Source organism: Planifilum fimeticola (assembly GCF_003001905.1).
Taxonomy (GTDB): Bacteria; Bacillota; Bacilli; order Thermoactinomycetales; family DSM-44946; genus Planifilum; species Planifilum fimeticola.
In genome coordinates, this window is the sequence record NZ_PVNE01000001.1 from 115,344 (window position 1) to 171,344 (window position 56,001).

A 56,001-nucleotide genomic window follows, 5' to 3' on the forward strand; every position below is an offset into this window, starting at 1 on the left:
TTCAGTTTCCCGTCCTCCAGCCGGCAGACGACTCTGACATACCCCTCCGCAACGCCCGAGGAGGCGGGAATGCCGGTCAAAGCGCCGGGAGGTGCCTTGTCGCTTACGAAATCCGCCGAAAAGGTTTCCCCTTCGCTGGTGATGACCAGGGGAGGATACAGTTTCCGGTATATTTCCTCCGATGCTTTGCGCGAGCAAATGCGCTTTCGGGCTTCATCCTTGTTCAGGCGGCTCTCCAGAAGGGAGATCAATTCCTCCAGCGTCAAATAATAGACATCCTCCGTCTGATCGAGAATTCCTTTTACAACAAGGGCCTTTGCTTCCTCCAGAATGGTTTCCCTGTAAAGCCCCAGGTAGCGGATGATGATGTATTTGGGCAGTTCCCGGATTCCCACGGTGTTTCGATACATTGCGATGAGCCGGGCCAGCTTCTTGGCTTTCCGGGTTCCGCCCCGCGTCGCCTTCACCCGCTGAAGCAGGGACCGGATCGCCTCCTGGGCCTGCTTCTCTCCACGTTTGAATTTTTCCCGGTGCTCCCCGGGGGCATTGCTTTTCAGATGGCTGAGAATGGAAGGGACGAGCATGGTGGGAGCTTCCCTGTAGCGGACCCGGGTGATATCGATCTCGCCCGGCGCCCGCATCCCGAATTTCTCCATAAACTCGTCCAATTTTTTCCGAAACGCTCCGCCGCCCTCCACTTCGCTCAATCCCTCGTAAAAGGTGCGGTCCTCCGCCCGCTCCAGATAGCGGATCACTTCGGGATGGGGCCTTGCCGCATCGGCCAAATCGCCGATCGCCAGCCCCATCTCGCTGGTGATGTTGCCGGGAGGAGATTTTTCAATGGAGGAATCCCATTCTTCCCCCAACCATTTTTTGATTTTTTTCTTGAGTACCGCCATGGCGATGAATCCGGCATAGGTTAAGGCGATCGGATCGATCATCGCGTCAAAAATGTTGTGACGCCGGATCAACCGGATCCGTTCCGCTCCGGAACGCGCAAGCAGCTCCTGCTTTACCCGGTCCAGTTCCTGCTCGAAGGCGGTCAAAGCTATCCTTGCGGCAAGTTCCGGCTCTTCCCAATACCAGACCTGGATCAGCCGCAAGATCGCTTTCCGGTAGATGGACAAAATGTCTTTCATAGTCGAGAGCGCTTCCCGCCACACGCCCCGCTTCGGCGCCAGACGTTTGAAATCTTCGCTTTGAACCACTTTTTTCAGCGCGAACAGATTGTCGTCCACAACCGTGCTACTCAGGATCTTGCGCTGGACAGGTTTCAGGAACAGAAGGCTGGAACAATCCCAAAAGGGCCGTCCCCCCGCTTCCGTCAACCGGAACATGGTGATGTCTTCGGGAGCAAGCGACAAAAAAACGGAGATCCCGAGGGGTTTCATGTAATCGGTCATCATTTGGGAGTGACCGACCGAAAGATAGACCCGGTATTCGCCCTTCTTGCCGGAAGGCACGGGATAGAGGGACGTGACGGGCCGGCTTTGGAGGATGTAGATGTCATTCCCTTCCAAACACCACTCCACATCCTGTTCGGAACCGTAATGCTTTTCGATCCTTCGACCCAATGCCGCCAGCTCCCGAATCTTCGGGTCCGGAAGCGCCTGTTTTTGCCGAAGTTCGGAGGGCAGTTCCCGGACTTCGGTTCCGCCCCCGGCAACGGCATAGACTCCTTTATCCTTATTTGCAATTTGTTTTTCAATGATTTCTTCATCCCGCACCTTGTACAGATCGGCGGTCACAATGCCCGAAACCAGCCCCTCACCCAGTCCGAACCCGGCCTCGATGGAAACGGTGCGCCGATGTCCCGTCACCGGATCCGCGGTAAACATGATTCCGGACACTTCGGGATAAACCATCCGTTGAACGATAACAGACAAGGATACGGATTTGTGATCGAACCCGTTCCTGATGCGGTACACGATGCCCCGGTCCGTAAACAGGGAAGCCCAGCACTTTTTGACCGCTTCCAGGAGCTGCTCTTCCCCCTGGACGTTCAGATAGGTTTCCTGTTGCCCCGCGAAAGAAGCGGCGGGCAAATCTTCGGCGGTGGCGCTGGACCGTACCGCGAAGGCATGATCCGTGCCCAATCGGGTCCAAGCCTGAAGAATCGACTCCCTGATCGGGGTCGGAATGGTGACGGACCGAATGCCCTCACGGATCTTTTGCGCCAAGGCGCAAATCTCATCCAGCTGATCCGGCTGCAACCGGTTCAGCTCGTTCAGCCATCGTTCCATTTCCTGCAATTCATCCGTTATGCGGCGGTAAGCCGCTGTCGTGACGCAAAAACCGGGAGGTACCGGCAAGCCCGCCTTGGCCATTTCCCCCAGATTGGCGCCTTTCCCACCTACATGCGGCAAGCTGTGACGGTCGATTTCCTCAAATTGCAGAACATACTTCATTTTTCCACGTTCCTTTCCGAAAAAATGAAGTCAAGCTTGCTGAGGCTGAGCTTCGCAAAGGATAAAAACCCTACCGACCGCCACTTTGCCGGATCGAAAAAGCCGCGGGAAGGAAGGCTTCCTGCGGCTTTGTGAACACCACGAATCAAACCGTGGCACAGCACGACAATCCCCTCCCTCTCAAAACGCTTACGAGGTTAGCTGACGGATTCGGGTGCTGAGAGTCACCCTACCTGGACGAATCCAGGATTCACCCCGTGCGGCTCACAGAAAAGGCTATGAGCCGCGAGTGGTTCCCCCGCTCCCAAAGTGGGATTCAGCGATTGGAATGGAAATGATTATTTGGTTTGTGGTCTCATCTTACTCCCCGTGCCGCTTGGATGTCAATGGATCGGAAAAGATCGCCTTACCCGCCTCAATGGGCGGAGCTGACCCGTTTCTGAGGGACCGATTGTTCCCGTTTGGGGGTCGTCGGCCGGTTCAATCCCGTCTTGACCCACCAGGCCCCGAACAGAAGGAGGCCCGCGGTCACCAGGAAGAGCCCCCGGATATCAATCCACACCGTCAAAAAGCCGCCCACGATCGGCCCCATCATGTTACCCAGAAATATGGCGCTGGAATTGTAACCGTAGACGGTGCTTTCTTTCCCCGCCGGGGCATGATGCCTGACCAGTGCATGGAGGGACGGCAAAAGTCCTCCCATGCACAGCCCCAGGAGGAAGCGAAGAACCAGCAGTTGCCAGACGGAGGTGACGAAGGCGTGGGGGATAAAGAAGAGGGCCGCGGCGATCATCGCGTAAACCATGACCCGTTCCGACCCGATCCGGTCCCCCAACCGCCCCAGGAAGGGAGAGGCCATCATGTTGGCCATGCCGGTCACCGCCGTCACCAAGCCGGCGAAAAAGGCGATATATCCCCCCGGGGCTCCCAGCCGCTCAACATAAAGGGGCATCTGGGGCTGCGGCCCCAGCATGGCGAACTGAAGCAGAAACCCTGCGGCAAACAGGATGAGCAAGGTGCGCTGATGCAAAATAAAGGATCCGTCGGCGAAAAAGCCGGCGGATTGGCTCTTTTCTTCCGGCAATTTCTCCTCCTTGACGAAAAACAGCACCACCAGGGTGGCGATGCCCAGCAACGTTCCCGTCAGGTAAAAAATCATGCGAAAGCCGATCAATTCGGCGAGGGCTCCTCCGATAAAGGGGCCCATGATCGACCCGGCGACGCCTCCCGACTGGAGCATCCCCAGGGCGTAACCGACGCGCTCCCGCGGCGTGTTGGTAGCCACCAAGGAAATGGAAGCCGGAACAAAACCGGAGATGGTCCCGTTGAGCAGGCGCAGCAACAGCAGCTGCAGCGGCGAAGTGGCCAATCCGGTCAAGATCATCACCACGGACATGCCGAAGCCGGAGCGCAGCACCATGATTTTTCTTCCCTTTTTGTCGGCCAGGCTGCCCCAGACAGGCGCCATCACAAAGGCGGACAGGAAGTTGATACCGAAGATCAACCCTGCCCACATCTGGTTTTTTTCCGGATCTGTCACGCCCATTTCCTGCAAATAAAGGGGCAAAAAGGGGATGATCATCGTCATGGCTCCCATGACGAGGAATTGGGACCCCATCAGAATGTACAGGTTCCGACGCCACAGTTCCATAACCGCTCCCTCAACTCCTCTCCCTGTCTCTCTTTCTTTCCCGCGGTTATTTCGTAAAACGAAATATCAAAAGAAAAAAGTTGCCCGCTTTGAACCGGGCAACGGGGTGATAAAAATCCGGCGTCCATTAGGCTCGGCGATGCAATCCCAACGGCTTGGAGGCGATTTCCATCGCCAACTCCCGCCGGAGAGAGCGTTCCACCCGCGTAACAAAAGGCATCCGTTCGATCCGCTCAATCATTTGGTCCGCTTTTTTTCCGTCGATATACAGATAAACGTATTTCAGACGCTTCGAGATATAGTGAATGTTCCCCAGACGTCCCAAGGAGCGAGCTGCCTTCAAATCCTTCACCCAAACAGCCAAACCCAGCCGTTCTGTGATTTTCATTCTTCGCAGCTCCTTTAGCCTTTTGCATGTCAAAGATCGGATCACGGATCCCCTTCCCGGAGAATCGAGAAGAACAATCCATAATCTATAATATCATTCATGGATTTCCATATCAACCGCGGTGCCCAAGCTTCCCGACACGACAAGCAGGATCAAAATATGGTAAAATGTGTGCAATTCCGGATAAGCAAACTGCGAAGAAGGGAGTGAAGGGCGGCTTTGACGCCCACGCCCGGTGCTGGAGAAAATGTTGTCCTCATTGATCAAGCGGGTTCAGCGCTTATGCCCGGATCTTTCCATCGAACATCGAAGATATGTCGGAATCGATTTTCTATACGTTAGACCACCGACAGCGGCGGTCAAGGCGAGCTTTGAGTCAACAGCCCGCGAGCAGGCGGACAAGATGGTGCTTGGAACCCCATTGTTTTACGAATGCCATTTCGTCCGCACGGCGACCGACCGGCTGGTCTACCGGTTCCGATTCCGCGTTCCCGACCGGAAGAGCTTTTGCTGCGGGAATCAATGTTCCGACTGCGTCCTGCTGCGGCCGAAGGGGTGAACTTCAACCCGAGCAGTTCCGCCTTTTGATCGGACGCGGGTCATTGACCGGAACCCGGACCGATTCGGACACCGCGTGTGCGATGGTTCGGCTCACCTCGTTGAGCAGCCGATCCAGCTGCTCCTCCGCCTCCAGAAATTCCGCAATCAACGGATGCCGGGCCATCTTCTCCTGAAACGACTCGGCTTCCTCCTTGGCCGCATGGTAATCCGGATGGAAATGGCCAAACCGCTGGGCTTCCTCAAACTTCTCCTTCTTCCGACGGAATTCCCCGATGAGCCGCCGGACTTCCGGATCCGCATCCAGGCGCTCCTTCAGTTGAAGATAACGCTTCACTTCCTCCGATTCGTTGATCCGGTCAGCCAGTTGATAAGCCTCCATCAAAATTTCGGCCATGTCGAGCGATTTTGTCTGTGCTCCCATCGATGCCGACCTCCCAACTGCATTGTAACACAAAATGAAAAGCCGTATCCGATGTAACGAAGGAGGTGGGCAAAAGAGCCGGCCTCGACGAAGCTATTCCGGCAACCGGATCTGCACGCCCCCGATCCGGCTGAGTTCGATCCGGACCCTCCGCCCGCCGTCCACTCCCTCCATCGTCCAGGATCCTTCCCGGTTTTCCAGCTGCCGGGGGATGAGTTGACGGACCGTTCCGTCCTTCTCCTTCACCCGGAGTTCCAGGCGCAACTGTATCGCCTTGCGCACCATATCCTGCACCGTGGCTGGGTGATAGGAACGGATGGCCGACGTCCACATCCGGGGGAGGTTGCGCGCCCCGGGCACCGCCTCGGTCAGGTCCGGATAACGGTTTTCCACCGTAAAGCCCTCCGGTTCCGCATCTCCTTCGCCCCTCTCCTCGGTATCGGTCCCGGGCTTCCTCGGCTTCACCTCTTGCCGCGGCGGAAACCCCAGTTTTTTCAAACGATCGCGGAGCTCTTCCTCCCGGTTTGCATCGGCGATCAGCACCCGGCGTCCAACCCGTTCCGCGATCAACTCCCCGAGCTCGGGGATGAGCTCCAATTCATCGATCAGCTCCTCGTCATCCCCTTCCACCAGGAGCGCATGGCGAAGCGAGATCCGCCCGACCCGCCGGCACCACTCCCGGATTCCGGCCGTCACGTTGGCGGGAATCCCGCCTCCGGCCAGCTGCTCCAGGAGGGCGATCATCTCCTCCTCCGCCATCCCTCTTTCCCTGGCCCTTCCCACGGAATCCGCCCCGATCCGGTACACCAGGAAGTGATCCCCTCCGGCATAGTCGGCAAAACGGGCGAGCTGCCACCGCTTATCCAGCGGAAAAAAGGGTGGAATCAGCACCTCGAAATCGGGCTGGACCATCCCGGTCTCCTCCGCCGCTGCGCGACAAACCGCCGGGGCAAAGGGGGTCCAGCGCCACAAAATCCCCTGGGGGGAAGAGGCCAGCTCGATCCATCCCAGGCGGCAAAGCGGCTTCAACCAGTGACGCACCAACGCTTCCCCTTGGATCCGCCCCCCGCTCTTACCGGCCAGCGATGCCCATTCTTTCAACAGGGTGGAAACCGCCACCCATTCTTCGCTGCGATGCGCTTCCATCAACCGCACCAAAGCATCCCAATCCGGCCGGCCCTCCAGCAGGCGAAACCGGGTCAAATCGTACAGCCGTCGAAGCCTCTCTTCCCAGGAGAGCGACAGCCAGGAATCGAGGCGAGCGGGATCCACCTCCAGGGCACCCCCGCGTTCACGAACCAGCCCCTGAAGGCGGGCCAGGTCCCGCACCAACCGGACCGAGGCCGGCTCCTGCCGGTCCGCCCAAGGCGTTTCCCTGAACTCCTCTTCCCACTCTTCCATTTCGGACGACAGCTTCTTCCACCAGCGGCGGTGAACCCCTCCATCCCGGGGCAGGGGAATCCGTTCCCGATCGCACAACACCAAAAAATGAAAAAGAGCGTGCCACACCCCGCGGCCGCCCGCTTCCCGGGAATCGATGCGTCCCGTCGCCGGCGGGAGCAATGGGGACCCCTTTCTGTTCACATTCAGCCAAGCGGTGCGAACCTCGGAAGGGCACCAGTAAACCGTCTCCCCCCACCTCCGGCGAAGACCGTAGAGGAAGCCCCAACGACGAAGACGTACCAGCGCAATCCGGAACCGGGACGGGGAAACGGGAAGGATGCTTTCCCGCTCCCTCAGCTTGCTTTCGGCACACACTCCTTCCCCCACTTGGAACAGGAAGAAATCCATCCCTTCCCGCTCCGCCGGATCCATCCGTCGGACGAAGGAACGAAGGTGAGCGGGATCGGTCAGCCGCCGGGCCAGCGTTTCGGGCTCCGCTTCCCGCAGACCGTGATGGGCGGCAATGCGAAGGCGAACTTCCGGGGAAAGGGATGTCAGGCAGCTAATCAGCGAAGGATACATGTTTTCCCTCCCATCCTCCCACCTCCCTGACTTCGTAATGGTATCCCTGCTCCACGAGGAACAACTGACGATGCAGGGCGTATTCCTGATCCAGGGAGTCCCGGGTGACGAGATTGTAAAAATAGGCGCGGTTTTCTCCCCCTTTGGGGCGCAGGATCCGTCCGAACCGCTGCGCCTCCTCCTGCCGTGATCCGAAGGTTCCCGACACCTGGATGGCCACGTTGGCATCCGGCAAGTCCACGGCAAAGTTGGCCACTTTTGAGACCACCAGCACCGGAATCTCCCCGCGCCGAAACCGGTCGAAGAGAAGATCGCGGTTCGCCTGCTTCATCTGGCCGGTAATCAGGGGGATCGAAAGGCGTTCGGCAATTCTCCGCAGTTGGGAAAGATACTGGCCGATGATCAACACCCGGTCCCTGCGATGCCGATCCAGCAGCTCCTCCAGCACCGGGATTTTTTCGGGGTTTTCCGCCGCGATCCGGTATTTCTGGCGCTTGGCGGCGTGCATGTAGCGACGTCGCAGCTCGGAGGACATGGGCACCCGAATCTCGATGCATTCGGCCCTGGCAATCCACCCTTGGCCCTCCAGTTCCTTCCACGGGACGTCGTACCTTTTGGGGCCGATCAGGGAGAACACATCCCCTTCCCTCCCGTCCTCCCGAACCAGGGTGGCCGTCAGTCCCAGCCGGCGCTTGGCCTGGAGATCGGCGGTGGCCCGAAAGATCGGCGCGGGCAACAGATGCACTTCGTCATAGATGATCAACCCCCAGTTTCGCTGTTGAAACAATTGCATGTGCTCGAAGGCGCCATCCTTTTTCCCGCGATGGGTAAGTATCTGATAAGTGGCCACCGTTACGGGGCGCACTTCCTTCCGGTCCCCGGTATATTCCCCCACCCGCTCCGGGGGAAGATCGGTCTTGTCCAGGATCTCTCCGATCCATTGGCGGACCGAGGTGGTGTTGGTCGTCAAAATCAACGTCGCCTGGCCGACCCGCTCCATCACGGCGAGACCCACCACAGTCTTGCCCGCTCCGCAGGGGAGGACGAAGACACCGCTGCCCCCGCAGGCGTTGCCCCCTTGATGGAAGGCTTCCACCGCCCGGATCTGATAATCCCGAAGGCGAAAAGGGCGACCCGACCGGCACACCTTGCGGAGGCGGACCGGAAGCGGTTCCCCCTCGCTGTATCCCGCCACATCCTCCACAGGATATCCGAGCCGCAGAAGCTCCTGTTTCAATTGGCCCCGCCGCTCCGGCGGAACCCGCAGCCCGTCCCCCTCCCTTCCTTCTCGCAAATATTTCAGGGAGGAGAGACGGAGCACATCATTCTTTACCTCCAAATCCCTAAAGGTGAGGACCAACTCCCCGTTCCGGTTTTCCAACCGGACCCGTCCGTACCGGGAGACCGTGTCCGCAATTTCCCGCTCCACCGCCGGAGGGAGCGGGAATTTTCCGTACCGGGTGAGCAGCTCCATCATCTCCGCCGCCTTCATCCCCCTCGCCGCCGCATTCCACAGGGAAAGGGGGGTGATGCGGTAAACATGAACGTATTCCGGACTTTTCACCAGCTCGGCGAAGATGGACAAGCGATCGCGGATCTCCTCAAACCGGGGATGGTTCACTTCGAGGAGAACCGTCCGATCGCTCTGTACTACCAGGGGGTTTTCCGGACGATAGGACATGGGACACCCCTTCCCGTTTTCCTCTAGTTTGAACCACCCGGCGGGAAAACATGACCGATCATGCTGCCTTGTGGTAAAATAACCAAGACAGCGGTTTTAAAACTTTTTGCAACAATCCGTCCAATCCCTCGCCTGTTAAGTGAGTGGCTTCCGCGAATTGGCAACCGACCTGCACAGGAGGGAAAGCGATGGCTTTAAGGCAGGTGATACTCATGGGTTGTTTCGCCCTGATTCTCGCCTTTACCGGCTGCGGTTCGGAACCCGACGGAAAGCACGGTTCCCCCGGAAGCGAAGCTTCTACGGGGACGAATTCCTCCGGGACCCCGGTGGATTTCCAAGAAGAGCCGGTCGAACAACTGCCTGAGGACGTGAAGAAGCACTTTGACCGATTGACTTCCACTCCCCAGGGAGGCCATGCCACAATCCCCCACGGATCGCGAATCTTCTTGATCGTTTCCGCCGGACAGCGTCCCACGGGAGGATATCAGGTCAAGATCACCGATATCCTCCGGAAAGGGGAAACCGTCCACATCTACGCGGAGGAAATCGCTCCCGCCAAAGATTCGATGGTGACCCAGGCCATCACATATCCGGCGGCCGTCGTCTCCATCTCCCAAAAAGATGAGGCAAATTACGAATTCCATCTCAAAAAGGCCAGCCCCCCTTCCAACGATCAATAACATGAGGGGCGTGTAACCTCCCTTCTGCACGCGCCCGCCGCCTTCCGAAGGCAAGGAAAAGCGCCCCGTGGTGAAACGGGGCGCTTTTCCTTGACGCCTTTCTCCGCTGCAGGCAGGTCACCGCCGCTCCGGTTCACGTCGCTCCGGTTCACGCCGCTCCGGCTCCGAGTTCGGATCCGGATCCCGGGGAGAGGCGATCTCCGGTTCCCGCGGAGAAGCGATTTCCGGTTCCCGCGGGGTGTAAATTTCGGGGCCGTCCGGTGAACCGACATCGGGAATTCGCAGTTCGGGCAATGGTCGGGCCTCCTTTCTTTTCCCCCTATTATGCCCGGCCGCAATCCGCTCATGAATGAGACTCCCTCCTGATCCAGGGCACCTCCGGAGAACGGGGGGAGTTCCATTGCCGCTTCCATTTTTTCCGTACCCCTTTGACGGAACGGGCGCCAGCCGTAAGTGCCGGATACACCGGAGCCATGAATCCCCACGGCATGGACCACCCGAACGCGGGAGGTGCCGGAGAAAAGGGATATCCCCCGCAACATCCGCAGGGAGGCTCCGTCGGAATTCCCCAGAACGCCGGGACGCACGGCCATCCCGGGGGATAAACCGCGGAAACCCAGGGAACCGCGCCCCGCGGAGCAAATCCTCTTTTGAAGCGATCCGCCACGATTTCATCTCCCCGCTTACCGATTTTTCTCCTTCTTCATATCCCCTATTAGAACTATGTCAGGAAGGCCCCGTCCATGACGGGACATACCCCGAAATGACCCTCTGACCAACGGAAGCGAGGGGTGTCGTCGTGCCGCTGCCTTCCCGCGCGGAGGGCCGATGAAAAAAGCGGCGGTTTGGAACCGGGATATTTCTCTGGTCGCATTGACACCCCATCCGCCCCTTTAATAAAATGAATGCAAAAATTTTTCCTACGGAAACTTATATGCCCTAACGAAAATGTGTTGGCATCAGGCCAATCGCTGATCCGAGAAACTCCGCCCCATGCATATGTGTTCGGGTTGGTGCCACAAAGCGAAAGCGTCCAGCTTCCTGCCTTTATCCCCCGCGAAAAAGGGGGAGACTGCCATATGAAAGAGGCAACGTGAGTCCCCGGAAAAAAATTGCCGACCTCGGGGAAAAACCCGTGAAAGTTCTGGATGATGATGGGGGCCATCTGTTATGATGGGAAGGGTTTGAAGGAAGAAGGAAAGGAGGGTGAAAACATGGAGACAACGGAGCATCAAACGGTGGAATTGCCGATGGATGCCGTCAAACTGGCCATTCAAAAGGGAAACAAATCGGCGATGCGCCAGCTCCTCGAGGAGCTGCAACCCTACGACCTGGGACAGATCTTTTTCCGGCTAAACGGCGTATATCGGCGCCAATTTCTCGATTTCCTCTCTCCCGAAAAAATCGCCGAACTGGTTGAAGAAGTGGAGAAGGCCGAACAACTGGAAATCCTGTCTGCACTGCCGCCGGAAAAACTGTCCCGCGTGCTGAACCGGGTGCCCTCCGACGAGATGGCGGACCTACTCGAGGGACTGGAAGAACAGAAGGTACAAACCCTGTTGAAAAAGATGGAGCAGGCCGAGGCAGACAAGGTGCGCGCCCTGCTCGACTATCCCGGGGACACCGCCGGGGGAAAAATGACGACGGAATACATCAGCGTCTACGACCACTACACGGCGGAAGAAGCGATCCAGTATCTCCGTCAAGAGGCACCGACGGCGGAAACGGTATACTACATTTATGTGATTGACGGGGACGATCGCCTGGTGGGAGTCGTTTCCCTGCGGGAGCTCCTGATCGCCCGCCCGGATGTTCCCGTTCGGGAAATCATGTATGAGCGGGTGATTTCCGTTCCGGCCGACATGGACCAGGAAGAGGTCGCGGCCATTTTGGGGCGGTACGATTTTCTCGCCATCCCCGTGGTGGACGATGAAAACCGGCTCCTGGGAATCATCACGGTGGACGATATCCTGGACGTTTTAATTGAAGAGGCTCAGGAGGACATCGCCAAACTGTCGGCGGTGGGCCGGACGGAAAAGGAAGTTTTGACCTCTCCCCTGGCCTCCGCCCGGAGGCGGATTCCCTGGCTGATGCTTCTCCTGTTCATCGGCATATTGACCTCCAGGCTGGTGGGATATTTTGAAGACACCATATCCCAGTTGACCGCCCTGGCCTTTTTCATGCCGATGGTCGCCGGAATGACCGGCAACACCGGGACCCAATCCCTCGCCCTGGTAATTCGCGGGATTTCCTCGGGAGAGCTGACCCGGGACAAATACGGCCGTTTCATCCTGCAACAGGCGTCCGTCGGCCTGATCATCGGAGCGGTTTGCAGCCTGCTGATCGTCGGTGTGCTATACGGAATGGAAAACGATCTGCGACTGGGCATCGTGGTGGGCTTCTCCCTCCTTCTCACCCTGCTCATCGGCACCATCGCCGGAACGGTAATTCCGCTTCTCTTGCACTTTTTGAAGGTGGATCCCGCCGTCGCTTCCGGTCCGCTGATCACCACCTTAAGCGACGTCTTCTCCCTGGTGGTCTATTTCGGCATCGCCACTCTCTGCCTCAATTTTCTCCTGTAAGCCCGAAGATTTTTATCGGATCATTGAACGGGGGAAACTCATAAAAAGCTCCGTCACCCTTCGGTCGAAGCGGGCAAGCGGGGCTTGAACGCTTCGAGCGCAGGGACGCCGTTTGCAGGGGGTACCTCTATTGGAAGCCTTTGTTTCGACAGTGTTCAATTTGCTTCTGGTCCTGATACTGGTTCTTCTGAACGGCTTCTTCGTCGCTGCCGAATTCGCCATCGTCAAGGTGCGTTCCACCCGGATCGCCATGCTGAGGGAGAAGGGGCATCGGAGGGCCCGCGTCGCGGAAAGGGTGCTGGCCAATCTGGACGCCTACCTCTCGGCCACCCAGTTGGGCATCACCCTGGCCTCCCTGGGTCTGGGATGGATCGGGGAGCCGGCCGTCGCCCGGCTGATCGAACCGGTGCTGGCTCCCCTGGAGATCCCCGAATGGGCGATCCACACCGTCAGCTTTGTCATCGCCTTTTCCTTCATCACCTTTTTGCACATCGTCCTTGGGGAGATGGCCCCCAAATCCCTCGCCATTCGCCGGGCGGAGCAGACGACGCTGTGGACGGCCACGCCGCTCCACTGGTTTTACAAGCTGTTTTACCCCTTCATATACCTGTTGAACGGGGCGGCCAACCTCATCCTGCGCTGGCTGGGGGTGGAAATGGTTCCGGAACACCAGCAGGTCCACAACGAGGAAGAGATCCGCATGTTGGTCGCCCAGAGCCACAAGAGCGGCATCATCGATCAAACGGAATTGGCGCTGTTCGATAAAATCTTCGAGTTCGCCGACCGGGTCGCCCGCGAAGTGATGGTCCCCCGAGTGGATATGGTCTGTCTCTACGCCCAGAACAACCTTGAGCAAAATCTGAACGTCATCAAGGAAAGCCAATACACCCGCTACCCCCTGTGCGGAAAGGACAAGGACGACATCCGGGGGATCGTCCATGTCCGTGAAGTGTATGAGCATCTGGTGGCGGGAAAAAACCCCGATCTGATCCGCTTGGCGCGTCCCGCCATCCTGATTCCGGAAACGATGGAGATTAAGGACGCGCTCCGCATCCTGCAAAAAAACCGGGCCGGAATGGCGATCGTGATCGACGAGTACGGCGGAACGGCCGGTCTGGTCACCACGGAGGACATCGTCGAGGAGATCGTGGGGGAGATCCAGGACGAATTTGACGACGAACGCCCCTTTTTCCAGAACGTCGGCGACGGCACGTCCATCGACGCCCGCCTGCTGATCGAAGAAGTGAACGATTATTTCGGGACGGATATCGAGGATCCCGATAACGACACCATCGGCGGGTGGGTGTTTTCCCAGCTGAAGGAGGTGCCCCGAGTCGGCGATGAAGTGGAGCACAATGACTGGGTTTTCACCGTTCAGGAGATCGATCAGCGAAGCGTCACCCGGCTTCTGGTGAAGCCCAACAAAAAAACGGCCGAGGACAACCTCGACCGAAAAAGCTAGGAATCGCCCTTTTTGTTTCCGTCCCGCCCCTTCCATCGTCCGGCCTTCACCGCCGCGGATTTGAGAAGAAATTCAATCTGCGCATTGACGCTTCGGAGTTCATCCGCCGCCCACTTTTCCAGAACGGCGTAAAGTTCGGGATCGAGGCGCAGGAGGAATCGTTTTTTTCCGCTCATGAGTAAAGCGTGCCGGTATTGATCACCGGCTGGGCATCTCCTTCCGCCACCAGCGCGACAAGGAGGTTGTTCACCATCGCCGCCTTCCGCTCCTCATCCAGCTGGAGGAGGTTTTGCCCCTCGATGTGGGCAAGGGCGGCTTCCACCATGCCCACGGCCCCCTCCACAATTTTCTTCCGGGCGGCGATGATCGCCTCCGCCTGTTGGCGACGAAGCATCGCCTGGGCGATTTCCGGAGCGTATGCGAGATGGCTGATGCGCGCCTCGATCACTTCCACACCGGCCACTTCGAGACGCTCCTGCACTTCCCTCTTCAGGGTTTCAGCCACTTCATCGGGAATGCCCCGGAGAGAGGGAACATCGTCCGCATGGCTGTCGTAGGGATACCGGCTGGCCAGGGAGCGGATGGCCGTCTCGCTCTGGATTGCCACAAATTCCTCGTAGTTGTCGACATCAAACAGGGCCTTGGCCGAATCCACCACTTTCCACACCACCACCGCCCCGATGATGATGGGGTTGCCGGCAGCATCGTTCACCTTCAACTTCTCGCTGTTGAAGTTGCGCACCCGGAGGGAGACCCGTTTCTTGATCGTAAAGGGGTTGACCCAGAAAAACCCCGCCTCGCGAACGCTTCCCGTGTACTTCCCAAAAAAGATCAGGACCCGTGCCTCATTGGGCTGCACCATGACAAAACCGGGGCCGATCAGCCCGGTGACGACGAAAAACACAGCCCCCAAGATTGATCCCGACAACAGGAGAAGCAAAAGGCCCAACACGAAGGTTGCCAGTCCAACCCCCAGCATCACGAAACCGTTCACTTTCCACGCCTGGTGTTCCTGAATGGCCTGCTGCATAATCTTCCTCCCTTCTTTTATCATTATGATATCATAATTATATTGCCATGAAAACCGATCCGCCGTTTTGGGGCGAACTTCCGGCGGTGAAGGAGTACAATGAAACTGTAAACCATGGTGAGGAGATGACCGATCCTGATATCTTTCATCCTTTCCTTCGATCTGGATCACACGCTGATGATCAACCCCTTTCGGCGCTGGGTGTTTCCGGAAATCGAAACCTGGTACCACACCCATATCTCCAAGGAACGATTTTCCTTTTACGATGTGCTGGCCCGGGAACACAGCCGGCGCCTCCGGCAGGGGAGAATGCGAGACGCCTACGATTGGGACGACATCCTGAAAACGGTCACCCGGGAGACGATCGGAATCGATCCCCCCTTCACGGTCAAGGAATTGGTGGAAAAACACTCGGTCCCCGGCAAAGTCTGGCGTTTTTCCGACGTCCTTCCGACGCTGAATGCCTTCCGGCAGGCGGGAGTCCACATGGTCGTCGCCTCCAACGGTTTTGAGTGTTACCAGCGGCCCGTCACCGATTGTTTGAAACTCACCCCCTTCTTTTCCGCCTTTCACACCCCGGACCGCCTGCAGACCGCCAAGCCCAGCCCCGATTTTTTCCGCTTTGCGGATCCCCGCCGCATCATCCACGTGGGCGATCGGATCGATCAGGACATCGTGGGAGCCAACCGGGCCGGTGCCGTCTCCGTCTGGATCAGCCGGGATCTGCCGCCCGAAATCCGCCGGCTTCCCCCTTCTCAGCGAAAAAGGCATTCCGATTTTCACCGCTGGATCTCCACGCGGCTGGAGCGGGAAGGCCATTCGGGACGCATCACCGAAGAACATCTGCCCGATTACGCGATCGCATCGCTGGAAGAACTCCTTCAGGTGTGGGACGAAAAAAATAAAGGACCGGGAGGAATCATCCCCGGTCCCAAAACCCGCTTCTACAACAACAGGAAGCTGAGCCCGATCACAAGGCCGGAATAGAGGAGAACCACCAGACAGTAACCCATGATATCCCTCGCCTTCAATCGGGCGATGGCCAGAAGGGGGAGAGCCCAGAAGGGCTGAATCATGTTGGTCCAGGCATCGCCCCAGGCCACCGCCATCGCCGTCTTCGCCGGATCGACCCCCAGGGCCTCCCCCGCGGCCAACATGATGGGACCCTGAACCGCCCACTGGCCGCCTCCCGAAGGGACGAACAGGTTGACCAGACCGGCGCTCAAAAAGGTGAAGAGGGGAAAGGTGGTTTCATTGGAGATGCTCACGAACAGCTCCGAGATCTTCTCCCCCAGTCCGGAAGAAGCCATCATGCCCATGATCCCCGCATAGAAGGGAAACTGCAGAACGATGCCTCCCGTCTTCCTGACCGCCTCTGAAATGGCCGCCACATACCGCCTGGGGGTGCGGTGCAGCGCGATCCCCGCCATCAGAAAGATGAAATTGATGATGTTGAGATCCAGCTGGAATCCCTTTTCGATGAAGAACCAAAGGATGAAGATCAGACCCATCGCCGCCGTCACCAGAGAGATGGCCGCACTGGTCTCCAGGCGTTCCGCCGGCGTCTCCACCGAATCATTCGCCAGGGAGGCAGCGGAAGCGTCATCCTGCAACCATTCGGGACGAACGGTCACCCGTTCCGGACGGGTCGGCTGCATCCAGCGGATCAAGAAGGGCAGGGTCACCGCCAAGACGATCACCGGGACCAGGTTAAAGGCGGCAAACAGCGTTTCCGAAGTGGGCACCATCACGCCGAACTGATCATCCGTGGCCAACTTGAGGGGAACGGATCCTGACAATCCCCCGTGCCAGACGAGGAATCCGGAGTAGGCTCCGGCCACCAGCACCCGGTAATCCACATCCGGAACCCTTTTGGCCACTTCACGGGCGAACAGGGCGCCGACCACCAGCCCGAAGCCCCAACTGATCCAGCTGGCCACGGTGGCCACGAAGGTGGTGAGCATCAGCGCCTTGCCGGGATCCCGGGCCATTCCGGCCACCCTCCTCAAACCCCTCTCCACCAACGGGGCGCGGGCCAACGCGTGCCCCAGGACGAGGATCAGCACCATCTGCATGGTAAATTCCAAAAGTCCCCAAAATCCGTCTCCCCAATGGCGGATCATCTCCAGCGGACCCGAAGGCGTCCATACGAGGCCCATGATGAAGACGATAAAGGTGAGCAGCACGGCAAACAAAAACGGATCGGGAAGATAGCGTTCCACCAGACGGACACACAACCGGGTAAACCGTCTCAGCAAAAGAACCCCTCCTTTTAAGAATAAATCGGCTCAAACATCAATGAAATGAATTTATTTTAAATAATTAGGATAATATCGCCAAAAGAAAGGTCCAAACCGATTCGGCTTGGACCTCATCGGAAAACCTCCCGTGAAAACCCTTTCATTCATCATCAGTTCAAAAAAGCCTCAGGATGTTTCCAGAGACTCCTGCCCTGCATTCACTTCCATCCCTCGGGCAGAGGTGATGAGGAGGCTGCAGCCCTCTTCCGTCTCTACCGCATGGCTCACCCCCGGAGGCGAATAATAGTAATCCCCCTGCCGGAGTTCCTCCGTTCCCAGCCGGGCGGATCCCTCCAGGACGAATATCTCTTCCCCGCCTACATGATCATGTACCGGAAAACGGCCGCCGGCATCCATCTCCAACAGGATGCTGTACTCGTCCCGGTATCTCCGCAAATAGCTGAGCCGAACGCCATCACCCATGGGAATCCAATTTCCGTCGCCCTTGCGAACCACATAGGGCCCTTCCATCGACAAAAACCCCCTCATTCATTTGGATTCATTGTACTCCATCCGCCGAGAGGGTTCAACAGGCCCCGCCTCAGAAACTGAACAAAAATCCTGGGAGGACAACTGGTGGAGAAACGTCTCTTCACACTCGCTCCGCAGCCACTCGTTGACATACCGTTGCGTGTGGAGAAATCCGCGAAAACGGGCCTTCACTTCGCGGACATCGGACAACTGCCTCACCTCGATGATCTCTCCCCCGATCCGGCGCAATTCCCTCCGGGCGTTCAGTGCGTCCCTTGCGACGCGCTTCCGGATTTCCTCCAGCGCTTTTCCGATGGGTCGGCGCATTTTTACGGGAGTGTTTGCGATGGTCCGAAAGTCCCGTTCCAAGACCCGTTCCAACACTTCCAGCAAGACAACCCGCTTCACCAGGTCGGCGAAAAGGCGATATTCCTCCGGAGCGATCAGCATCGTCCATCCCACCCCAGTGAAAAGGCGTTTACCTTTATTATATGCAAACGTATGTTCTTGTTTCTCTGGTATTTTTTTCTGCTGTATTTACATATATAATAAACAATATTGTTTATTATATGTGTAAATAGGGTACAAAAAGGTGGAGACACGATTTGGACAGGGAGGGTGCCGTATTGATGCACAGTCCTTACGAGATGGAATGGATGGCCGAGGAAAGGATGAAAGAATTGGAGAAAGTGATCCTCCGTTCACGGCAAAGAAATCTCCGTATCTCCGGGGGGTTTGTGTTCAGGCGGGTCCTCAGCATCTTTTGGCGCAGGAAATAGGAAAGAGAGGCGGGTTCCCCGGCCCGCCTCTCCTCCTCACATGACGGGACGGCTGGGCTCGGAAATGTTGCTCAGCGCATGTCCCGCTTCATCGGCGAAGGGTTGACGGACAGCCAGATCGCCGATGGAGACGACCCCCACCAGCTGGCCGTTTTCCACCACGGGAAGCCGGCGAATTTGGTGCTGGGCCATGAGTCGGGCCGCTTCATCGACGGACATGTCCGGCGTACCCGTCACCGGGGCGTTGGTCATCACATCCGCCACCTGCTGGGAATTGGGTTTCTTATCGGCGATGCCCCGGATCACCAGATCCCGGTCGGTGATGACCCCGCGCAGCTGTCCGTTTTCGACCACGGGAATCATGCCGACGTTGTGCTGCTTCATCAGGTTGGCCGCCTGATACACATTGTCCTGGGGCGACACCGCGGCGACCTGGGTGGTCATGATATCTCTCAGCTGAGCCATTGTCGGGTTCCCTCCTTTTCTGCGGTTAGGTTGCTCCGACCCGGGAAAATGCATTCCTCCCGTCCGCGGACAGTATTTGTCAATGGAAGTCCCGGCGCCTGTCCACATACAGGGTGCCGTCGCTTTCCAGAGAAACGTAAACACATCCCGCAGCGACTTCACCTGCCGCTTTTTCAACTCATCCATCAACCACCGACCGCTTTTCCCCAGCACCCGCAGGTTCTCATATATGATCTGCCCGTCAACCACCAATTCCATCGGCACTTCCGGTTTTTTCCGGGGCTGAGAGAGGCTTTTCGGCGTCAACTGCTGATGCTCCGGTTTTCGCATCACTGAAAGGCTCCCGTCATTTTCCAGGATGGCGAACTGGACCTGGGAGACGTCAAACACGTCCTTTTCCCGGAGGAGATGCATGATTTGGTCGACGTTAAAACGTCTTTTGCGCAGGTTGTTCTCCAAAATCTTCCCTTCCTTGATGACGATGACCGGGTCCCCTTCCAACAGCTTTTTCGCCCAGCGGCTTTTCAAGGTGACATAGGACATCAAAAAAGTGAGTCCGCCGAACAGAACCAACCCGAAAAAGTGAAGGCCGGTTTCGGTATCGATGTCGGTGGCGGCGATGGAACCGAGGGGGATATGAATGCGCATCGTCCGATAGGCCCCGGTGCAAGCCGGACGGGGGCGAGCCGGTCCAATCCTGCCGGAAGAGCCGGCTCCTCAACCCCTGGTCGATCATACGCGCTCCTTTTCCCTTTGCTCCTTTTCTTCCCGCCACCACAGGGCCTCCTCAGGATCCTGCAAAACCTCCTTGATCTCGTGCTTTTCTTCGACGGCCGGCGGCGATCCCCGCAGCGCCTTGCCGGAGGGATCCTTGACGAACTTGGTCACGACGATCAGCCCGATCACCGACACGGCAACGAGATAATAAGCGGGAATCAGGCGATCTCCCGTCCAGTTGATCAGCCAGGAAACCACCAGGGGCGTGGTGCCGCCGAATACCGAGGCGGAAATGTTGTAGGTAATGGCCAGGGCACCGTACCTCACTTCGGTGTAAAAGAGGGAGGGAAGCAGGGAGGGCATCGTTCCCTGGAAGCTTGAGGAAAAAATGCCCAGGATCACCAGTCCCAGAAACACCCACAACACCTTCCCGTTCCCGATCAACAGGAACGAGGGAACGGACAACAACACCAGTCCCGCCAGCCCTCCCTGAACCACCCGCTTGGCCCCGATTCGATCGCTGAAATATCCCATCAACAACACGATCGGGATCATAATCGCCATCACGACGACGATCAGCAAAAGTCCCCTCGTCTCCCCGTAGCCGAGGACGGCGGACAGGTGAGAGGGCATGTAGGACAACACCGTGTAGTTGACGACGTTATAAAAAAAACCACGACTATCCCGATCAACAGGGTTCTCCAATAGGAAGCCAAAATGTCCCGGATCGACAGATAGGATTCCCGCTCCCGCGCCTCCTCCATCGCTTCAAAAGCGGGGGTCTCCTCGAGGCGCTCCCGCAGATAATAGCCGATCAGCCCCATCGGACCGGCGACCAGAAAGGGGATGCGCCATCCCCATCGGACCATGGTCTCGGAACCCAGCGTCATCGTGAGCAACGTGACAAAGGCGGCCCCGGCTATATATCCTGTCAGGGTCCCCACTTCCAGCCCGCTGGACATCACGCCCCGCTTCTTGTCCGGCGTCGACTCGGCGATGAAGGTCATCGCGCCGGCGTACTCTCCCCCGGTCGAAAAGCCCTGCACCAACCGGGCGATCAAGAGCAAAACCGTCGCCGTCGAACCAATGGTCTCGTAACTGGGAATCAAACCGATGCTCAGGGTGGAGACGGCCATCAGGATGAGCGTGATCGCAAGCACCCGCTTTCGGCCCCACCGATCGCCCAACATCCCGAAAACGATCCCCCCCAGCGGGCGGGCGAGAAAAGCGACGGCGAAGGTGGCGAAGGAATAAATCAGCTGGACCCCGCCCTTCATTTCGGGGAAGAAAACTTTCCCGATCGTCACCGCCAAGTAGGAGTAAATGCCGAAATCAAACCATTCCATGGCATTGCCGACGCTGGTGGCCAGGACCGCCCTTTTGGCCGTGTCCATGTCGACAACCGTGATGTCCTCTTTTTTCAGGCGGAATTTTTTCCGGCCTCCAAAAAACCGCTTTTTTCCGTTCTCCCGTTCAGACAATCCTCTGCCCTCCTGCCGGTCAAAGCATTCCGAGGTTAGTATGGAGGCAAAAAAAGTTTTTCATGCAAAAGAGCGGACTCCGCAACAAGTCCGCTCTTTTGACGAAGTGGATCAGCCGGTCCGCCTGTTCCCCTTCGGCTCCTTCCCCTTCCCTTGATCTTGCCGAAGGGTTTAAAGTAGGTGATCAGGGTCATGAGCAGAAGCGCCGCCAGATTGACCGCCCCTCCCAGCATGTTTGACATCCAGACCGACTGGAAGGCATCCCGACGAAAGGCGGCGTAGCCCCATTGTTCCGCGGCGCTCAGGAGAAAGGAAAACCACCGGCTGACAAAAAATATGGCAAACAGGATGATCCCCACGGTCAAAATCAGTTTAATGAGCACCCAGTAATACTTCGTAAGCCCCCAATTGGTCCAAACCGACAGGAGAACGCCGGAAATCAAGGCCGCAAGAGCCGGGTACTTGAGCAGCGTCTCGTCAACGATGTGCATGCTGGACAGCGTGTAGAAGAGCTGCTCCCCGTTTTCGGCACACTCCTCATGTACCATCCCAGCAGCAGCATGCAGCAGGTACCGCCGAACCAGGCCATGACGGAAAGGACGTAGATCGCCACCAGCAGTTGTTTTTTTCGCAAACTCAAACGATAAGCCATCAGACCAACTCCTTTAGGTGCGATGATTGTTCGCCCCGGCCCATCACCAAGAAGGCCTTCGGCGAAAAGGCCGTGACAAGGAAGCGCCCGGGACTCTGAACCATCGTCGAGGACGTCAACGATCACATTTCGCAACAGGATGCTGACCAGACAGAGGGCGGATTTCATCTTGGAGATCAAGGGGCGATTCCCGTAAGGATCCCGGCATCCCGACGGGCGAAAAAATGTGTGCGTCCCTTCTGCCGCCGTAAACGCCACGGCATTTTCGGCGAACCGGGAACGGATGGAAAGTGTTCGGGTATAAAATCAGCGCTTCGGAGAAATGGCACCAAAAAGTATGCCGCCCACAGATGAAAGCAGCGGGGAGCTCATGAAAATCGATTTCTGGATTTTTTCCATGTATGGATGGAGCTATCCCCATCCTAACGGGTGGATGTTGTGATCTTATGACAAACTTCTGCGGGATCGATGAAATCGGGTGGAACCGGAAAGCTCAGCCGTTATCATAGAAAGAGAGCCGATGTGAGGGGGAATGAGAGGATGTCCCACACCCTGCTGCTGGTGGACGATGAAGAAAAAGTGCTTGACTTTATGGAGCCCTTTCTGCAGCAGGAGGGGTTTCGCACCGCAACGGCCAAAACGGGCCTTGAGGCCCTGCGAAAGGCCGAGGAGGTGAAACCCTCCCTTGTCGTCCTGGATTGGATGCTTCCGGAGATGAGCGGCATCGAAGTGTGCCGAGAGCTGCGCAAAAGGGATCGGATGGGCATCATCATGGTGACGGCCCGGACCGAAGAGACGGACAAAATCATCGGGCTGGAAGTGGGGGCTGACGACTACATCACCAAACCCTTTTCCCTGCGGGAGCTGGTGGCCCGCATCCGCGCCGTGCTGCGACGGATCGAAGGAGACCGGGGCGACGGGGAGGCGATGCGGCGCGGCGAGCTGGTGATCTCCGAACCCCGGCGCCGCGTCTGGAAACGGGGAAAGGAAATCTCCCTGACGCCCACGGAGTTCAAATTGCTCCTCACGCTGGCCGCCAGGCCGGGAATCGTCTACAGCCGGCTGCAGCTGTTGGAGTCCCTGGATGACGCGCTGTGGAACGACGAGCGGACGGTGGACGCCCATATCAGCCGGCTCCGCAAAAAAATCGAGGACGACCCCGCAACGCCCGTCTACATTCAAACGGTCTACGGATTCGGCTATCGGTTCGGTGACCCCAAATGAGCGTCAGCCGCAAACTGTTCATCGCCATGGCGGCGTTCATTGTGGGAATGGGCTTGGTCTTTGCCTTCGTCACCCAAATCGTGTTGCGGGACGCCCTCGAAGTGTTGGTGGCGGCCCCCCGGAAAGAGAACATTGATGAGTTGTCCCGCCTTTTTGCCGACCACTATGAAAAGAGCGGCGGATCCTGGGAAGACCTGCACAGCCTCGAGATCGAAAAAAGACTGCATGCGGAAAGCGGTCAAAGGGCCAGTATCGTCCTTCAGGCGCCAAATCGTCAGATCCTGCTCGCCGCGGGGGAAGCCGACCAGCCCACCGTGCTTCGGTTCGGGATCCGAAACCTGGTGCGGCTGAAGGGAGATACGATCGGATTTTTGTACTATCACGATCCGGCCATCGATTACATGTCCCGTCTGCGGATCGGCATCCTGGATTCCACGAAGTTTCTCCTCATTCTGGGAACCCTGTTCCTCGTCGCCCTCTCCCTTCTGGTCGCGTACGGCTTGGCCAAATGGCTGACCGCCCCCCTCCGGCGGCTGATCCCCGCGATCGACCGGCTGGGAAAAGGGGAGCTCGGAATTCAGGTGCCGGTCACCACCGGCGATGAATACGGAAAAGTGGCCAACGCGTTCAACGACATGTCCAATCAGCTGAAGAAGGCCGAGGAGATCCGAAAAAATTTGGTCGCCGACGTCGCCCATGAATTGCGAACACCGCTCACCATCATCCGGGGCAAACTGGATTTCCTGCAGCAAAGCGGACGGCCGATCCCGCCGGAAAACCTTCTGTCCTTGCAGGACGAACTGATCCGCCTGACCCGTCTCGTCGAGGATCTCCATCAGCTGACCCTGGCCGAGGCGAAACAGCTGCCCCTGGAACGGAAGCCGACGCACATCCCGGATCTTTTGCGACGAATTTTGGATCGCATCGGCCCCGAAGCCGCCAATAAGGGAATTCATCTCTCGCTCGAGGACTTTTCCGGGGAGGGGACCCTTTCCGTCGATCCGAACCGGATCACCCAAGTGTTTCTCAACCTGCTGGTCAACGCCCTTCGCTATACCCCTTCGGGAGGATCGATACGAGTCCAAATCGACAGGGAAGAAGGGCCCGCCCCAGGGCAGGACATGTTGCGGGTGAGCGTCGCCGACACGGGCACCGGCATCGAGCCGGAGCATCTCCCCCGCCTCTTCGACCGGTTCTACCGGTCCGACCAAGCCCGCACGCGAAGCAGGGGAGGTTCGGGATTGGGACTCGCCATCGCCAAGGAATTCGTCACAGCCCACGGCGGAACGATCGATGTGGAAAGCGAGCCCGGCCGCGGGACCACCTTCATCGTCCGGTTGCCTTGTTCAAAATAAACGTTGACGAAGGCATCCCGCCGATCCCTCCGCCCGAAAAGACAACCCGCTCTTTTGGAAAGCAGGTGAAGATCATGACAAGGTGTCGGGAGGGACGATGCTTTGCCGAGCGGCGCATTGAAGCGGAGGCGAAATATCGCGTCCCGACCTTTTTAAGAGCGTTGTGAAACAATCCCTTCGAAGCCGAAGAGGGGTGTACCGCTTCGTATCGCCACATGTCAAAGGCACTCAGCGGTACACCCCTTCTCCCGACATCATGTTTTACAGAGCTTTTGGCACGGCGCCTGTCAAAGTCAGACCGGCTTCTTCGAGAAAAGCCGGTTTTTGTTCTGCGCACCGTGGCTCCGACGAAGAATATAAGAATTTGTTAAGGTTTGCGTCAGGATGTTGTAAGCATCGCAGTTTATGATACCCGCGGAATCCGTCGGAAGGAGTGACAGGATGAAGAAACTGCTGTTGCTGATCGGCCTGGCCGCTTGCATCTCCCTGACATCTTGTACATCCCTCCTGGGAAATCTCAATCATCAGCTTCCCGTCGAGGAAAGAGCCGGATGATGCAAGGCGATGATGCACCAGAGGCTGTGAAAATGGCCAAATGGAAGGGCTCCTGTATTTCGCAGGAGCCCTTCTATGGGTACCGTTCTTTATCCAGCTGTTAATGAAAGTTTTCTGTATGTTTTCGGTCCAGCTGTTTTTTGTAGAGAAGTATCGCTACCAGCCCCGCCACAGCAAGCATTATAGAGGCGATGGAAAGCAAGCTGTATACAAAAATGGTGGACGGCTTTCCCGCCAGCAAAGCCACCAAAACCGCATAGACCAAACCAACTATACCAAACACCAAATTGGGTGAAAACCCGATGAGGCTTGATTGAATCAACACATCTTCCGTCTGCCGTTCGTATACCCACTTGGCATAATAAAACCATCCAAAGAGGTATACGAAGAAAAACAATCCCACAACGGAGTAAACGACCAGAGGTTTCCCCGGCATGATGAGCGCGACAACCGCAACCAACAGCCCCAGGACCAAAGCGATCAGCACATTCAGGCAAAACAGCCGAAAGCCGAATGTCCAGACTGTTTTCATCCTTCCGCATCCCTCCCAACCGGATCCGCCGGGGATACGCCCTGTTCCTTTCAGCAGGCCGGTTCATCCGCCTTCTCCCGCCGCCCTTCCCCCCGCAGATAGGCGAGCGCCGACGAGAGAAGCAACCGGGCGGCGACCTTCATCGCGCGTTCGTCGAAATCGAACCGGGGATGATGATGGGGAAAATCGCAGTTCTTTTCCGGATTTCCCGCTCCGACAAAACAAAAGGCCCCCGGAACCTTTCCGAGATAATAGGCAAAATCCTCCGCGGCCATCACCGGCTGAAGCTCCCACACCCGGTCGTCGCCGACAAGGCGTCGGGCCACGCCGGCCACCCGGTGGGCTTCGACGGTATCATTGACCACCGCGGGATATCCCCACTGGTAATCCACCCGACAGGTGGCTCCGTACAGCGAGCAGGAATTTTCCGCGATTTCCCGGATCCGCTGATGCATCTGCTCCCGAAGGACCGGGTCGAAGGTCCGCACCGTCCCCGTCAATGTACACCGCTCGGCGATCACGTTGAAGCCCTGTCCGCCCTGGATCGTTCCCACGGAGATCACCGCGGACTTGAGCGGATCAACCTGGCGGCTGATCAGGGTTTGCAGATGGACGATGAGATGGGAGGCGACCACGATGGCATCCACCGATTCATGGGGAAGCCCTCCGTGTCCCCCCTTCCCGAAAATATCGATCTGAAAGGAATCGGCGGCCGCCATGAGGGGACCGGCCTTGATCCCGACCACCCCGACCGGGAGCGGAGTCCAGAGATGGACCCCGTACACGGCGTCCACACCGTCCAAGGCACCGTCCTCGATCATCTCCCGGGCCCCTCCGGGGATGACCTCTTCGGCGTGTTGGAAGAGAAACCGGACCCGTCCGGGAATCTCCTCCCGCATCTCGGACAAGAGCCTCGCAACCCCCAGGAGAACGGCCATGTGACCGTCATGTCCGCAGGCGTGCATCACTCCGGGAACCCGCGACCGGTATTCGCAGTCCTTTTCGTCTTGGATGGGAAGGGCATCCATATCCGCCCGCAGGGCGACGGTTTTCCCCGGCCGTCCGCCGGTCAGCGTCCCCACGACCCCGCGCCCTCCAACCCCTGTGCGCACGTCGATGCCGCACTCTCTGAGAATCTCCGCGACCCGTGCCGGCGTCCGCTCTTCCCGGAAGGACAGTTCGGGCTCCATGTGGAACCTTCTCCGCCACTCAACCATCTGGGAAAAGATCTTCTCGATCCGCTCACTCAGCCGGTCCAAACTTCCCATCTCCTTCCCCGTGGAAAATGCTCCCGCTTTTAAGTATCGGATAAATGGGGCGCGAGCGCCACCTGTTAACGGATTCCAATTCGCTTTCATACATCCGGCAACGGATCCAATTGTCATTTCCTCGCCATTGCATCGCGGTGCGGAACATACTATCATGGATGAGATGAAACTGTTCGCGCAGCGAGGAGGGAGTTGCCATGGTACTCGAAGATACCGGCCTGAACGGCATCCGCAAGGATTTCGGCACCGTGGACAAGGTGATCCGCGGCCTCGGCTTTGATCGGTGGTCCTGGGATTACGACAAAGCGGTCTACGACTTGAAACTGATCGACCGGGAAAAGGGCACCGTTTATTACCTGCGGGTGCCCGCCGAAGTGATCCAGGGTCGCTTGGAAAACCCCAAGGCGACGGTGGAATTGGGAACCCCGGTGTTCGGACGTCACCTTTATCCCCACGGGGTGGACTACGAAGCGACCATCCCCGAATCCCTGGAGAAAACCGTGAAGGAAAAGGTGGACGCCCTGAAGGAGGCCCTTTCCTGACCAAGCAGCGGAAAACAACGGACACCCCTGCCGGATGGGGTGTCCGCTTTCGGTTTATTTGACCCGATCCTCTTCCTCCGCTTCCTGAAACTCGACCCCTTCCACCTTCACGTTGATCTCCACCACGCGCAGGCCGGTCATCGTCTCTACGGCTTCCTTGACATTTTGTTGCAACTGGTGTGCCACTTCGTGAATCTTCTCCCCGTAATTGACGATCACGCGGAGATCGATGGCGGCTTCCACCTGCCCCACTTCCACCGAAACCCCGCGGGTCACGTTTTTCCCACCGACCCGCTTCGCCCATCCCTCCGTGATGCCGCCCGACATGCCGGCGACACCTTTCGTTTTGGTGGCCGCCAGGCTGGCGATGACGGCCACCACATCATCGGCGATCTGTATGGTGCCCTGTGAACCGTTGTCCGTCATGCTTCAAGCCCCCTCAAACACTGTTTCCTGGTTCGTTTTACCCGTCAGAGCGATTTTACCATACCTCCGTCGATCAGGAGTGTCGATCCGGTGACATAAGTGTTGGCTTCGGAGGCCAGGAACGCGACGACCCGGGCGAATTCCTCCGGGCGACCGTAGCGGCCAAGCGGAATCGCGGCCTCGAAGGAGCGGCGCACCTCCTCCACCGGGACGCCTTCCATTCCCGCCTTGGCCTGGTCCAATTCCCTCACCCGGTCGGTGTCGATCCGGCCGGGACAGACCGTGTTGACCAGAATTCCCCGGGGGCCCAGCTCTTCGGCCAGGGTTTTCATCAGCCCGGCCACCCCGGCGCGCATGGTATTGGAGAGGATCAATCCGGGAATCGGCTGCTTCACGGAAGAGGAAGCGACGGCCAGAATGCGCCCTCCCCGGGGCATGTGAGGCAACGTGGAGCGAACCAGACGAACGACGCTCAGCAGATTGGTTTCGAAGGCTTTCTGCCACGCCGCATCATCGAAGGATTCCAGGGTTCCCCCCGGAGGCCCCCCCGCGTTGCACAGCAGGATGTCGATCTTCCCCCAGCGGTCCACCGTTTCGCGAACCACCCGCTCGATATCCTCCAACCTCGAAACGTCCGCCTCAAAACCGGCCGCATCCGCTCCGGTCTTCCCGGCGATTTCGGCCGCGGCCTGCTGAATCCGTTTGCCGTCCCGGCTGCACATGGCCACATGGGCTCCCTCTTCCGCCAGCTTCTCGGCGATGGCTCGCCCCAATCCGCGGCTGGCCGCCGTCACCAACGCAATTTTTCCCTTGAGTCCGAGATCCACTCGGCATCCCCCTTCCATCGTCAGGATGTTTCATTCGTTGCAGTAAAGGCTTATCCCACCATATACCCCGCGATTTTCACGATTGTACGCACCTGGGGATGGTCGAGGTTTACCTTGTACCCGTAATAAATGTTTCCGTCCACCACGATTTCATAGGGTTCCAGGAAACGCCCCCGGATCAACTTGGCGAACAGCTGGTTGGCTTCCGCCTCATCGATATGAAATTTGCGTATCAAGTCCTTCTTGATCCAGTTGCTCCCGTAACTTTTCCCCGCATTGTTCGGGTCTTGATACCATTCGTAAATCTGGATCACCGCGTTTTGCAGCATCCGATCCAACCGGGACAAATTTTGCAACTGGGGAATATTGAGGAATTCGAACAAATTGTGCACCTGATCGCAAAACTCGGGCATCGAAGCCGATTTGGACAAACTTTCGTCAAACAGGCAGAACAGCTCCACCCGCTTGCCCCGGGACCACAGCCGGTCCAACAGCGGGACCATGTCCTGATCGGCGCTGACGATCACAAAGGTGGTCACGTCCGGAATCTGGTATAATACTTCCATGGCATCCAGGCATAATTGAATATCTGCGGCATTTTTCCGCTCTTCTCCTCCTCTCCCGTTGCCGTACACCTGATGGATGTGCACCCGCTTCCGCTGCAGGCTCATCATCGAAAGATCAAGCTGCTCGAAGTCCGCATAGGCTTCGATCATCCGAATCGCCCGTTTTCCATAATGCTCTTGAAGGCGTAAAAAAAGATTGTGGCTCGGTTCGGGATGATCGGGATCGAGATGATATTTTTTCAGCCCATAATAAACATTTTCTAAATCAATAAAAATGGCAATATGCTTGTCCGAGTCCATGTAAGCAATCCTCCAACCCCCGCTTTCATCGTAATGCATGTTTACTTCTACATATCAAATGGGGAATCCTTTTTATATCCGGTCGTCTCTTTGAGGAATCCTATGAAGATGATGCCGGAGATTTGAAGGAGTGGAAAACATCCGTGAAAAATCAATGGCTGTTCGCGCTGATCGCCGTCACCACCCTGTTGAGCGCCGGTACCCATTATCTCAGCGAAAACGAATCGATCCGCTTCGCCTCCGCCAGCCTGTCGCTCCTGTTCTGGGCCGCCCTGATGGGCAAAGCCACGGAAGCCGTCGCCCACTACGCCGGCGAACGCCTCGGCGGTTTTCTCAACGCCACCTTCGGCAACGCGGCCGAGCTGATCATCGCCATCTTCCTGGTCAAAGAGGGATACTTCGACATGGTGAAGGCCAGCATCACCGGCTCCATCATCGGCAATATGCTGTTGGTGCTGGGGCTGAGCCTGCTGTTCGGGGGACTCCGGTACAAGATCCAGTCCTTCAACCCCATGTTGGCGGGCCATAACGCCTCTTTGATGCTGCTCTCCGTCATCGCCCTCTTCATTCCCGCGGCCTTCCTGAACGAGTTGGATGCGGGCGAAATCGAGCTTCTCAGCCTCATCATCTCCGGCGTTCTCATCCTCTGCTATTTTCTCTGGCTGCTTTTTTCCCTGGGAACTCACCGGAAGGAATTGGGGGAATCCCTGGACGGCCTGCCCGATTCACCGGAGGGCGGCGCATCCCGGGATGAAGGAGAATCTCCCGGCTGGTCCCGGGGCGTTTCGATCCTTCTTCTGATCATCTCCACCGTCTTCGTGGCGATTCAGAGCGAATGGTTGGTGGGCAGCGTGGAAGCCGTCGCCCACGCCCTGGGTTGGTCGGAGCTGTTTATCGGGGCCTTCCTCATCGCCATTATCGGAAATGCTGCCGAACACAGCGCCGCCATTTTCCTCGCCCTCAAGAACCGGATCGGCGCGGCGGTGGAAATCGCCATCGGCAGCAGCCTCCAGGTGGCGCTCTTCGTCGCGCCGATGCTGATCTTCATCAGCCTCCTGTTCGGCGAGCCGATGGATCTCGTCTTCACCGGCTACGAACTGGCAGCGGTCGCCGTCGCCGCCTTCATCGCCAAATCGATCTCCCGGGACGGCTCCACCAACTGGTACGAAGGCGTTCTGCTCCTGTCGGTATACATCATCCTGGGAACCGCCTTTTTTGTGGTGGATTGAAGAAAAAAGGCGGCCGACTTTCCGAGTCCGCGGACTAACCGGGACGGGAGGCGAGACCCTTCCTCCGACTCCCGAGATACCGAAAAACCGCCCGTGTGGGCGGTTTTCGCAGCTTACGAGGTTTCAGGCGCTCGTGCGGGTTCTTCGTGGATCACTTCGTCGATGGACCGGGCTTCTTCGCCTTCACCCAGAGGATCATTCTCGTATATCACCTCGTCGGCGGAGAAGGGGGCTTCTCCCCCATCCCGCCGAATGACTTCGGGAAAACTCCGATCGCGACCCATTCCCTATCACCTCCGGCGGATTCAGCAAGCGTGATGTTATCCTTAATATGTGCCCGCCCGCCGAATCTAAACGCCGGCTTCCGGGGTCGTTCATCCGGGCATCGGACCGATATAGACGGCATCGGGGCGAATCAACCGGTTGCTTTCCGCCTGTTCCATGGCGTGTGCCGCCCAACCGACAATCCGGCTGCAGATGAAGGTGGGAGTGAACAGCTCCTTCGGCAGGCCGACAGCACGAAATACGGCGGCGGCGTAATATTCCACGTTGGTGTGGATGCGCCTTCCCGGTTTATACTCACCCAACAGGCGCAAAGCTTCCTCCTCTACCCGAACCGCCAGGCGGAACCACGGCTCCCCGGCGGCCAGGCGGACGGCGATTTCCCGCAGCGCCGCCGCCCTCGGATCCTCCGTCTTGTAGATCCGATGGCCAAACCCCATCAGCCGTTCGTTTCGCTCCAGCCGCTTACGAATCCACGGTTCAATCCGCTCTTCGGCGCCGATCTCATCCAGCATGCTCTCCACACCCGCGGGAGCCCCGCCGTGCAGGGGTCCCTTCAGCGCTCCGATCGCCGCGACGATGGCGGAGATGAGATCGGAACGGGTGGATGTAACCACTCTCGCGGCGAAGGTGGAGGCGTTCATCCCGTGTTCCGCCGTCAGGACGAAGTAAGTCTCCAGGGCGCGGACATGGGCGGGGGAAGGAACCTCGCCCCGCAGAAGATACAGGTAGTGAGCCACATGGGAAAGATCGGAACGGGCCTCCGGCGGCTCGGAACCGGCGAGATGGTGGCGGCGAAAGGCGATGATCGTGGGCAGGACGGCGGCAATGCGGATCGCCTGCTCCCGGGTGGGCGGCCCTTCGAAAGACGCGCTCCCCAGCGCGGATACCGCCGTCCGGATGACGTCCGTCATCTCCACCTCCCGGGGAATGGCGGCGATCAAATCCTTGAGGTATCCCGGCAGAACGCGGGCGCTCGCCCACTCCCGGCGAATCGTTTCCCTTTCGCCGGAATCCGGGAGGACGCCGTTCCACAAGAGGAAGGCAACCTCCTCCAGTGAGCGGGTGCGGGCCAAATCCTCCGCCCGGTGACCCCGGTAGATTAAGCGCCCCCTCTCCCCGTCCACATGGGAGATCTTCGTTTCCGCCGCCACGACCCCTTCCAATCCCGGTTTCACGCTCAATTCTCTTCCACCTCCAAAACTGGCGATTCAATTTCAACATACCGGATCGATTGCAAAAAAACAATTTTATTGTTATTATCAACTTGATAAACTATTTTTATCGAAAGGGTCATCCGCATGCATTTCCAGCAACTGATCACCTTTTTGGAAGTGGCCAAGAGGCGGCATTTTCGGAAAGCCGCTGAGCACCTGCGGCTCACCCAGCCTGCCGTGAGCGCCCAGATCCGGGGACTGGAGGAGGAATTGGGAATCACCCTGTTCCAGCGTCACCCCTTCGCCCTCACGCCTGCGGGCAAGGCGTTCATCCCCTACGCCAAGCAGGTTCTCACCCTGATGGAGGAAGGGAAGCGGGCCGCGCTCGATTCCGAAAACAGCCTCCCGGAAGAGGTGACCGTGGCCATCTCCTCCGGCATGGCCTTGCCCATCCTGTCCCGGCTTCTCAAATATTTTCGCCAGGAACATCCGCAGGTCCGCGTCACCATCCGCACCAAAAAGCGAAACGAATTGCTCCGGGGATTGCGGGAGGGGGAAGTGGATGTCGGCATCGTTTACGGCATCCCGGAAACCCGCCACATCCGGTCCCAGGTGATCCACTACGACACCCTCACCCTCATCGCGCCCACGGATCACCCGATCGCGCGCGTCCCGTATCTTCCCCTGGAGCGGCTCGCCGACGTTCCGCTGTTGGCCCTCTCCGCCGAAACGGAGGAACAGCAACTGATCAATCGACTGCTGGGAGCGCGGGGGATCGATCCCCCCGTCGCCGTGGAACTGTGGAGCGTGGAGGAAATCCTTCGCATGGTGACACTGGGGTTCGGACCGGCGCTGGTCCCGAAGCTCGCCCTGCAGGGGGCGGAGGAGTCGGGAATCCGGGAAGTGCGAATCGTGGGCCTGGAAGTCCAGTGGCCCGTCACACTGGTGGTCCCCATGCAACGGGTTCTGTCCTCGGGGTTTCGCCAGCTGATGGACGATATTTGCGGCATTTATCCCCCGGAACCGGAGGCATGACCGGACAATCGGCAGACTTTGAAACCCGGGATCCGAGGGGGGCTTTTCCCCTTGCCCGGGCGATCCATCGATCTCTCCGACACGCGGTCAAGACTTCCTTCCGATCCGGAATCTTCGGCCCGCATCACGAGCCGACGATGAAAAACCACCCCGCCTCCGGAATGAACATTGCCTTTGCTGGGTGTAAAGATCCGCCGACTTCTTTCCCAGACCCTAAATACTTTGTCGTCGGTCTTTCCTTGTGTTCAGTCCCTCCAAAACAACAAAATCAACCTCACGGGAGAGGCCGGGCATTCGGGCAACCGCTCCCGGGACCGCGGTTCAATCCGTTCCGCACCCGTCGGGACAGGCACCGCATCGACCGATCAGAATCGGGTTTTCGTTCGTCGCATCAACGCATCAATGCACATACCGATAGGCAGACAGCGTCCGGTACCCCCATAAGAACACAATGATTCCGACAATGGCGGCCAAGACGAAGGCGGTGACCATCGGATCGTAGTGCGAACCGTAATTGGGAAACAGGAAAAACCCGACGTTGGCGCTGGCATGAAAGAGGATGGCCATCAAAACGCTATGTCCGGTGTTGTTGTAGATCCAGACGATGATAATCCGCAAAAACACGGTGACCACTCCGTGCCAAACGATCCAGGCCACATCGTGCCCGGCCTGAATGAACGGAACAATATGCCATACCGCCCATATTGCGCCGCATACAATGCCGGTCGTCAGCGCGCTCCAGCGCTGCTGCAACGGATCGACGACAAATGCCATCCAGCCCACTTCTTCCCCCACCGCGCCGATGATGAATACAGCGAAAAAAACCGGGATCATCGGTAAATGCAGTTCCGGTTCGGGAAGCGGGTAATCCATGAGAGACATGAACAGGTAGGAGACAAACAATGCCGCCGGCATGAGGAGAAGCGCCGGAAAAAACCAGGCTTTTCTCCGGATCGGACTGAAATCGATCACCCGTTTGAAAAGACTTCTGACCCCCTGTCCTTTCTCCTTTCCATAAGCAAAGATACATGCGGTAACCAGCGGAAAAAAGGCCATGAGCGAACTCACCGGCAGATTGATGGGAAGGCTGAGAGCCCTGTCTCCCACCAGCCAAAGAAAAAAAGAAAAAGCAAAAACCATCAAACAAAAATAAAGAGATGTCTTTGGAGATAACGCAGATGTCCGCATGCACCCACACCTCCTTTCTTGTTCCACTTTGGCTTTAATCCCCGAAAAACCTTCCTCAAGTCTTTCGCTCCCGAAACGGGGAGGAAATCTTCCCATGGTTACGGCGGGATCCGGTCCGAAGCTCGCCCTGCAGGGGGCGGAGAAGTCGGAAATCCGGGAAGTGAACCAGGGGAAAGAGGTTCAGTGCGGCATCCGGCGGTTCCCTACCGACGGAGTTTTAAGAGGGATAAACCTCCCATCAGTCAATAAAAAAGACTCCCCTTCAGTACGGAGTCTTCAGTCCCGGCAAATTCATCCCCGCTCCGGGAACGAGGCGCCGGGGAGGTCAGCGTTTTCCGATTTGTCTCAGCAATCTATCTCTCACCAGGGGAAGGAAGGACCTTCGTGTAAAGGTCGGCCAGTTTCTGTTCGAGATCGTGAATAATTTCCCGTCCGTCCTCCCTCGTGATCAATCCTGCTCGAACGGCGAAATCGATCTCGCGGGAGAGACCGAACATCTGGGTGTCCAGCACTTCTTCGTAGAGCGGACATTTGGGCGCTGTCAGGTTTTCCAGCTGGACCGCGATCAACTGCTGGATTTTTTGGGCGTCCTCCCGCAACAATTGCAAGGCGCGCTGACTTAAATCGACCTGAGTCGGCGTCCGCAAACCAAACCCCCCCATCCACCGTTAATCAACGGTTTGGAGAACGATGCATGGCTGTTGACTTCGTTCCCTTCACCGCTTGCCATTCGTGTCCCATTTGTCAACAGCCTCAGAGGATTCGCTTTTTTTCAGTTTAACACGTTCCATGAAGCTTTGCAAAGAAAGGCGGAAAAAGGGTGACACATTCGGACGAAAAAAGACAGGGGGGCACCGTCCGGGCACTTCGACGGCCGTCCGGTCCGCCTAAAAAATGCTCAGTCCCAGCTTTTTCGAAAAATCCTCAAGCAGTCGGATGCCCGTGATGCTGTTTCCCTTTTTGTCCAGGGCGGGACCGAACACTCCGATTCCCATCCTCCCGGGAACGAGGGCCAGTATCCCCCCCGACACGCCGCTTTTGGCGGGTATTCCCACGCGGATGGCGAATTCTCCCGACGCATTGTACATCCCGCAGGTCACCATGAAGGTTTTGACCAGCCGGGCGATATCGCCGGGGATCACCCGTTTTCCCCGCAGGGTCACTCCGTTTTGGGCCAGGCACAGTCCCATGCGGGCCAAATCGATGCAATCCACGCAAATGGAACATTGTCGGAAATAAACATCCAGCGTCTCCTCCACGTCGTCGATGGCGCCGCACCCTTTGAGAAAATAAGCCAATGCCCGGTTGCGGTCTGCGGTGTCCCTCTCGGAGCGGTAGACGGCCCGGTTCATGTCGATTTCCGGGTTGTCCGCCATCTCCCGGACCAATTGAATCACGCGCTCCGCCCGCTCCTCGACGGACTTTCCCCGGATCAACGAGCTGACGACGATGGCGCCGGCGTTGATCATCGGGTTGAGGGGTTTGGCCTCCTCGGTAATCTCCAATTTATACAACGAATGGAATGGATCTCCGGTAGGCTCCATGCCCACCTTGGCAAAAACCCTTTCCTCCCCGTGATCCATCAGCGCCACCATCAGCGAGATCAGTTTGGAAATGCTCTGAAGGGTGAAGCGCGTGCGATACGCGCCGGCGGCATGCACATCTCCCTTCGGATTGACCACGGCCACACCCAGCAGCCGGGAATCCTGTTTGGCCAGTTCCGGTATGTATTCCGCCACCTTTCCCTCCCTCGCGGCGGGACGGTGCTTCTCCACCAACGATTCCAACAACTTTTGCATGATTCCACCCCGACTGTTCGACCTCTTCACTCCCTTTTATTCTTCTCCGCCCGCCGGTCAAGTATAATGGAGGTTGATTGAAAAAAGGAAATGTGGAGGAATCCAGCGATGAACGACGTCATTCTGATCACCGGAGCGGTCGCCTTCCAAATCAACCTCGATCCCACAGTCTGGATTTTCGATGACCGGAAAACGGAAATGAGCCAATGGTTTCCCGGCGTGGAGGGATGGGGAATGCGGCTCGGTCCCTTCCTGGAGTACGCCCAGCCGGATCCGAAAGCCACGCACGTCATCTGCCACCAGTCGACAGGGGAAAAGGTGACGATATCCATGGATCAGGCCCGCAGCGCAATCCTACGTTTCAGCCGCGACGGCAAACCGATCCGCCCCGACGGCCCTGCTCTCCTCTATCTGGCCGACGGCAGCAACGTGGATCAGCCGATCGGTTATTTGACCCGGCTGGAAGTGGTCTGTGCGGAAGAATCCCCTGACCATCGGGAGTGACATCGGCCGGGAGGGGCGCCGGCGCAACCGGCACCCGGTCATCCGTCAATCGAGGATGTAGAAGGTTGCGGTGGAAAGAGCGATCCGCTTTCCCCGGTCGTCAAAGATCTCGCACTCGCCGACGGCCAGGTGCTGTCCCCGGTGGATCAGGCGGGCCCGGGAGACCAGTTCTTTCCCCCTTCCGGGTCGAAGATAATTCACCTTCATCTCGGCGGTGACCGCCCGTTTTCCCGACGGAAGGCTCTTGTTGATCAGCGAGCCGATCGTGGAATCCGCCAGCGATGCGATGATTCCGCCGTGGACGTTTCCTCCCCTGTTCAGCATGAACGGCGTGATCGGCACGCGGAACTGATACGCGCCCTCCTCGACGAACTCGCCGGCGAGGCCCAAAAAGCCGGAAAGATAAGCGCTTCCCCTCTCCCGCTTCTGACGGATCGCCTGCAGCGTCAACCGCAGCAGGGCCCGTTCCTCCTCCGATCCCGTCATGGCCACCTGTTTCAGCTCATCCCACAGCTTCAACCGTCATCCCTCCTCCAACAGAGACGAAAAAAGAGAAGCCCTGTCGCCTACGGGGCTTCCCTTCCCATTTTCCACAATTCCAGCCCTTTAAAGCTCCTTTTCCGCAGCCGCCGCCAACTCCGTCAGGCAGCTCCGGCAGATGTTCCGATTGCGGAACACGATCATATCCTTCGACTGACCGCAAAAAAGACAGGAGGGGGTATACTTCTTGAGAACGATGCTGCCGCCGTCCACGTAAATCTCCAGCGGATCCCGGACATCGATGCCCAGGGTTCTCCTCAATTCCACCGGAAGCACGACCCGGCCCAGTTCGTCCACTTTTCTAACGATCCCCGTCGCCTTCATCATGAGACCTCCTAGCAGCCAATTTTCCTGTTGATATTTACCATTCTTAACTGATATACCACTCTTAGCTTAAGGGTTAACATGCCGTACTTCCAGCGGAAATGTTTGGCATACATGTGTAAAAAATTCCCTATTTATATTTAGGGAAGGATTTTGCCGAAAAAGATGAGAATATAACCATCAGGCAATTTTGCTTCTTATTCGATTTCAACCAATTGATTAAGCGAGGTGAACCACTTGCTGGACATCATCAACAAGATCAACGAATACGTATGGGGATGGCCAACCCTTGTCCTGCTGGTTGGCACGGGCATTTTTCTTTCCCTTCGGCTTGGATTTCTTCAATTTTCTCAACTTCCTTACGCCTTGAAATTGGCCTTCGGCCGCCAACACCAGGACAAGAAATCGAAAGGGGACATCTCCCACTTTTCCGCCCTGATGACCGCCCTGTCGGCGACCATCGGAACCGGTAACATCGCCGGCGTGGCCACCGCCGTGACCATCGGAGGGCCGGGTGCCCTGGTATGGATGTGGATCACGGCCATTTTCGGGATGGCCACCAAATACGCCGAGGCGATCCTCGCCGTCAAATACCGGGTCACCAACGAGCGGGGCGAGATGTCCGGAGGCCCGATGTACTACATTGAACGGGGCCTGGGCATGAAATGGCTGGCCGTCCTGTTCGCCCTGTTCGGATCCGTGGCCGCCTTCGGCATCGGCAACATGGTGCAGTCCCATTCCGTCGCCTCCGCGTTCGAGGAAACCTTCGGCCTCACCCCCTGGATTACCGGCCTGATTCTGGCCGTCTGCACCGCCTTGGTGCTCATCGGGGGCATCAAATCGATCGGCCGCGTCTCCAACTACCTGGTACCCTTCATGGCGCTGTTCTACATCGCGGGTGGACTGATCGTCATATTGCTCAACCTGGATAAATTGCCGTCGGCCTTTGCGCTTATCTTCTCCGACGCCTTTACCGGTCAGGCCATGGCGGGCGGCGCAATCGGCACCGTCATCAAGATGGGGGTGGCCCGCGGACTCTTCTCCAACGAATCGGGGCTCGGTTCCGCCCCCATCGCGGCGGCGGCCGCCAAGACCGACCATCCGGGACGGCAAGCCCTGGTCTCCATGACGGGAACCTTCCTGGATACGATCGTCGTCTGTACCTTTACGGGCCTGACCATCGTGATGACCGGCGCGTATTTGGACTATGAACCGGGGGTTCTTGAAGGCGCCCAGGTGACGGTGGCCGCCTTCAACAGCGCTCTGCCGGTGCTGGGTGGACTGATCGTCACCCTCGGACTGATCCTGTTCGCCTACTCGACGGTGCTCGGTTGGTCCTATTACGGGGAAAAATGCTTCACCTATCTGTTCGGTGACCGCATGACCATGCCCTATCGCATCGCCTTTATCATCGCCGTCTTCATCGGCTCCCTGCTGAAGATCGACCTGGTCTGGGCGGCGGCCGATATGATGAACGGGCTGATGGCGGTTCCCAACTTGATCGGCCTGCTCTTCCTCTCCGGCGTCGTCGTCTCCGAAACTCGTTCCTTCCGCGAATATCTCAAGAAGGAACGCCTGGAATCGGAAAAGGCCTCTTCTGCCGGTTGAAGCACACGGCTGTACAACAAACCCTCCCCGAAAAAACGGGGAGGGTTTTTCACGGTTCCGGCTCCTCTCTTCCTTTCCGATTCACCTCGCCCACAACCATCCGGCGAAAGAAAAAGGAGAGGCCGCCCAAACCCAGGAGGGAAAACCCGCCCAAAGCGACAAACCATCCGGTGAAGCCGATGACGCTCAACCAGTAGGGATCATCGGTGTGGGGAATCATCCGGATCAGCGGTCCCTCCTCTCCATAAACCAGAGAGATGTGAGCCGGGCTCAGCGAAAAGCTGAGGAGCAAGGCGAGCAGGAGGGAAAAAGACACCCCCGCCAAGAGCATCGAACACCACGGACGGCGGACCAACCCTTTCACCCCTTTGATTTCAAGAAAAAATTTCGACCGCCTTCCATATATATTCAATTTTCTGTTAAATTCCACAACCCTTGTCACGACGAAATCAATGTACGAAGGACAACGCATCCGATGCGTGCAGGATGCGGATCACCGCGCCCTCTCCCCGCCATCATCCTGCCCGAGTGAAAACGCGCGTCTCAAAGATGCAGGCGCCTGCCGGACGCCAAACAAAAAAGCACGGGACTTACATCCCGTGCTCGTGCGAAACTCTCTCGGGGCGTCGCAGGGTATGTACCGCACATTCTTCCCCGCACCCGCTTTTTCGATTTCATCCCTTCAGATTTTCCGGGTTCAGCGGTTCCAGATCCGGCACCACGAACCGGCCGTCCTTGCGGATCAATTCACCGTCGAACCAGATTTCTCCCCCGCCGTACTCCGGACGCTGAATGCACACCAGATCCCAGTGGATCGCCGACGAGTTGCCGTTGTTGCACTCCTCGTAGGCGGAGCCGGGAGTGAAGTGGAAGCTGCCGTCGATTTTCTCGTCAAACAGCGTGTCCTTCATCGGGTGGAGAATGTAGGGATTGAAGCCCAAGCTGAACTCCCCGACATAGCGGGCTCCCTCGTCGGTGTCCAGGATTTCGTTCAGCCGTTTGGTGTCGTTGGCCGTCGCATCCACGATCTTCCCATCGCGGAACTCAAAGCGGATATTTTCAAAGGTGGTTCCCTGGTAAACGCTGGCCGTGTTGAAGGTGATGACGCCGTTGACCGAATCCCGAACGGGTGCAGTAAACACTTCCCCGTCGGGGATGTTGAATTGCCCGGCGCACTTGATGGCGGGCAGTCCTTTGATGGAGAAGGTGAGGTCGGTTCCCGGACCGACGATCCGCACCTGATCCGTCCGCTCCATGCGCTCCACCAGCGGATCCATCGCCCGGTCCATTTTGGCGTAATCCAGGGTGCACACGTCGAAGAAGAAGTCCTCGAAGGCCTCCTGGCTCATCTGGGCCAGCTGGGCCATCGAAGCGTTGGGATAGCGCAGAATCACCCAGCGGGTGTGGTTGACCCGTTGTTCCTTGTGAACCGGCTTGTTGTACAGTTCCATCTTCAACCGCATTTTGTCCGACGGCACATCGGCCGCCTCGTTGATGTTGTTGCTGCCCCGGATCCCGATGTAGCAATCCATCTCCTTCATCCGCACCAGATCGAACCGGGCCATCTGCTTCATGTGCTCATCGCTGGTTCCCAAAAGCAGCGCCCGGGACAGCGTATCATCGTGCAGTTGCACGTGAGGATATCCCCCCACCGCGTAAATTTCCGACACCAACGCCCGAGCCAGTTCGTGGCCGGCATCGTACACCTCGATCAGCACTTTGTCTCCCTTCTGAACTCGGCACGAATGATGGACCAACAAATGCGCCAATTTTGCAATTCTGGGATCTCGCATGACCCAACCCCCTTGTGATGATTTCCGCAGACTATTTTATCACTGAAAAGGGATGATTTACATCCAGGCTTGTCGGATGGGAAAATATGATATGCTTACCCTGTGGGAAAATCCCCGGCAGAAAGGAGGGAAAGGCCGTGTTCGTCCTCCAAAAGGCGGAAGGGAATCGGGAAGAGCGCTACGGGCTCCTGCTGAAACAGGCGGAGAGCCTCCTGGAAGGGGAACGGGATTGGGTGGCCAACTTGGCCAACGCCGCATCCCTCCTTTACTTTTCCCTCGAACAGGTGAACTGGTGCGGCTTTTATCTGCTCAGGGGCGAAGAACTCGTCCTGGGGCCGTTCATGGGAAAACCCGCCTGTGTCCGCATTCCCGTGGGGAAGGGGGTCTGCGGGACCGCCGCCGCGAGGCGGGAGACCCAGGTAGTGCCCGACGTTTTCCAATTTCCCGGTCACATCGCCTGCGATGCCGACTCCCGCTCCGAAATCGTCGTACCGATGATGCCGGAAGGCCGCCTCGTCGGCGTGCTGGACATCGACAGCCCCGTAAAAAACCGGTTTGACGCCGTCGACCAAAAATACCTGGAACAATTCGTCGAAAGGATCGTCCGTCACGTGGACTGGAGCCCCCTGAAGTAAAAGATGCCCCTCCGCAAACCGGAGGGGCATCTGACGTCCTAAGCGGCAGCCGATGAGGCGGCCTGCCGCCGTCCGCAAAGGTCTTGCCGACGAGCCGGGCCTTCAATTGCCTCCGCCCGTCGCCTCCTCATAGATCCGATAGGCCCGACGGATTTCCTCCTTCATCCATTCCGGAAAGGGCGTGTCGGACAACCGATCCATCGACACCCAATGGTAGCTGATGTGTTCCTTGCTCAGCTTGAGGGATCCGGTCGGTTGATGGCAGGCAAATTTGATGATGATCAGATGTTTTTCCTCTTGAATCTCGTCGTAGATGTATGCCGGACCGATCACCCTGACCTCCAGTCCGGTCTCCTCCCAAACTTCACGGGCCAGCGCATCCATCAGCGGTTCGGCGGGTTCCAATCCCCCGCCGGGAAAATCCCAGCCGTGATTGTCCCGGGCGCTCCGCTCGGCGGGGGATTTCCGGAGCACCAGGACGCGATCTCCGTCGAAAATGATCGCTTTCGCAGCGATTTTATAAGGTTTTTGCATGGGTTTACAGACGACGGATCCCCCCTTTCGGGGAAGAGGCGAATCCTTCCTCCTCTCCATTATTCCTCATTTTTTCAGCCGGTAGAAGGTACCCGATGCGGAGGCGATCAATCGGCTCTCCTCGTCCGTCACTTTGGTCTCCAGCACCACAACCGTCTTCCCTTTTTTGATGATGTGGGATTTGGCCGTCAACCAACCCTCCCGGGCCGGGGACAGAAAATGGATGTTCAGGTCCAGGGTAACCGCCCCCCGTTCGATTCCCATGTCCTGAAACACCGTGGATCCCATGGCCGTGTCGATGAAGGTGGCAGTCACCCCCCCGTGGAGAATTCCGAGCCGGTTCCGCAATTCATCCGTCACCAACATGCGATGGATGTAGGCGCCGGACGGTTGGTCCAGCCCGAGGGATTGAAAATGCATCATCTCCTCAATGTAGGCCAAGGGGCTGACCCGCGTCCGTTTCAACGCCTGAACCAGCTTGTGAATGGTATAAACTTCGTTCTCGTTTAAATCCTGCAGTTCTCTCCACAACCCATCCAGTGTCATTTCTCTTCCCATCCATTTTAAACAAATTTTTTACCCTATTATCTTACCCGAAAACTTCCGGGGAAGAAAGACGCCGGGGGAGGTTCCCCGAACCGGGTTACCAACCGCCCGATACGCCGATCGTTTCCCCCGTCACCGATGCGGCCAGATCGGATGCCAGGTAAACGGCGCACGCCGCCACTTCCTCGGGCCGGATGAAACGCTTCAGCGCCTGTTTGTGTAGAAGGTGCTTGTTCAGGGCCTCTTCTTCCCCGATTCCCTCCTGATCCGCCAGATCCTTCAGCTGGTTGCGCACCAGGGGAGTATCCACCACTCCGGGCATGATCGCATTGGCCGTGATCCCGAATTCCGCCGTCTCAAGGGCGACGGTGCGCGTCAGGCCGACAACGCCGTGCTTGGCCGAAATATAGGCGGATTTGAAGGGAGAAGCCGTCCGTCCGTGGACCGACGAAATGTTGATGATCCGCCCGTACCGCTGCTGTTTCATGATGGGGAGCGCGTGCTTGATCATCAGAAACGGGCCCGTCAACATGACGCCGATCAGATGATTCCACTTCTCCAGCGGAAATTTCTCCACCGGGGCGATATACTGCAACCCGGCGTTGTTGACGAGGACATCGATGCGACCCTGTTCCGCGTGGACCCGTTCGATCAACGCCCGGACCGAATCTTCCTTCGCCACGTCGACGGCATGTCCCCAAGCGCTTCCCCCGTTGCCCCGGATCGCCTCGGCCGCCTGATCCGCTCCGTCCCCATCCAAGTCGGCGACGATCACCCGGTCCCCTTCCCGGGCAAAGGCCTCGGCGATGGCGTAACCGATGCCCCGGGCCGCGCCCGTCACGATGACGGTCCGCGATGTTTGCGGCATGACCTCTTCCCTCCTCCTGATTCTGCTTCCTTGACCTTATCTTTCCTTGATCGCCGGAAAAAATCCTCCCGCCCGGTCCCTACGGCATGCTCCCCTTCCTCCGGCGCCGACTCAACGTCTTGCCCAACTCTCGGGATACGGACTAAGATAGAGATATGTTGTCGTCGGGGAGAAATCCCGCGAATCGAATCGAGAGGTGAGATCTGTATGCCGTCCACCCGCGAAAACCATTCCAATACCGATCCGGAGAGGGAAGACATGAATCCGACCCGCCGGATCATCATTACCGCTTCCCTGATGGTGGCCATGTTTCTGGCGGCGGTGGAGGCCACCATCGTCAACGCGGCCATGCCCACCGTCGTCTCCGCCCTGGGCGGCCTTTCCTTGTACAGCTGGGTTTTTTCCGCATTCATGCTGGCCAACACGACGACGGTGCCCATCTACGGCAAGTTGGCCGACCTGTATGGGCGCAAGCGGGTATTCATCGTCGCCGTCGTCCTGTTCGTAGGAGGTTCCGCCCTGTGCGGGCTAGCCGAATCGATGGAGCAACTGGTCTTTTTCCGGATCATTCAGGGATTGGGGGCCGGCGGCGTACTTCCCGTCGCCCTGACCATCGTCGGGGATATTTATCCCTTTGAACAACGGGCCCGCATCCAGGGATGGTTTTCTTCCATGTGGGGATTGGCGGCGTTGGTCGGCCCCTTTGTCGGCGGCTGGACGATCGACCATTTCTCCTGGCGGTGGATTTTCTGGTTTAATCTTCCCTTCGGTCTGCTCGTCATCTCCATCGTTGCCGCCTTCCTTGCGAACCGGAAATCGGACAAAAGGCTCCGGATCGACATCGTGGGCGCCCTGCTGCTGATGCTGTCCGTCTTCACCTTCCTGTTCGCCACCCAGCAGATGGGCAGCCTCGGATGGAACGCGCCGGCGGCCTGGCTGCTGTTGATCCTGGCCGCCCTGCTGCTCACGGCGTTTGTCCTGTGGGAACGGAGGGAAAGCCAACCCTTTCTTCCGGTGGAGCTGTTTAAGAGCCGGATCATCTATTCCAGCAATCTGACGGCCTTCCTGACGGGAATCGGCATGTTCGGAGCCATCTCCTTCGTTCCCCTGTTCGTCCAGAGCGTCTTGGGGAAAAGCGCCACCCTGGCCGGTCTGTCCATCACCCCGCAGGTGCTGGGATGGAGCACCGCTTCCGTCGTGGCCGGACGTTGGATGCTGAAAAGCGGATATCGTCCTCCCATTCTCGCCGGGGTGATCCTGATCAGCTCGGCTGCGGCCCTGTTCACCTTTATGGATGCGGAAACTCCCTATCTGCTGGTCCTGGGTTCCATGTTCATCCTGGGACTGGGGCTGGGATTGTCGATGACCACCTATATCGTGGCGGTGCAAAACGCCGTGGATGCGGATCGGAGAGGTGCCGCCACCTCTTCGCAGATGTTCGCCCGTACCCTGGGGGGAGCCGTCGGGGTCACGATCCTGGGAGCCGTGATGATCACGCGCCTCCGGGAGCAAATCGACTCCTTCCTCTCCGCCCGGCAAGGCAATCTCGATCCGGAAACCATCCGGCAGCTTCGGGAGGCCCAGGGAATTACCCATCCCGAAGGGTTGGCATCCCTTCCCGAACAAGTGGCCGACCAGGTGAGCCAGATTTTGTCCCAAGCCCTGGACTCCACCTTCTTCACCGCCGCCGCCCTCAGCCTTCTGGCGCTGGCCTCCGCCTATTTCCTGGTCCCGGGCGGAAACGCCAAGTCCCTGGCAGCCGATAAGGGGGACTGAACCGCCACTCGCTGCGCAAAAAGGGGGATTTGGATTGGATAACCTCACCCACGGACTTCTGGGTTACGCCTTGTACGCCGCCACAGCCCCATCGGACCTCAGCCGGAAGGAGCGGGCCGGGTACGCCGCCGCCGCCGTCATCGGGGCGGAAATCCCCGACATCGAGTCCTTCACCACCTTTCTCGGGGATGAGGCCTATCTCACCTGGCACCGCGGCTTCACCCACTCCTTCCTGTTCTCGCCGGTCATGGCCCTTTTGGCCTTGGGAATCGTCGCTCTTTTCAACCGTTCTTTCCGCTGGAAAAAAGCATACCTGCTGGCGCTGGGCGGCGTGATCATCCATATATTGTCCGACCTTTCCAACAGTTGGGGAACGGGCATCTGGGAGCCCCTCGATCAGGGAAGGTATTCTCTCGGCATCCTGCCGATCGTCGACGTCGTGATCCTCCTGATCCTGCTCTCCGCCTGGCTGGTCCGTCGCTTTGCAGCTCGTGCCGAGGCTTTCCGGTGGGCCTGGGTGGCCATCGGTTGTTACACGGCATTGCAGGGAATCCTGGCTGCGGTAGCGGTGGATCGAATCCCCGACGGCTACGACCGGGTTGCAACCTCCGCCCAATTCATCCCCACCCAGTTTCAAATCATCGTGAAGCGGGATGACCGCTTCGAATACTGGCGGACCACGGCCTTCGCCCCGCCGGTCAAGGAAAAAACGATCGTCGATGACCGGCGTCATCCCGCCGTCCCACGAGCCCTCGAGGATCCGGACGCGAAGGCCATCGCCCGCTTCGCCCCCTTCTACGGAGCCGCGGTCAACGAGGAAAACGACGCCTACCGGGTGACCATCTACGATCCTCGCTTCCGCCTCATCCGCCCATCTCTACTCAGTCAAACGGTGGAGGTACCAAAGGAATAAAAAGCGGGCCGCCCGGGGCGGCCCGCTCAAACGGCCAAATGCTCGGTGATGTTCACCTTTTCCACACGCCAATGATTCAGTTGGTGATCATATACCAGGTGAGTCAGGCTGGTGTTTTCAATGCGGGTCATACCGGGTCCGTATCGGCCCCGGCTCACTCTGGCCAACACGGCGTTGATGCTTCCCCCATGGCTGACCGCCAAAATGCGCCCGCCCCGGTGGAGGCGCACCAAATGGTCCAACTGGTTCATCATGCGCTCCTGCAACGCGGAAAGGGACTCCGTTCCGTGCTTTCCCTCGGCGATCCTCTGTGGCCAGTCGGGAAAACGGGCGGCAACCTCTTCCCGGGTCAGTCCTTCCCACTCCCCCATGAAGCGCTCCCTCAATCCCTTTAATGTCACGACGGGAAGGGACTGCTCGCGGGCGATGATTTCCGCCGTCTGAACGGCCCGCCGCAAATCGCTGGAATAGACGGCATCGAAAGCTTCGGACCTGAGGCTTTGGGCCAGCCGCTCCGCCTGGGAGAGACCCTCGGGACTCAGCGGAATGTCCTGATGTCCCTGGAACCGACGTTCCCGGTTCCAGGCCGTTTCCCCGTGCCGAACCAGAAAGACGTGAGTCTCCACCCTGCTCCTCCCCCCTCTTTCTCGATCCCCGCCCATCCTGCAAGGGAAAAAGGGCTGTGATCCCATTTTACCACACGCCGCCCATGTCCTTTTGTCCCTTTTTTCGCCGTTTCAAATCAACGCAGAGGGATGAAACAACTGTTTCAAAAAGGCACAGCTCAGCGTTTCTTTTCCAAAGATTCGGTATTGGCACGAATTTTGCAATTGGATACTCAAGGAAGTTTCACAAAGGGGGAATGGCAGGATGACCGTGCCGCTTCAGAAACTGAAGTGGATGTATGAACAGATGGTCAAAATCCGCTACTACGAAGAGACCATGGCCAGGGTGTACGAAGAGGGGAAAAAACCGGTATTCAACATTGGTGCGGGAACCGTTCCCGGGGAAATGCATCTGGCAGCCGGACAAGAACCGGCAGCCGTGGGCATTTGTGCTCACCTTCGGGATCAGGACACCGTCACCGCCCCCCATCGTCCCCACCACCACGCCATCGCCAAAGGAGTCGATCTGAAGCGCATGACCGCCGAAATCTTTGGGAAAAAAACGGGGCTGGGAAAAGGAAAGGGAGGACACATGCACCTGTTTGATCCGCGCGTCAAATTTTCCTGCGGAGGAATTATCGCCGCCGGAATTCCCCACGCCGCCGGCGCCGCCCTGGCAGCCAAAATGAAGGGCGAGGACTCGGTTGCCGTCGCCTTTGTCGGCGAGGGAGCGGCCAATGCAGGTGCATTCCACGAAACCCTCAATTTAGCCGCTCTGTGGAAGCTGCCGCTCATCGTGGTTATCGAAGACAATGCCTACGGAATATCCGTGCCAAAGGTCGAATCCACGGCAGTGAAAACCAATGACCGGCGGGCATCCGCATATGGAATCCCGGGTTATTACATCAAGGACAACGATCCGATCGAGATGTACCGCGTATCTGAGGAAACCGTAAGCCGAGCACGACGCGGGGAAGGACCATCCATCATCGAGATTGAGACTTATCGCTACCTGGGCCACTTCCAAGGGGATCCCGAGATTTACCGCGATCCGGAAGAAGTACCGTCTCTTCGAAAGAAAGATCCCATCGATCGACTCAGGACGCTGCTGATAAAGGAACACACCGTTTCCTCCGAAGAGCTGGAGCAATTGGAAAGCCGAGCCCGCGGAGAAGTGGATGAGGCATACGAGTTTGCCCGAAGCAGCCCGTACCCTGATCCGACTGAAGCCCTGGAAGATGTGTTTCACGAAGTGAAGGCCAGGGTCTGATTCTTTTTGAGAAAGGAGCGTTGGGACATGGAAACCACAGCCAAGCGGATGCTGACGGGTAACAAGGCGATGGCGGAAGCGATCGCCCAAGAAATGGAACGGGACCCTCGCGTATTTGTCATGGGGGAAGATGTGGGAAAATACGGGGGAATTTTCGGATCCACCGAAGGACTGTTGAAAAAGTTCGGACCCAGCCGGGTATTGGATACCCCCATTTCCGAAACGGCTTTTATCGGAGCGGCGATCGGAGCAGCCGCCGAGGGAATGCGACCCGTGGTGGAGTTGATGTTCGTCGACTTTTTCGGGGTTTGCATGGACCAGATCTATAACCACATGGCCAAGATCCATTACATGTCCGGAGGCAACGTCGATCTACCAATCGTGCTGATGACAGCCGTAGGAGGCGGATACAGCGACGCGGCCCAGCACTCCCAGACCCTTTACGCCACCTTTGCGCACCTTCCGGGAATGAAAGTGGTCGCTCCATCCACGCCCTACGACCTGAAGGGGATGATGATCTCGGCCATCCGCGACGACAACCCCGTCGTGTTCATGTTCCACAAATCGCTGCAGGGATTAGGTTGGATGGATCAAATCGACGCCTCCATCGGACCCGTCCCCGAAGAATCCTACACCGTTCCCCTCGGCAAGGCCAAAGTCATGCGAGAAGGCAGGGATGTGACCATCGTTGCCCTCCAAATGATGACCCATTACGCACTGGAGGCGGCGAAACGATTGGAGCAAGAAGGGATCGATGCGGAAGTGATCGATCTTCGATCCCTGGTCCCTCTGGATAAGGAAACCATCCTTCAGTCAGTCAAAAAGACCCATCGCCTGGTGGTGGTTGACGAAGATTATCGCTCCTACGGCATGACGGCCGAAGTGGCAGCTTTGGCGGCCGAAGAAGCAATGTATGAACTGGAAGCGCCGATCCGACGGCTGGCCGTTCCCGACGTACCCATCCCCTATAGCCGACCTCTTGAACAATTTATCATCCCGGGTCCCCAGGCCATATATGACACAGTGGTTCAACTGATGCAGGAATAATTGTCGGGGAGGAATGATGTTGACAAAGGAAGTGGAAATCCGGTTGCCGCAGACCTCCGAAGAAGTGAGGGAAAGCCTGATTGTTTTCTGGCACCGGTCAGAAGGGGATTGGGTCAAACAGGGGGAAGTCCTGGTTGAAGTACAAACAGAAAAAGCCGTATTTGAAATTGAAGCCCCTGTGACCGGCCGGCTGATCAACATTTTGGTCAAACGAGGGGAAGTGGCCGCGGTCGACGATATTTTGGCCGTCATTGAGCCCGCGGCGGAGGAACCGGCCGTTTCTGTCCGGGAAAAGACAGGCGACACGGAAAAAGCGAAAAAATCCGAAGAGAGGGATCATCACTTCGTCCGCGCATCCCCGCGGGTGCGCCGGCTGGCAAAGGAGCTCAAGGTGGATCTCACCACACTCGTCGGGACCGGTCCCGAGGGTCGCATTACGGAAAAGGACGTCCGCAGGGCGGCCAATTCCCTCCCTTCATCGGCGGAAGAAAGCATCACGCCCCTCACTCCCGTTCGCAGGACCATCGCCAGGCGAATGATGGAGAGCCTCGGCCGATCCGCTCAGCTGACGATCACCGCCTGGGCCGACGTAACCCGATTGTCGGTTCGAGGGCGGGAATTGGCCCCCGAGATCGGTTTCACCGCCTGGATCTTGCGGGCAACGGTACTGTCCGTCGAAAAACATCCCTATATGAACGCGGTTTGGGAGGAAAACGGCATTCGCACCTTCTCGTCCGTTCACCTGGGTATCGCCGTCGATACCGAGGAAGGTTTGTTGGTTCCCGTCATCCCCCGGGCAGAGCGCATGTCCCTTCGCCAGTTGGATGAGGCGGTGCGGCGAATCGCGGAAGAGGCCCGCAGCCAAAAACTGGCCGCGAAAGACCTGAAGGGCAGCACCTTCACAGTGTCCAACCTGGGCCCATACGGTGTCCAATTCTTCACTCCGATCCTCAATCCCCCCGAGGCGGCTCTGCTCGGAGTGGGACAAATCGATTCCCGGCTCGTCCTGGAGGGGGAGCGTCCGGTGGAACAAAAGAGGCTTCCCCTCAGCCTGACCTTCGATCACCGGATCATCGACGGAGCCCCGGCGGCACGATTCCTCCAGACGCTCGTCGGCCTCCTCGCCGATCCGGACCGCTTGTTGTAACACGAAAGAAATGGAAGGTTCCATTCTGGGACCTTCTTTTTTGTCGCCTCAACCCTTCATATCCTCGTGAATCTTGTACAGTTTCCGCTTCAAATCCTCCCGGTCCATTCCCCACGGATTTTCGCGAATCCGGCCCTCCAACCGGGACAGGTCGTCAAACAGCTTGCTGTCAGTCGTCACATGGACAGCGCGTTCCGGAAACTGATCCTTCAGCCGTCCGTGCACATCCTTGCGGATGCTCCGCAAAAAGAAACGATTGAAGTTGGTCACCTTCAAACCCACATAAAGCTCATCCTTCAGCGTCACCGCCGCCACCTCGTCCACCCGGCGGTTTTCCTTCGCGATTTTCTTCGTCTCCTCCAAGGCCATTCGGTCGATGACCGGCAACTCCGTCGGTCCCTTGGCCTTTTCCTGGGGTTTTTCCGCCGCCTGGCAACCCGTCAGGAGGATGGCCAGAATGAGACAGGTCGACAAAAACCCTTTCAACCATCGTCCCTCCTTTCTGCTCTGCAAGATATTATGGACACTTCCTCTGCATAAAAACCCACCGCATTCCTCATCATGTAAACGTGGGAGGAAACGGTCGGGGAGCACCGGCTGTGAATTCAAGAACCCGATACCTTCGGAGAAGCGGTGCACATCGCTCCGGGTGAAAAGGCGGGACGTCTCAAATGCGAAGAGCGAAATCCTCGGGATCCGGGGTTGATCCTTTAGCTGGCGGTGCCCGCATCAACATGCTTCCCCATGACTCGGCGTCGGATGATCACGCATCGGGGCGACGATCTCATCGGAGATTCCGGGGAACGCCCCCTTTTCCATCGCGTCCGCAACCCGTCGGCGATCGCCGAAATCCCTTCTGGAATGAAGCTGAGGTGAGCACACATGTCCAACCAAAAAAACAGCCCCATCCAACAGCAATACCAGGACTTCGCCAAAAAAAGAGAGCCGAGCCGTCCCGTGCTAAAAAACTGCATCCTGGCCTTTTTGTCGGGGGGAACGATCTGTCTGCTCGGACAGCTGATCTCCACCTTCTACATGCGCTTTTTTGATTTCACCGAAAAAACCGCAGGGGATCCCACCGTCGCCACTCTCATCTTCATCTCCTCCCTGCTGACCGGACTCGGCGTCTACGACCACATCGCCCAATGGGCCGGCGCGGGGACGATCATCCCGGTGACCGGCTTTGCCAACGCCCTCACTTCGTCGGCCATTGAACACCGGTCCGAAGGCTTTGTCCTCGGGGTGGGGGGCAACATGTTCAAACTGGCCGGATCGGTCATCGTCTTCGGGGTCTTTTCCGCCTTCATCATCGCGACCGTCAAGGTGATCCTCCGCGGATTGGGGGGGATGTGAGTGCTCCAGGGGCAAACGTGGATTTTCGACAAACAACCGACGATCACCGCTTCGGCCGCCGTGGGCGGCCCCTTTGAAGCACAGGGCCCCCTTTCCGAGGATTTCGATCTCCTTTTCGATGACCTGTGGCTCGGTCAGGACAGCTACGAAAAAGCGGAGAAAAAACTGATGGAACAGGCCTGCGACCTAGCCATCCAAAAGGCGGGGATGCAAAAGGAGGACATTCAATTTTACCTTGCCGGCGACCTCCTGAACCAGATCATCACCAGCAGTTTCTCCGCCCGAACCCTGTCCGTGCCCTACTTCGGTTTGTTCGGGGCCTGCTCCACGTCGATGGAGGGGCTCGCCTTGGCCTCGCTGATGGTATCCTCCGGGTATGCCGACCGGGTACTGACGGCCACGGCCAGCCATAACGGCGCCGCCGAAAAGCAATTCCGCTACCCGACGGAATATGGGTCCCAGAAGCCGCCCACGGCCCAGTGGACCGTAACCGGAGCCGGCGCCGCCGTGGTCGCCTCCGTGGGAAACGGTCCCCGGGTGACGGCGGCAACCATCGGAAGGGTCGTCGACATGGGCATCTCCGATCCCTTCAACATGGGGGCGGCGATGGCCCCCGCAGCGGTGGACACGATTGCGGCTCACTTCCGGGATCTGCAAACCTCCCCGACGGAGTACGACCTGATTCTGACCGGGGACCTGGGGCGGGTCGGCCTTCCCATCGCAGCCGAGCTGCTGTCCAAACAAGGTCTGGAGCTTCCCCCGGACCGCTTCGGCGACTGCGGGCTGATGATCTACCGGGAGGACCAACCCGTTCAGGCCGGAGCCAGCGGCTGCGCCAGTTCCGCCTGCGTCACCTACGGCCATGTGCTCAACCGGATGCGCCGGGGAGAACTGAAGAAGGTGTTGATCGTGGCCACGGGGGCCCTCCTCTCCCCCCTGAGCTACCAGCAGAAGGAAAGCATTCCGTGCATCGCCCACGCGGTGGCGATTCAATCCAACTAGGAGGGAAAAATGGCATGATCTTTTTCTGGGCGTTTGTCGTCGGGGGATTGATCTGCGTGATCGGACAGCTGCTGATCGATGTGTTCAAACTGACACCCGCCCACACCACCAGCACTCTGGTTGTCGTGGGGGCCCTTATGGACGGCTTTAATCTGTATGAGCCGCTGATCGATTTTGCGGGAGCCGGAGCCACCGTTCCCATCACCAGTTTCGGCAACGCCCTCGTCCACGGTGCGATGGCCGAAGCGGAGAGGCACGGGCTGATCGGTGTGATCACCGGAATTTTCGAAGTGACCAGCGCCGGTATCTCCTCGGCCATCATCTTCGGTTTTCTGGCGGCGTTGATCTTCCGGCCGAAAGGATGATCTCCAAACACGGTCTGAATCCAACGCTTTCCCGCTCCCTCAAAACGGCTCTTGCTTCCTCTACCGTGCTCTACCGGCGATGGACCCCCCATCCCGACAACTTGCCGGCCGCCACCGGACGGCGGCCGCCCGGCCGCATCCCGCCTATCAAGCCCTTTCACCCTTCGATTCTTGATGTGGACAAACATCCATTCCCTGACAACCTTCGCCAAGAGGCGGTGCATCGGATTTCAATTGGCCGTCGTCCATGAAAACGCTTCCTTATCGATATCCGGACGGCGGTAGTCCAAGCCTTTTAACCCGCTGCCTTCGGCACATCGAAAAAACAGGAAGCCGCAAATTTTTTATCTATTTAAAAAACCCGTTCATGAAAGCGGAATCATTATTCATTTGCGTGCATTTTTCTCCACTCATCCTCCCTCCCCCGAACGGAGGATCGGGGTGGAGAGGCCGATTCATCAACGATATAATATCCCTGTAATCCTCGTGTTCTGGATACAGACCACCCTCCCGACAAACCTTCCCGATACGCCCGTTTGTCCCGTAGGTGGAAAAATATTCATTTTCATTGGTGAATAACTCTCTAAAAATCAATCCCGATCCGAGCTTGCCGAATGAGACCGAGAAATCCCTGTTGCAGATTACGAGTTAATTTTTGAACTAGGCGAAGTTTTATCAAAATCACAATGAGAATGAATGGAGGTCGATCTATGCATAATCCCTTTGAAATGGCTCAACATCAGATCGCTCACGCCGCCAACCTGCTCGGGCTGGACCGCAACGTCACGGAGATTCTGCTGCATCCGACGCGCGTCCTCTGCGTCTCCTTCCCCGTGACCATGGATGACGGCAGCACCCGGATTTTTCACGGATACCGCTCGCAGCACAACGACGCCATCGGACCGACCAAGGGAGGCATCCGTTTTCACCCCGATGTGACCATGGACGAAGTCAAGGCCCTTTCGATGTGGATGACCTTTAAATGCGGCGTTGTCGGTCTCCCCTACGGAGGGGCCAAGGGGGGCGTCGTCTGCAATCCGAAACAGTTGTCCAAGGGAGAACTGGAACGGGTGAGCCGGGGCTTCATCCAGGCCATCGCCTCGATCATCGGGCCGGAAAAGGACATCCCGGCGCCGGACGTGTACACCAACGCCGAAATCATGGGTTGGATGATGGATGAGTTCAGCCGCATGCGCCAAACCTTCACCCCCGGCGTCATCACCGGCAAGGACCCGATTATCGGCGGTTCCCTGGGACGGGACAAAGCCACCGCCCTCGGATGCGTCTTCACCATCCGGGAAGCGGCGGAAAAGCGGGGAATCCCCCTGAAAGAAGCCACTGTCGCCGTTCAAGGCTTTGGCAACGCGGGCCGCTACAGCGCTCTTCTCCTTCAGGAATTGGGCTGCCGCATCGTGGCCATCAGCGACTCGCAGGGCGGCATCTTCAACCCCAACGGCATCGATCCGAAGGAGGCCGTCAACATCAAGGAGAAGACCGGTTCGGTCATCCATTTCACCGATTACTTCGGCGACAAAACCCGGCAAATCACCAACCGGGAGCTCCTGGAACTGGAAGTGGACATCCTGGTCCCCGCCGCCCTGGAGGATCAGATCCACGAAGAGAACGCCGACCGCATCCGCGCCAAAATCGTTGCGGAGGCGGCCAACGGCCCCACCACGCCGGAAGCGGACCGGATCCTCTACGACAAGGGAATTCACGTGATTCCGGATATCCTGGCCAATGCCGGCGGAGTCACCGTCTCCTATTTTGAATGGGTTCAAAACCTCATGAATTATCATTGGCCGGAAGAAGAAGTGAACAGCAAACTGGAACAAAAAATGGTGGATGCTTACCACAACGTTTACCGGATGCATCAGGAGAAAAAGGTGGATATGCGGACAGCCGCCTATATGGTGTCCATTTCCCGGGTCGTCAAGGCGATGGTTGCCCGGGGCTGGATCAAGGAACACCAGGCCGTTCTCCAGCGGTGACTCCGGCAATCGGGCGCTTGCCCCCGAAGGCAGGCGCCTTTTTTCTTTCGAGGCGCGTATATCTTGCGAGAAGCCGGATCCCTTTAGCGCTTCAAATCCATTCCTCCCCTTGCGAACCCCTCCCGATTCTTCCTTCTGTTTCCGCCGCGGGATGCCGATGATTGCCCCGGGGATTGCGCATACTGAAGGAGCGAAGCTTGCCTGCTGCAGGGGGGAAACGGCCGTGCTCACCATCCCCGTCGACGATTTCATCCATCTCCGCCTGTTGGAAATGAGCCATGCGCCGGCGCTGTTTCGGCTGGTGGCGTCCAATCGCGATCATTTGCGCCCGTGGCTTCCCTGGGTGGATCGGATGCGGGTGGAAAACGATGCGGAAAACTACATCCTCCGTTCACTGGGCCGCTACTCCACTGGCACGGAGGCCCATTTCGGCATATGGTTCCACGGGATGCTGGCCGGATCCATCACCGTGGAGCGAATCGACGCCTGGAACCGGGTGGCGGAAATCGGTTACTGGTTGGGAAGAGAATTCGTGGGTCGGGGAATCATGCGTCGTTCGACCGCTGCCCTGATCGATTACCTGATCGACCGGCGGGCGATCAACCGGATCGAAATCCGCTGCACCACCGCCAATGTATCCAGCCAGTCGATACCGCTCCGCCTCGGGTTCCGGATGGAGGGAACGCTTCATCAGGCGGCGTATCTCATGGGTCGGTTTCACGATCACCTGCTCTTCGCCATCACCGCCGACGAATGGAAAAGGCGGAAACAAGGCGGAGGAGCGGCGATGAGGGAACCGGCGGCTCCGGCTCCGCATGCGCCCACATGAGAAAGGATGCTTTCGACCGACTGCTCGTAGAACATCCGGAAATAAAAAGGGCACACGGCTGTGGACTGAAACGCTGACAAACCTCGAAGCCGGGGCGGGTGCGAGGAGCCGCCTTATCCACGGCGCTCGACAAAAATCGCTCCTTCTGCCACTTGATTAATAAAAAGGCCACCATCTCTGGTGGCCTTGAAAGCTTTTTCCGTTTCCATTTTTACTCCTTGACGGCGCCGGCCGTAATCCCCGAAATAATCCGGCGTTGAAAGATCAAAACCATGATCACCAGAGGAATCGTCACGATGACGGAGGCGGCGGAAATTTCCCCCCAAGGGATCGTGTATCGGCCTTGGAACAGGGCGATTCCCACCGGTACCG

The 56,001-nt window shown here is 57.9% G+C and carries 59 protein-coding genes, 2 pseudogenes and 1 riboswitch (2 of these 62 running past the window's edge); of the genes and pseudogenes, 24 read left to right on the forward strand and 37 right to left on the reverse strand.

Going from position 1 to position 56,001, the window contains the following annotated elements; translation table 11 throughout:
* From CLV97_RS00515 to CLV97_RS00525, 4 genes are all read right to left on the reverse strand, one after another.
* A protein-coding gene (locus tag CLV97_RS00515; RefSeq protein WP_106343564.1) for a phosphoenolpyruvate synthase crosses the window boundary here: on the reverse strand, positions 1-2,408 show its 5' portion. It extends 244 nt beyond the left edge of the window; 2,408 of the gene's 2,652 nt are visible here — the first part of the coding sequence; it begins with the start codon at positions 2,406-2,408; the stop codon falls past the left edge of the window.
* Positions 2,405-2,572 carry a hypothetical protein gene (locus CLV97_RS17995; RefSeq protein WP_170070302.1) on the reverse strand — a complete coding sequence of 56 codons (168 nt, stop codon included), beginning with the start codon at positions 2,570-2,572 and terminating at the stop codon, positions 2,405-2,407. Before CLV97_RS17995 ends, CLV97_RS00515 begins: the two co-directional genes overlap by 4 nt.
* 8 nt (positions 2,573-2,580) lie before the next feature.
* Positions 2,581-2,740, reverse strand: a riboswitch (cyclic di-AMP (ydaO/yuaA leader).
* An 83-nt stretch (positions 2,741-2,823) separates the two neighbouring features.
* Positions 2,824-4,059: an MFS transporter gene (locus tag CLV97_RS00520; protein ID WP_106343565.1), complete on the reverse strand. Its 1,236-nt coding sequence runs from the start codon at positions 4,057-4,059 to the stop codon at positions 2,824-2,826.
* A gap of 127 nt (positions 4,060-4,186) precedes the next feature.
* Positions 4,187-4,447, reverse strand: a complete 261-nt coding sequence (locus tag CLV97_RS00525) for a YlbG family protein (RefSeq protein ID WP_106343566.1) — start codon at positions 4,445-4,447, stop codon at positions 4,187-4,189.
* Positions 4,448-4,853: 406 nt separating this feature from the next.
* Between CLV97_RS00525 and CLV97_RS18305 the strand changes: the two genes are divergently transcribed.
* On the forward strand, positions 4,854-5,006 hold the full coding sequence (locus CLV97_RS18305; protein ID WP_211295644.1) for a hypothetical protein: 153 nt from the start codon (positions 4,854-4,856) through the stop codon (positions 5,004-5,006).
* 3 nt (positions 5,007-5,009) lie between these two features.
* Here CLV97_RS18305 and CLV97_RS00535 read toward each other — a convergent pair whose 3' ends face one another.
* From CLV97_RS00535 to CLV97_RS00545, 3 genes are all read right to left on the reverse strand, one after another.
* Positions 5,010-5,429 carry a YlbF/YmcA family competence regulator gene (locus tag CLV97_RS00535; RefSeq protein ID WP_106343568.1) on the reverse strand — a complete coding sequence of 140 codons (420 nt, stop codon included), beginning with the start codon at positions 5,427-5,429 and terminating at the stop codon, positions 5,010-5,012.
* A gap of 93 nt (positions 5,430-5,522) precedes the next feature.
* Positions 5,523-7,394 (reverse strand): helicase-associated domain-containing protein, encoded by a 1,872-nt coding sequence (locus CLV97_RS00540; RefSeq protein ID WP_106343569.1) that lies wholly within the window; start codon positions 7,392-7,394, stop codon positions 5,523-5,525.
* Positions 7,375-9,075, reverse strand: a complete 1,701-nt coding sequence (locus tag CLV97_RS00545) for a DNA repair helicase XPB (RefSeq protein ID WP_106343570.1) — start codon at positions 9,073-9,075, stop codon at positions 7,375-7,377. The genes CLV97_RS00540 and CLV97_RS00545 overlap by 20 nt, the downstream gene beginning before the upstream one ends.
* A gap of 188 nt (positions 9,076-9,263) precedes the next feature.
* Between CLV97_RS00545 and CLV97_RS00550 the strand changes: the two genes are divergently transcribed.
* Complete coding sequence (locus CLV97_RS00550) at positions 9,264-9,755, forward strand: protease complex subunit PrcB family protein (protein WP_106343571.1); 492 nt, start codon at positions 9,264-9,266, stop codon at positions 9,753-9,755.
* A gap of 117 nt (positions 9,756-9,872) precedes the next feature.
* Here CLV97_RS00550 and CLV97_RS18005 read toward each other — a convergent pair whose 3' ends face one another.
* A complete protein-coding gene (locus CLV97_RS18005) occupies positions 9,873-10,049 on the reverse strand; it encodes a hypothetical protein (protein ID WP_170070304.1) in 177 nt (58 codons plus the stop codon).
* 920 nt (positions 10,050-10,969) lie between these two features.
* Between CLV97_RS18005 and mgtE the strand changes: the two genes are divergently transcribed.
* Together mgtE and CLV97_RS00565 are read left to right on the forward strand one after the other, a co-directional pair.
* A complete protein-coding gene (gene mgtE, locus CLV97_RS00560) occupies positions 10,970-12,337 on the forward strand; it encodes a magnesium transporter (RefSeq protein ID WP_106343737.1) in 1,368 nt (455 codons plus the stop codon).
* Between the two features lie 130 nt (positions 12,338-12,467).
* Positions 12,468-13,799, forward strand: a complete 1,332-nt coding sequence (locus CLV97_RS00565) for a hemolysin family protein (RefSeq protein WP_106343573.1) — start codon at positions 12,468-12,470, stop codon at positions 13,797-13,799.
* Here the strand turns inward: CLV97_RS00565 and CLV97_RS00570 are convergent.
* Complete coding sequence (locus tag CLV97_RS00570) at positions 13,796-13,975, reverse strand: type II toxin-antitoxin system antitoxin (RefSeq protein WP_106343574.1); 180 nt, start codon at positions 13,973-13,975, stop codon at positions 13,796-13,798. The genes CLV97_RS00565 and CLV97_RS00570 overlap by 4 nt on opposite strands.
* A complete protein-coding gene (locus CLV97_RS00575; protein WP_211295649.1) occupies positions 13,972-14,817 on the reverse strand; it encodes an SPFH domain-containing protein in 846 nt (281 codons plus the stop codon). The genes CLV97_RS00570 and CLV97_RS00575 overlap by 4 nt, the downstream gene beginning before the upstream one ends.
* 189 nt (positions 14,818-15,006) lie before the next feature.
* On the opposite strand from CLV97_RS00575, the gene CLV97_RS00580 reads away from it, so the two are divergent.
* Entirely contained in the window at positions 15,007-15,816 is an 810-nt protein-coding gene (locus CLV97_RS00580; RefSeq protein WP_106343576.1) for an HAD family hydrolase, read from the forward strand.
* On the opposite strand, the gene CLV97_RS00585 is transcribed toward CLV97_RS00580, so the two are convergent.
* The 7 genes and pseudogenes from CLV97_RS00585 to CLV97_RS00610 all read right to left on the reverse strand — a co-directional run bounded on the left by CLV97_RS00585 (position 15,774) and on the right by CLV97_RS00610 (position 21,590).
* Positions 15,774-17,084: a short-chain fatty acid transporter gene (locus tag CLV97_RS00585; RefSeq protein ID WP_211295650.1), complete on the reverse strand. Its 1,311-nt coding sequence runs from the start codon at positions 17,082-17,084 to the stop codon at positions 15,774-15,776. The two genes, CLV97_RS00580 and CLV97_RS00585, sit on opposite strands and share 43 nt — an antisense overlap.
* A 171-nt stretch (positions 17,085-17,255) precedes the next feature.
* Positions 17,256-17,600 (reverse strand): cupin domain-containing protein, encoded by a 345-nt coding sequence (locus tag CLV97_RS00590; RefSeq protein ID WP_170070305.1) that lies wholly within the window; start codon positions 17,598-17,600, stop codon positions 17,256-17,258.
* 18 nt (positions 17,601-17,618) lie between these two features.
* Positions 17,619-18,050, reverse strand: coding sequence for a YhjD family protein (locus CLV97_RS00595; RefSeq protein ID WP_106343579.1), 432 nt, complete (start codon positions 18,048-18,050; stop codon positions 17,619-17,621).
* Between the two features lie 365 nt (positions 18,051-18,415).
* Positions 18,416-18,844, reverse strand: coding sequence for a CBS domain-containing protein (locus tag CLV97_RS18460; RefSeq protein WP_245891313.1), 429 nt, complete (start codon positions 18,842-18,844; stop codon positions 18,416-18,418).
* A gap of 144 nt (positions 18,845-18,988) precedes the next feature.
* A pseudogene (locus CLV97_RS18465) lies at positions 18,989-19,492 on the reverse strand (DUF421 domain-containing protein); the annotation flags it as partial.
* A gap of 84 nt (positions 19,493-19,576) precedes the next feature.
* Positions 19,577-20,955, reverse strand: a pseudogene (locus CLV97_RS00605) (MFS transporter).
* Between the two features lie 122 nt (positions 20,956-21,077).
* Positions 21,078-21,590 (reverse strand): hypothetical protein, encoded by a 513-nt coding sequence (locus CLV97_RS00610; protein WP_106343581.1) that lies wholly within the window; start codon positions 21,588-21,590, stop codon positions 21,078-21,080.
* Between the two features lie 644 nt (positions 21,591-22,234).
* On the opposite strand from CLV97_RS00610, the gene CLV97_RS00615 reads away from it, so the two are divergent.
* Together CLV97_RS00615 and CLV97_RS00620 are read left to right on the forward strand one after the other, a co-directional pair.
* On the forward strand, positions 22,235-22,918 hold the full coding sequence (locus CLV97_RS00615) for a response regulator transcription factor (protein WP_106343582.1): 684 nt from the start codon (positions 22,235-22,237) through the stop codon (positions 22,916-22,918).
* A complete protein-coding gene (locus CLV97_RS00620) occupies positions 22,915-24,273 on the forward strand; it encodes a sensor histidine kinase (protein WP_106343583.1) in 1,359 nt (452 codons plus the stop codon). Before CLV97_RS00615 ends, CLV97_RS00620 begins: the two co-directional genes overlap by 4 nt.
* A gap of 655 nt (positions 24,274-24,928) precedes the next feature.
* On the opposite strand, the gene CLV97_RS00625 is transcribed toward CLV97_RS00620, so the two are convergent.
* On the reverse strand, positions 24,929-25,360 hold the full coding sequence (locus tag CLV97_RS00625) for a hypothetical protein (RefSeq protein ID WP_106343584.1): 432 nt from the start codon (positions 25,358-25,360) through the stop codon (positions 24,929-24,931).
* Between the two features lie 50 nt (positions 25,361-25,410).
* Positions 25,411-26,628, reverse strand: coding sequence for a M20 family metallopeptidase (locus CLV97_RS00630; RefSeq protein WP_106343585.1), 1,218 nt, complete (start codon positions 26,626-26,628; stop codon positions 25,411-25,413).
* A 197-nt stretch (positions 26,629-26,825) separates the two neighbouring features.
* Here CLV97_RS00630 and CLV97_RS00635 point away from each other — a divergent pair, with 197 nt between their 5' ends.
* The gene (locus CLV97_RS00635) at positions 26,826-27,170 is read left to right on the forward strand and encodes a YugN family protein (protein ID WP_106343586.1); all 345 of its coding nucleotides are present in this window, start codon (positions 26,826-26,828) and stop codon (positions 27,168-27,170) included.
* 54 nt (positions 27,171-27,224) lie between these two features.
* Here the strand turns inward: CLV97_RS00635 and CLV97_RS00640 are convergent, their stop codons facing one another.
* Genes CLV97_RS00640 through CLV97_RS00650 form a run of 3 tightly spaced genes read right to left on the reverse strand, consistent with a single transcriptional unit; the run spans position 27,225 to position 29,289 of the window.
* Positions 27,225-27,596, reverse strand: coding sequence for an Asp23/Gls24 family envelope stress response protein (locus tag CLV97_RS00640; RefSeq protein WP_106343587.1), 372 nt, complete (start codon positions 27,594-27,596; stop codon positions 27,225-27,227).
* A gap of 44 nt (positions 27,597-27,640) precedes the next feature.
* A complete protein-coding gene (locus CLV97_RS00645; RefSeq protein ID WP_106343588.1) occupies positions 27,641-28,423 on the reverse strand; it encodes an SDR family oxidoreductase in 783 nt (260 codons plus the stop codon).
* A gap of 50 nt (positions 28,424-28,473) precedes the next feature.
* Positions 28,474-29,289: an NYN domain-containing protein gene (locus tag CLV97_RS00650; protein ID WP_170070306.1), complete on the reverse strand. Its 816-nt coding sequence runs from the start codon at positions 29,287-29,289 to the stop codon at positions 28,474-28,476.
* A 143-nt stretch (positions 29,290-29,432) separates the two neighbouring features.
* Between CLV97_RS00650 and cax the strand changes: the two genes are divergently transcribed.
* Entirely contained in the window at positions 29,433-30,518 is a 1,086-nt protein-coding gene (cax, locus tag CLV97_RS00655; RefSeq protein ID WP_106343738.1) for a calcium/proton exchanger, read from the forward strand.
* A gap of 113 nt (positions 30,519-30,631) precedes the next feature.
* Here cax and CLV97_RS18010 read toward each other — a convergent pair whose 3' ends face one another.
* Together CLV97_RS18010 and CLV97_RS00660 are read right to left on the reverse strand one after the other, a co-directional pair.
* Positions 30,632-30,802 (reverse strand): hypothetical protein, encoded by a 171-nt coding sequence (locus CLV97_RS18010; protein WP_170070307.1) that lies wholly within the window; start codon positions 30,800-30,802, stop codon positions 30,632-30,634.
* 90 nt (positions 30,803-30,892) lie between these two features.
* On the reverse strand, positions 30,893-31,984 hold the full coding sequence (locus CLV97_RS00660) for a citrate synthase/methylcitrate synthase (protein ID WP_106343590.1): 1,092 nt from the start codon (positions 31,982-31,984) through the stop codon (positions 30,893-30,895).
* A 117-nt stretch (positions 31,985-32,101) separates the two neighbouring features.
* On the opposite strand from CLV97_RS00660, the gene CLV97_RS00665 reads away from it, so the two are divergent.
* On the forward strand, positions 32,102-32,992 hold the full coding sequence (locus CLV97_RS00665; RefSeq protein ID WP_106343591.1) for a LysR family transcriptional regulator: 891 nt from the start codon (positions 32,102-32,104) through the stop codon (positions 32,990-32,992).
* Between the two features lie 399 nt (positions 32,993-33,391).
* On the opposite strand, the gene CLV97_RS00670 is transcribed toward CLV97_RS00665, so the two are convergent.
* The 3 genes from CLV97_RS00670 to glsA form a co-directional block, all read right to left on the reverse strand.
* Positions 33,392-34,207 (reverse strand): CPBP family intramembrane glutamic endopeptidase, encoded by an 816-nt coding sequence (locus CLV97_RS00670; protein WP_170070308.1) that lies wholly within the window; start codon positions 34,205-34,207, stop codon positions 33,392-33,394.
* Between the two features lie 326 nt (positions 34,208-34,533).
* Complete coding sequence (locus CLV97_RS00675; RefSeq protein WP_106343593.1) at positions 34,534-34,842, reverse strand: Fpa/YlaN family protein; 309 nt, start codon at positions 34,840-34,842, stop codon at positions 34,534-34,536.
* A gap of 225 nt (positions 34,843-35,067) precedes the next feature.
* Positions 35,068-35,979 carry a glutaminase A gene (gene glsA, locus CLV97_RS00680; RefSeq protein ID WP_106343594.1) on the reverse strand — a complete coding sequence of 304 codons (912 nt, stop codon included), beginning with the start codon at positions 35,977-35,979 and terminating at the stop codon, positions 35,068-35,070.
* A gap of 108 nt (positions 35,980-36,087) precedes the next feature.
* Between glsA and CLV97_RS00685 the strand changes: the two genes are divergently transcribed.
* A complete protein-coding gene (locus tag CLV97_RS00685) occupies positions 36,088-36,483 on the forward strand; it encodes a molybdopterin-binding protein (RefSeq protein WP_106343595.1) in 396 nt (131 codons plus the stop codon).
* Positions 36,484-36,528: 45 nt separating this feature from the next.
* Here the strand turns inward: CLV97_RS00685 and CLV97_RS00690 are convergent, their stop codons facing one another.
* Entirely contained in the window at positions 36,529-37,002 is a 474-nt protein-coding gene (locus CLV97_RS00690; RefSeq protein ID WP_342749757.1) for a PaaI family thioesterase, read from the reverse strand.
* 87 nt (positions 37,003-37,089) lie between these two features.
* A complete protein-coding gene (locus CLV97_RS00695) occupies positions 37,090-37,350 on the reverse strand; it encodes an AbrB/MazE/SpoVT family DNA-binding domain-containing protein (RefSeq protein WP_281257560.1) in 261 nt (86 codons plus the stop codon).
* 234 nt (positions 37,351-37,584) lie between these two features.
* On the opposite strand from CLV97_RS00695, the gene CLV97_RS00700 reads away from it, so the two are divergent.
* Positions 37,585-38,955, forward strand: coding sequence for an alanine/glycine:cation symporter family protein (locus CLV97_RS00700; protein ID WP_106343597.1), 1,371 nt, complete (start codon positions 37,585-37,587; stop codon positions 38,953-38,955).
* A gap of 49 nt (positions 38,956-39,004) precedes the next feature.
* On the opposite strand, the gene CLV97_RS00705 is transcribed toward CLV97_RS00700, so the two are convergent.
* Together CLV97_RS00705 and CLV97_RS00710 are read right to left on the reverse strand one after the other, a co-directional pair.
* The gene (locus CLV97_RS00705) at positions 39,005-39,310 is read right to left on the reverse strand and encodes a hypothetical protein (protein WP_146130373.1); all 306 of its coding nucleotides are present in this window, start codon (positions 39,308-39,310) and stop codon (positions 39,005-39,007) included.
* Positions 39,311-39,629: 319 nt separating this feature from the next.
* Entirely contained in the window at positions 39,630-40,748 is a 1,119-nt protein-coding gene (locus CLV97_RS00710) for an aminopeptidase (protein ID WP_106343599.1), read from the reverse strand.
* A 137-nt stretch (positions 40,749-40,885) separates the two neighbouring features.
* Between CLV97_RS00710 and CLV97_RS00715 the strand changes: the two genes are divergently transcribed.
* A complete protein-coding gene (locus CLV97_RS00715) occupies positions 40,886-41,383 on the forward strand; it encodes a GAF domain-containing protein (RefSeq protein ID WP_245891301.1) in 498 nt (165 codons plus the stop codon).
* A gap of 102 nt (positions 41,384-41,485) precedes the next feature.
* Here the strand turns inward: CLV97_RS00715 and CLV97_RS00720 are convergent, their stop codons facing one another.
* The 3 genes from CLV97_RS00720 to CLV97_RS00730 form a co-directional block, all read right to left on the reverse strand.
* Complete coding sequence (locus CLV97_RS00720; RefSeq protein WP_106343601.1) at positions 41,486-41,977, reverse strand: NUDIX hydrolase; 492 nt, start codon at positions 41,975-41,977, stop codon at positions 41,486-41,488.
* Positions 41,978-41,983: 6 nt separating this feature from the next.
* Positions 41,984-42,463 carry a PaaI family thioesterase gene (locus CLV97_RS00725; protein ID WP_170070309.1) on the reverse strand — a complete coding sequence of 160 codons (480 nt, stop codon included), beginning with the start codon at positions 42,461-42,463 and terminating at the stop codon, positions 41,984-41,986.
* Between the two features lie 97 nt (positions 42,464-42,560).
* Positions 42,561-43,331, reverse strand: a complete 771-nt coding sequence (locus CLV97_RS00730) for a 3-hydroxybutyrate dehydrogenase (RefSeq protein ID WP_106343603.1) — start codon at positions 43,329-43,331, stop codon at positions 42,561-42,563.
* A 207-nt stretch (positions 43,332-43,538) separates the two neighbouring features.
* Here CLV97_RS00730 and CLV97_RS00735 point away from each other — a divergent pair, with 207 nt between their 5' ends.
* Both CLV97_RS00735 and CLV97_RS00740 read left to right on the forward strand, forming a co-directional pair.
* The gene (locus CLV97_RS00735; RefSeq protein WP_106343604.1) at positions 43,539-45,107 is read left to right on the forward strand and encodes an MDR family MFS transporter; all 1,569 of its coding nucleotides are present in this window, start codon (positions 43,539-43,541) and stop codon (positions 45,105-45,107) included.
* A gap of 34 nt (positions 45,108-45,141) precedes the next feature.
* Positions 45,142-46,020, forward strand: coding sequence for a metal-dependent hydrolase (locus tag CLV97_RS00740; RefSeq protein WP_170070310.1), 879 nt, complete (start codon positions 45,142-45,144; stop codon positions 46,018-46,020).
* A 26-nt stretch (positions 46,021-46,046) separates the two neighbouring features.
* Here the strand turns inward: CLV97_RS00740 and CLV97_RS00745 are convergent, their stop codons facing one another.
* On the reverse strand, positions 46,047-46,646 hold the full coding sequence (locus tag CLV97_RS00745; RefSeq protein WP_170070311.1) for a histidine phosphatase family protein: 600 nt from the start codon (positions 46,644-46,646) through the stop codon (positions 46,047-46,049).
* Positions 46,647-46,775: 129 nt separating this feature from the next.
* Here CLV97_RS00745 and CLV97_RS18015 point away from each other — a divergent pair, with 129 nt between their 5' ends.
* Genes CLV97_RS18015 through CLV97_RS00760 form a run of 4 tightly spaced genes read left to right on the forward strand, consistent with a single transcriptional unit; the run spans position 46,776 to position 50,089 of the window.
* The gene (locus tag CLV97_RS18015) at positions 46,776-46,928 is read left to right on the forward strand and encodes a hypothetical protein (protein ID WP_170070312.1); all 153 of its coding nucleotides are present in this window, start codon (positions 46,776-46,778) and stop codon (positions 46,926-46,928) included.
* Positions 46,891-47,895: a thiamine pyrophosphate-dependent dehydrogenase E1 component subunit alpha gene (locus CLV97_RS00750; protein WP_106343607.1), complete on the forward strand. Its 1,005-nt coding sequence runs from the start codon at positions 46,891-46,893 to the stop codon at positions 47,893-47,895. Before CLV97_RS18015 ends, CLV97_RS00750 begins: the two co-directional genes overlap by 38 nt.
* Before the next feature lie 27 nt (positions 47,896-47,922).
* Positions 47,923-48,942, forward strand: a complete 1,020-nt coding sequence (locus tag CLV97_RS00755) for an alpha-ketoacid dehydrogenase subunit beta (RefSeq protein ID WP_106343608.1) — start codon at positions 47,923-47,925, stop codon at positions 48,940-48,942.
* Positions 48,943-48,961: 19 nt separating this feature from the next.
* Entirely contained in the window at positions 48,962-50,089 is a 1,128-nt protein-coding gene (locus CLV97_RS00760; protein WP_170070313.1) for a dihydrolipoamide acetyltransferase family protein, read from the forward strand.
* 48 nt (positions 50,090-50,137) lie between these two features.
* On the opposite strand, the gene CLV97_RS00765 is transcribed toward CLV97_RS00760, so the two are convergent.
* Positions 50,138-50,575: a YhcN/YlaJ family sporulation lipoprotein gene (locus CLV97_RS00765; protein WP_106343610.1), complete on the reverse strand. Its 438-nt coding sequence runs from the start codon at positions 50,573-50,575 to the stop codon at positions 50,138-50,140.
* 396 nt (positions 50,576-50,971) lie between these two features.
* On the opposite strand from CLV97_RS00765, the gene spoVAC reads away from it, so the two are divergent.
* From spoVAC to CLV97_RS00790, 5 genes are all read left to right on the forward strand, one after another.
* Complete coding sequence (spoVAC, locus tag CLV97_RS00770; RefSeq protein WP_106343611.1) at positions 50,972-51,442, forward strand: stage V sporulation protein AC; 471 nt, start codon at positions 50,972-50,974, stop codon at positions 51,440-51,442.
* On the forward strand, positions 51,443-52,444 hold the full coding sequence (gene spoVAD, locus CLV97_RS00775) for a stage V sporulation protein AD (protein WP_106343612.1): 1,002 nt from the start codon (positions 51,443-51,445) through the stop codon (positions 52,442-52,444).
* A 14-nt stretch (positions 52,445-52,458) separates the two neighbouring features.
* Positions 52,459-52,809: a stage V sporulation protein AE gene (gene spoVAE / locus CLV97_RS00780; protein ID WP_106343613.1), complete on the forward strand. Its 351-nt coding sequence runs from the start codon at positions 52,459-52,461 to the stop codon at positions 52,807-52,809.
* Positions 52,810-53,519: 710 nt separating this feature from the next.
* The gene (locus tag CLV97_RS00785; RefSeq protein WP_281257561.1) at positions 53,520-54,800 is read left to right on the forward strand and encodes a Glu/Leu/Phe/Val family dehydrogenase; all 1,281 of its coding nucleotides are present in this window, start codon (positions 53,520-53,522) and stop codon (positions 54,798-54,800) included.
* Between the two features lie 223 nt (positions 54,801-55,023).
* Complete coding sequence (locus CLV97_RS00790; protein ID WP_170070314.1) at positions 55,024-55,629, forward strand: GNAT family N-acetyltransferase; 606 nt, start codon at positions 55,024-55,026, stop codon at positions 55,627-55,629.
* A 211-nt stretch (positions 55,630-55,840) separates the two neighbouring features.
* Here CLV97_RS00790 and CLV97_RS00795 read toward each other — a convergent pair whose 3' ends face one another.
* Positions 55,841-56,001: the 3' end of a carbohydrate ABC transporter permease gene (locus CLV97_RS00795; RefSeq protein WP_106343616.1), read on the reverse strand. The gene runs 667 nt beyond the window's last position; only the last 161 of its 828 coding nucleotides appear in the window; its start codon lies off the right edge, out of view; its stop codon occupies positions 55,841-55,843.

What these genes read in the sequence shown, in the direction of transcription:
- mgtE (WP_106343737.1), top strand. Translation starts at nt 10,970, where the DNA reads ATGGAGACAACGGAGCATCAAACGGTGGAATTGCCGATGGATGCCGTC.
- CLV97_RS00695 (WP_281257560.1), bottom strand. Translation starts at nt 37,350, where the DNA reads ATGATGAAGGCGACGGGGATCGTTAGAAAAGTGGACGAACTGGGCCGG.
- CLV97_RS18015 (WP_170070312.1), top strand. Translation starts at nt 46,776, where the DNA reads ATGAAACAACTGTTTCAAAAAGGCACAGCTCAGCGTTTCTTTTCCAAA.
- CLV97_RS00635 (WP_106343586.1), top strand. Translation starts at nt 26,826, where the DNA reads ATGGTACTCGAAGATACCGGCCTGAACGGCATCCGCAAGGATTTCGGC.
- CLV97_RS00750 (WP_106343607.1), top strand. Translation starts at nt 46,891, where the DNA reads ATGACCGTGCCGCTTCAGAAACTGAAGTGGATGTATGAACAGATGGTC.
- glsA (WP_106343594.1), bottom strand. Translation starts at nt 35,979, where the DNA reads ATGCAAAAGTTGTTGGAATCGTTGGTGGAGAAGCACCGTCCCGCCGCG.
- CLV97_RS00640 (WP_106343587.1), bottom strand. Translation starts at nt 27,596, where the DNA reads ATGACGGACAACGGTTCACAGGGCACCATACAGATCGCCGATGATGTG.
- CLV97_RS00525 (WP_106343566.1), bottom strand. Translation starts at nt 4,447, where the DNA reads ATGAAAATCACAGAACGGCTGGGTTTGGCTGTTTGGGTGAAGGATTTG.
- CLV97_RS00520 (WP_106343565.1), bottom strand. Translation starts at nt 4,059, where the DNA reads ATGGAACTGTGGCGTCGGAACCTGTACATTCTGATGGGGTCCCAATTC.
- spoVAE (WP_106343613.1), top strand. Translation starts at nt 52,459, where the DNA reads ATGATCTTTTTCTGGGCGTTTGTCGTCGGGGGATTGATCTGCGTGATC.
- CLV97_RS00625 (WP_106343584.1), bottom strand. Translation starts at nt 25,360, where the DNA reads ATGAAAACAGTCTGGACATTCGGCTTTCGGCTGTTTTGCCTGAATGTG.
- CLV97_RS18010 (WP_170070307.1), bottom strand. Translation starts at nt 30,802, where the DNA reads ATGGGTCGCGATCGGAGTTTTCCCGAAGTCATTCGGCGGGATGGGGGA.
- CLV97_RS00550 (WP_106343571.1), top strand. Translation starts at nt 9,264, where the DNA reads ATGGCTTTAAGGCAGGTGATACTCATGGGTTGTTTCGCCCTGATTCTC.
- CLV97_RS00650 (WP_170070306.1), bottom strand. Translation starts at nt 29,289, where the DNA reads ATGGACTCGGACAAGCATATTGCCATTTTTATTGATTTAGAAAATGTT.
- spoVAC (WP_106343611.1), top strand. Translation starts at nt 50,972, where the DNA reads ATGTCCAACCAAAAAAACAGCCCCATCCAACAGCAATACCAGGACTTC.
- CLV97_RS00730 (WP_106343603.1), bottom strand. Translation starts at nt 43,331, where the DNA reads ATGCCGCAAACATCGCGGACCGTCATCGTGACGGGCGCGGCCCGGGGC.
- CLV97_RS00590 (WP_170070305.1), bottom strand. Translation starts at nt 17,600, where the DNA reads ATGGAAGGGCCCTATGTGGTTCGCAAGGGCGACGGAAATTGGATTCCC.
- CLV97_RS00720 (WP_106343601.1), bottom strand. Translation starts at nt 41,977, where the DNA reads ATGGAGAGGAGGAAGGATTCGCCTCTTCCCCGAAAGGGGGGATCCGTC.
- CLV97_RS00595 (WP_106343579.1), bottom strand. Translation starts at nt 18,050, where the DNA reads ATGCTGATCGCTCCGGAGGAATATCGCCTTTTCGCCGACCTGGTGAAG.
- CLV97_RS00755 (WP_106343608.1), top strand. Translation starts at nt 47,923, where the DNA reads ATGGAAACCACAGCCAAGCGGATGCTGACGGGTAACAAGGCGATGGCG.
- CLV97_RS00675 (WP_106343593.1), bottom strand. Translation starts at nt 34,842, where the DNA reads ATGGGGGGGTTTGGTTTGCGGACGCCGACTCAGGTCGATTTAAGTCAG.
- CLV97_RS00785 (WP_281257561.1), top strand. Translation starts at nt 53,520, where the DNA reads ATGCATAATCCCTTTGAAATGGCTCAACATCAGATCGCTCACGCCGCC.
- CLV97_RS00615 (WP_106343582.1), top strand. Translation starts at nt 22,235, where the DNA reads ATGTCCCACACCCTGCTGCTGGTGGACGATGAAGAAAAAGTGCTTGAC.
- CLV97_RS00685 (WP_106343595.1), top strand. Translation starts at nt 36,088, where the DNA reads ATGAACGACGTCATTCTGATCACCGGAGCGGTCGCCTTCCAAATCAAC.
- CLV97_RS00570 (WP_106343574.1), bottom strand. Translation starts at nt 13,975, where the DNA reads ATGAGCGGAAAAAAACGATTCCTCCTGCGCCTCGATCCCGAACTTTAC.
- CLV97_RS00580 (WP_106343576.1), top strand. Translation starts at nt 15,007, where the DNA reads ATGATCAACCCCTTTCGGCGCTGGGTGTTTCCGGAAATCGAAACCTGG.
- CLV97_RS00535 (WP_106343568.1), bottom strand. Translation starts at nt 5,429, where the DNA reads ATGGGAGCACAGACAAAATCGCTCGACATGGCCGAAATTTTGATGGAG.
- CLV97_RS00545 (WP_106343570.1), bottom strand. Translation starts at nt 9,075, where the DNA reads ATGTCCTATCGTCCGGAAAACCCCCTGGTAGTACAGAGCGATCGGACG.
- CLV97_RS00620 (WP_106343583.1), top strand. Translation starts at nt 22,915, where the DNA reads ATGAGCGTCAGCCGCAAACTGTTCATCGCCATGGCGGCGTTCATTGTG.
- CLV97_RS18460 (WP_245891313.1), bottom strand. Translation starts at nt 18,844, where the DNA reads ATGGCTCAGCTGAGAGATATCATGACCACCCAGGTCGCCGCGGTGTCG.
- CLV97_RS00735 (WP_106343604.1), top strand. Translation starts at nt 43,539, where the DNA reads ATGCCGTCCACCCGCGAAAACCATTCCAATACCGATCCGGAGAGGGAA.
- CLV97_RS00710 (WP_106343599.1), bottom strand. Translation starts at nt 40,748, where the DNA reads ATGCGAGATCCCAGAATTGCAAAATTGGCGCATTTGTTGGTCCATCAT.
- CLV97_RS00630 (WP_106343585.1), bottom strand. Translation starts at nt 26,628, where the DNA reads ATGGGAAGTTTGGACCGGCTGAGTGAGCGGATCGAGAAGATCTTTTCC.
- CLV97_RS00725 (WP_170070309.1), bottom strand. Translation starts at nt 42,463, where the DNA reads ATGACACTGGATGGGTTGTGGAGAGAACTGCAGGATTTAAACGAGAAC.
- CLV97_RS00610 (WP_106343581.1), bottom strand. Translation starts at nt 21,590, where the DNA reads ATGGTACATGAGGAGTGTGCCGAAAACGGGGAGCAGCTCTTCTACACG.
- CLV97_RS00540 (WP_106343569.1), bottom strand. Translation starts at nt 7,394, where the DNA reads ATGTATCCTTCGCTGATTAGCTGCCTGACATCCCTTTCCCCGGAAGTT.
- CLV97_RS00665 (WP_106343591.1), top strand. Translation starts at nt 32,102, where the DNA reads ATGCATTTCCAGCAACTGATCACCTTTTTGGAAGTGGCCAAGAGGCGG.